This window comes from Comamonas sp. C24C (assembly GCF_053345995.1).
On sequence record NZ_JBKFBC010000002.1, the window covers coordinates 478,590 to 533,326 of the forward strand.

The following is a 54,737-nucleotide window of genomic DNA, read 5'->3' on the forward strand; positions in this document are numbered from 1 at the left end:
AGCGCAGCGAGGCAGAGATGAGCCTGCGCCGCGCCCTGGTTTCATCGCGCACGCGGCTGCTGCAGCGTTTTGCCCAGCCCAAGGGAGGCATGGGCTTTCTGGTCGACATGCGCGCCGAGTTGCTGGCCTTGCCCAAGGCGGAACAGCACTATGTGGCGCTGGATGCCGAGCTGGAGCATCTGTTCTCCAGCTGGTTCGATGTGGCCTTGCTGGAGCTCAAAAGCCTGAACTGGGATTCGCCGGCATCGCTGCTGGAGAAGCTGATCCAGTACGAGGCCGTGCACGATATCCGCAGCTGGGCCGATCTGAAGAATCGCCTCGACAGCGACCGTCGCTGCTATGGCTTCTTCCACCCGCGCATGCCCAATGTGCCGCTGATCTTTGTGGAGGTGGCACTGCTGGACAAGATGGCGGGCAGCATGGCTCCGCTGCTGGACGAGGCCGCAGCGGCAGCCGATCTGGCCAAGGCCAATACCGCCATCTTCTATTCCATCAGCAACACCCAGACCGGACTCAAGGGCGTGAGCTTCGGCGATTCGCTGATCAAGCATGTGGTGGAGACGCTCACGCAGGAGTTCCCCAAGCTCAAGCAGTTCGCCACGCTGTCGCCCATTCCGGGACTGCGTAGCTGGCTGAGCAAGAACGGCGATGCGGCACTGGCGGAGCTGGACGACAAGCAGAAGGCGGCCCTGGAAAAAGTCGCCGGAGGAGTGAGCGCTGCGCAATTGCTGGCTGCGCTGGACGATCCCGGTTCGCTGCCGGAGAAATCGGTGGTGCGTCAGGCAGCCATGTTCTGCGCAGCGCGCTATCTGGGTCGGGAAACTGCCAAGGGCCGTCCGCTGGATGCCGTGGCACGCTTTCACCTTGGCAACGGTGCGCGCGTGGAGCGCCTGAACTGGGCGGCAGACCTGTCGTCCAAGGGACTCAAGCAATCCATGGGGCTGATGGTCAACTATCTGTATGACCTGAAGCGCCTGGACAAGCACCGCAGCCTGTTGGCGCAGAGCAAGATTCCCGTTTCCTCGGAGATCGAATCGCTGTGCAAGGGATGAGTGCATCGCGACCCGCGCTGCGCACAGCCTGAGCCGGCTTTTGCTGCTGCGTCTCCCAACCACAAGTCCGGCTGCCGCAGAGCGGCTGACCGGACGAGCAGAGGAGACATACATGCGGGATTCTTGGGCAAAGAGCGTGGGTTTGCAGCGGCGCACGCTGCTTCGGTCGACAGGGGCGCTGCTGGCTGCCGGGGCATCGGGCTGGACGGGAATGGTCGGGGCATCGGAATGGCCGACCAGGCCGGTCACCCTGGTCGTGCCCTTTCCTGCCGGCGGCGGCACGGACACCTTTGCCAGACCGTTTTCTGCACAGTTCGCCAAGACCTCGGGCAAGACCCTGGTGATAGACAACCGCGGCGGCGCGGGCGGCACGCTGGGCGCCAGTATTGCGGCCAAGTCCGCCGCCGACGGCTACAACTTCTTCATGGGCGGCACCCATCATGTGATTGCGCCCTCGGTCTATCCCAAGCTCGACTACGACCTGGAGCGCGACTTCATCCCGCTGGCGCTGCTGGCCAGCGTGCCGCAGGTCGTGGTGGTCAATCCCAAGAAGGTGACGCATGCCACCTTGCAGGCGCTGGTGCAGGACTTGCGCTCCAACCCCGGCAAATACAACTATGCCTCGGCAGGGCCGGGGTCCTCGCACCATCTGGCGGGCGAGCTGTTCAAGCTGCAGACCAAGACCCAGATCACCCATATTCCCTACAAGGGCGCGGGACCGGCGCTGCAGGACCTGATCGCCGGCAATGTGGACATGCTGTTCGACGGCCTGGGCTCGTCGGCCCAGCACATCAAGGGTGGACGCATCAAGGCGCTGATGGTGGCCGGCACAAAGCGCAACCCTGCCTTTCCTGATGTGCCCTGCGCGGCGGAGTGCGGCCTGCCGGACTTCACCGTCACCACCTGGTATGGGCTGTGGGCGCCCAAGGGCACGCCAGCCGTCGTGCAGCAGCAGATGCTGGACGAGGTGCGCAAGATCGGAGCCGCCGAGGACATCAAGGCCGCCTGGGCCAAGAATGGCGCCGACTACGGGCAACTGAGCCAGCCGCAGTTTGCCGCCATGGTGCAAAGCGAGATCCAGCGCTGGGCGCACGTGGTCAAGGCGGCCAATGTGAAGATCGATTCCTGATTCCGCCGCCAAGCGGGACGGCCTTTGCCGGGCGCCCGTTTTGACGGGCGCATCTTTTCAGTGCCTGCTCCCGCCGGGCAGGCCGGTGCCGGGCCTATGATGGTCCCGGACCTTTTGCATTCACCGACAGCATCACGATCACCGACATGTCTCAAGCCAATCTTTTCAGCGCGCTGCGCGCTGCGTTTCCTGCGGATCTGACGAAAAATGCCGTGGAGGCCATCGAGCCCGATGGCTCCAGCCTCTACTACACCTGGGCTGATCTGGAGCATGGCAGTGCACGCATGGCGAATCTGCTGGCCTCGCTGGATCTTCCCGAAGGCAGCCGCATTGCGGTGCAGGTGGAAAAGTCGGTCGAAGCCATGATGCTCTACCTGGCCACGCTGCGCAGCGGCCATGTGTTCCTGCCGCTGAACACGGCCTACCAGAGCGCAGAGATGGAGTACTTCATCACGAATGCCGAGCCGGCCGTGGTGGTCTGCGCACCCGGCTGTTTCGGCTGGGTGTCCAAGATTGCGTTCAATCACGGTGTGGGCCATGTCTACACCCTGAGCACCGACCGCACGGGTAGCCTGCTGGAGCGCGCGGCCCACCATAGCGACGAGCACCAGGTCGTGCCGCGCCGCACCGACGATCTGGCGGCGATTCTCTACACCAGCGGCACCACGGGGCGCAGCAAGGGTGCCATGCTCAGCCACGGCAATCTGCTGAGCAATGCGGCCATGCTCAAGGTCTACTGGGGCTGGCAGGAAGGCGATGTGCTGATTCATGCGCTGCCCATCTTCCATGTGCATGGCCTGTTTGTGGCCATTCACGGGGCCTTGCTCAACGGCAGTCCCATGATCTGGTTTTCCCGCTTCGAGCCCGAGGCCGTCATGGCGCGCTTCAAGGATGCGACCGTCTTCATGGGCGTGCCGACCCTGTATGTGCGGATGCTGGCCGACGCCCGGCTGGACCGCGACATGGCCGCGCACATGCGTCTCTTCATCTCTGGTTCGGCCCCCATGCTGATCGAGACCTTCCGCGCCTGGAAGACACGCACCGGCCACACCATCCTGGAGCGCTACGGCATGAGCGAGACCATTATGCTGACCTCCAACCCCTATCAGGCCGATGCGCGCTACGGCAACGAGGCCGAGCGCCGCGGCGCAACCGTGGGTTTCCCGCTGCCGGGCGTGGGCGTGCGCATTCATGGCGACGACGGCAAGGCCTTGCCCGCAGGCGAGATCGGCAATATCGAAGTCCAGGGCCCCAATGTCTTCAAGGGCTACTGGCGCATGCCGGAGAAGACCGCCGAGGAGTTCACGGCCGACGGCTGGTTCAAGACCGGCGACGTGGGCATGCAGGATGCGCGCGGCTATTTCAGCATCGTCGGGCGCAGCAAGGACTTGATCATCTCGGGCGGCTACAACGTCTATCCGGCCGAGGTGGAGGGCTTCATCAACGATCTGGCCGGCGTGGACGAAAGCGCCCTGGTGGGCGTGCCGCACCCGGATTTTGGCGAGGTGGGCGTTGCCGTCATCGTGCCGCGCAAGGGCGCGCAGCTGGACGGGCAGCAGATTCTGGAGTCGCTCAAGGCCAGACTGGCCAATTTCAAGGTGCCCAAGCGTTGCTATGTGGTGGACAGCCTGCCGCGCAACACCATGGGCAAGGTCCAGAAAAAGCTGCTGCGCGACCAGTATCAGCAAGAGTTCTCCTGAAGCCGGCTGCTGCCCGGCGGCTCCGACCGGGCGTCAGGCGTTGGTTTTTGGCTGCACCATTGGCCGCATTTCAGGCGCTTGTCTTTTGACTTGACTCCTGAAAAGTGAGCTGTTTTCGCAGTCTGGCAGGCAAATTCAGTATTGAATCGGCCTAAAAATAAAGCAGCTTGTGCGCAAGCTGCTTTTAATTTGGGAGTGAAAAAACGGCCACCTCCGGGCGGCCTGTCTCACTGCATATCAGAGGCGCCGGGCAAGGCGCCGTCCTCTCAAGGCGAAGCCGCGAAGCGGCTCAGGCGAAGTCCATCAGCGCAGCACCAGCACGGGCACGGGCGAGTGCGTCAGCACATGCTGGGTTTCGCTGCCCAGCAGCAGACGCTGCAGTCCCTTGCGGCCATGCGACGCCATGACGATCAGGTCGCAGTCGTGCTTCTTGGCCGTTTCCACAATGGATTCGGCCACCAGATCGGAGTGGGCGATTTCGGTAGTGACATTGACCTTGCGCTCATGGCCGAAGGCTTTGACGCCGTTCAGCAGGGTCTGGGCCTGGCTGGTCCACTGCTCTTCGATGCGCTTGGCTTCCTTGATGTCCAGCAAATCACTGCCTTCCAGATAGCTGCGCGGATAGTGCGACACAACCTTGAGTGCAATCACGCTGGCGCCGCACAAAGCGGCCAGATCCAGGCCTGCATGCACAGCCTTGTCCGAGAGTTCAGTGCCATCAGTAGCAATCAAAATGCGGTTGTACATAGCTTTCTCCTTCAGGTTGTATGCGTTGTGGATACAAGCATATGTCGATTGGGCAGTTAACAGTTGATTAATGTCAAGGTGGGTATCATCTGGCGTAGTTACGCTTGAAACATGTCCCAACACACTACTGTCCAGCCCTCCGCGGCAGAGCGTGCTGTTGCTGACACCGGTTTCCTGAACTCGTCCCAGATGCACAGCCATCTGCTGGACGATCCGCAAGAATGGAGCTCGTTTGGCCGTCCCGCAGGCCAGAGCTCCAAGGCTCCAATCTCCGAGAACGCGACCGAATCCCCGGTGTGGGATTCCTTTGTGGTTTTGGAGGGCATGCACTGTGCTGCATGTGCGCTGACCATCGAGGAGGCGCTGCGAGCCGTCCCGGGAGTGCAGGCCGCCGAAGTCAGTGCCGCAACGCGTCGAGCCCGCGTCGAATGGCGTCCTGCCCAGGTGCTTCCATCGCAATGGATGGACGCCATCTCGCGTGCTGGCTATCGGGCCTTGCCCGCGCGCGATGCGTTTGCGCGCGAGCTGCGCCAGGCCGAGACGCGCCGTGCCCTGTGGCGCTGGCTGGTGGCCGGCCTGTGCATGATGCAGGTGATGATGTATGCATGGCCTGCCTACACGGCGCGTCCCGGCGATCTGTCGCTGGAGATGGAGACCTTGCTGCGCTGGGCCTCCTGGGTGATTTCTCTGCCCGTGGTGCTGTTTTGCTGCGGCCCCTTCTTCAAGAGCGCGCTCAAGGACATCAGCCAGCGCCGCGTGAGCATGGATCTGCCCGTGGCCATAGGCATGCTGATCACCTTCGTCATCAGCACGCTGGGTACTTTTGATCCCTCCGGTCCCTTTGGTCAGGAAGTCTTCTTCGACTCGCTGACCATGTTTGTCTTTTTCCTGCTCACGGGGCGCTGGCTGGAGCTGCGTCTGCGTGACCGCACGGCCGGTGCATTGGAAGCCGTGATGAACCGGCTGCCGGATTCGGTGCTGCGTCAGCAGCCTGACTCGGGCGAGTTCGAGCGTGTGGCCACACGTCGACTGTGCGCGGGCGATGTGGTGCGTGTGCTCACGGGCGAGGCTTTTCCCGCAGACGGCCGGATCCTGCGCGGTACTACCCATGCCGATGAGGCTCTTCTGACCGGCGAGTCCACTCCTGTTCTGCGTGCACAGGGCGATGCAGTCACCGCTGGCAGCTACAACCTGGACAGTGTTGTCGATGTGCGCGTGGATAGCGTGGGGGAGGGCACCCGCTTTGCGCAGATCGTGAATCTGATGGAAAGCGCTTCGCTGCAAAAGCCCACCTTGGCCCAGCTGGCCGACAGGGTGGCTCGTCCTTTCCTTGTCGTGGTGCTGCTGGCGGCGCTGGCTGCGGCCATCTGGTGGTGGCCTGTCGACCCGGGCAAGGCCATGATGGTGGCCGTGGCCGTGCTCATCGTCACCTGCCCCTGCGCGCTCTCACTGGCCACGCCCGTGGCCATGCTGACGGCGGCTGGCACCCTGGCGCGCAGCGGCGTGCTGGTGCGCAATCTGCAGGGGCTGGAGGCGCTGGCCACCGTGGATACGCTGGTGTTCGACAAGACCGGAACGCTGACGCGCGATGGTCTGGTGCTGCGCGCGCTGACACCCGCTGAAGGTCAAAACACTGATGACCTGCTGGCGTTGGCAGCCTTGCTGGCGCGTCAGTCCATGCATCCCGCTTCCAGGGCCCTGGCGCAGGCGGCCGAGGTGGTCGAGCTGCCTGCCAGTGCATGGCTGCTGGACTCCGTCCAGGAAGTTGCCGGCAGCGGCCTCGATGTCTGGGTGCAGGCGCGCAGCAATACCGCTGTGCGCCGCCATCTTCGTCTGGGCTCGGCCGCGCATTGCGGCGTGCCCGAGCTGGCACCGCATGAGCCGGGTCAGAGCGTGATGCTGGCCGAGGAATCGCAAGCTGGCTGGCAGCCCCTGGCGCAGTTCCATCTGAGCGAGGACGTGCGTCCCGAAGCGGCCCAGGTCATTGCCGATCTCGGGCGCCATGGCGTCAGTGTGCAACTGCTCTCGGGAGACCGCTCGGCAGCGGTGCAGACGGTGGCCGCCAGGCTGGGTATCGAGACTGCGCAGGGCGATTGCCAGCCGCAGGACAAGCTGGCTGCCCTGCAGGCCGCACAGGCGGCGGGGCACAAGGTCGCCATGGTTGGCGACGGCCTGAATGACGGGCCAGTTTTAGCCGGAGCGCATGTCTCTTTTGCGTTTGGCAATGCAGTGCCGCTGGCACAATCGCGAGCAGACTTCGTGGTACTGGGAGACAGCCTGGAGTTAGTGCTGCAAAGCCTGTTGCTGGCCCGACGGACCTTGTCCGTGGTGCGCCAGAACCTGAGCTGGGCAGCAGCCTATAACGCGATCTCTATTCCTCTGGCCCTGATGGGCTGGATGCCTGCCTGGCTGGCAGGGCTCGGCATGGCGCTGAGCTCCTTGCTGGTCGTCGCCAACGCAGCCCGTCTTGCACGTGCGTTGCCGCTGCAGGTTGCTGATAGCAACGCGTCCGCCTCTGCGCATCTTGCGCCGCGAGGCACCGTCATGCCACTGATTCAAGGAGGCCGTTGATGGACATTCTGTATGTGCTTATTCCGCTGTCGGTAGTTCTGGTCATGGCCATTGTGGCCGCCCTGTGGTGGGCCGTTTACCGGGGCCAGTTCGAGAGCGTGGAACAGGAAGGCGAGCGCATTCTTCGCGACGATTGATGTGGCTCAACGAGCCCAATGAGAAACCAGTGAACACTTTGCAAGAAATCTAAGAGGTGCCCGATGGAAGCAACAAATAACAATGCTGTCTATTACGACGACACCGTCGTAAGACAGTTCTCTATCATGGCCGTGGTATGGGGGGTGGTAGGTATGGCAGTGGGCGTGTTTATCGCGTCCCAGCTGGCCTGGCCGGAACTCAACTTCGGCATTCCCTGGCTGAGCTACGGACGTCTGCGTCCGCTGCATACCAATGCCGTGATCTTTGCCTTTGGTGGCTCGGCCTTGTTCGCCACCAGCTACTACGTGGTGCAACGCACCTGCCAGACCAAGCTGTTCATGCCCAAGCTGGCCAGCCTGACCTTCTGGGCCTGGCAACTGGTCATCGTGGCTGCGGCCATCAGCCTGCCCCTGGGATACACCCAGGGCAAGGAATATGCCGAGCTGGAATGGCCCATCGACCTGTTGATCACCGTGACCTGGGTGTCCTATGCCATCGTGTTCTTCGGCACCATCGGCATCCGCAAGGTCAAGCACATCTATGTGGCCAACTGGTTCTTCGGTGCTTTTATCCTGGCCGTGGCCTTGCTGCACGTGGTCAACAACGTCTCCATTCCTGCGGGCTGGATGAAGAGCTACTCGGCCTATGCCGGCGTGCAGGATGCCATGGTCCAGTGGTGGTATGGCCACAACGCCGTGGGCTTCTTCCTGACCGCAGGCTTCCTGGGCATGATGTATTACTTCATCCCCAAGCAGGCCGGTCGCCCCGTGTATTCGTACCGCCTGTCGATCGTGCACTTCTGGGCACTGATCTTCACCTATATGTGGGCCGGCCCTCACCACCTGCACTACACCGCGCTGCCCGACTGGGCCCAGTCGCTGGGCATGGTGTTCTCGCTGATCCTGCTGGCTCCCAGCTGGGGCGGCATGATCAACGGCATCATGACGCTGTCGGGTGCCTGGCACAAGCTGCGTGACGACCCCATCCTGCGCTTCCTGATCGTGTCCCTGTCGTTCTACGGCATGTCCACCTTCGAAGGCCCGATGATGGCCATCAAGACCGTCAACGCGCTGAGCCACTACACCGACTGGACCGTGGGCCACGTGCATTCCGGCGCTCTGGGCTGGGTGGGTCTGATCACCATGGGCTCTCTGTACTACCTGATTCCCCGTCTCTTCGGCCGCGAAAAAATGCACTCCGTGCCCGCGATCGAGCTGCACTTCTGGATGTCGACCATCGGCATCGTGCTGTACATCGCCGCGATGTGGATTGCCGGTGTGATGCAGGGCCTGATGTGGCGCGCCATCAACCCCGACGGCACGCTGACCTACACCTTCGTCGAAAGCGTGAAGGCGACCTATCCCTTCTACGTGATTCGCGTGACCGGCGGTCTGCTGTATCTGGGCGGCATGCTGGTGATGGCATGGAATACCTGGAAGACCGCAATGGCCGGCCGTTCCGTCAAGGTGGCAGTGCCTGCCGTGGTGGCTCACGCCTGAGCATTGAGGAGCAAAAGCAATGTCTGATCAAAATAACGCAGTTCCCAAGAGCTCTTTGCACGAGAAGATCGAGACCAGCAACTTTCTGCTGATCGCGCTGACGCTGTTCGTGCTGACCATTGGCGGTCTGGTGGAAATCGTGCCGCTGTTCTTCCAGAAGTCCACGACCGAAGCCGTGGCGGGCCTCAAGCCCTACACACCGCTGCAACTGATGGGCCGTGACGTCTATCTGCGCGAAGGTTGCTACAACTGCCACTCGCAGATGATCCGCCCCTTCCGCGCCGAGACCATGCGCTACGGCCACTACTCGGTGGCTGGCGAGTTCGTCTACGACCACCCCTTCCAGTGGGGCTCCAAGCGCACCGGCCCCGATCTGCACCGTGTGGGCGGCAAGTACAGCGACGAATGGCATCGCATCCACCTGAACAACCCGCGTGATCTGGTGCCCGAGTCCAACATGCCTGCCTATCCCTGGCTGGAAGCGACCAAGGTGGATGACTCTGCCGTGGCAACGCGCATGAGCGCCTTGCGCAAAGTGGGTGTGCCTTATACCGATGCGGAGATCGCCGGGGCTCAGGCCGAAGTCAAGGACAAGACCGAGATGGAGGCCGTGATCTCCTATCTGCAGGTCCTGGGTCGCGCCGTCAAGTAACAGAGGAGGGACTGGAAAATGGATATCACCACCATGCGTGTTCTGGCCACACTGGCTTCGCTGGCGTGCTTCGTGGGCATCTGGTGGTGGGCGTTTGCCCGCCGTAACCAGGCCCGTTTCGACGAGGCAGCTCAGCTTCCCTTCCTGGAAGACTGAGTCTGATCACTACAACGAGAACATCCCATGAGCGACTTCTTTAACAACTTCTGGTCCGTGTATATCGCGGCTGTTTCGCTGATCGGCATCCTCGGCTGCTTCTTGCTGCTGGTGCTGGTGGCGCGCCGCAAGGTCGTTCCTTCCGCGGACAACACCACCGGTCACGTCTGGGACGAAGACCTGCGCGAGCTCAACAACCCCATGCCCAAATGGTGGATGGGTCTGTTCGTGATCACCGTGGTCTTCAGCCTGGCCTACCTGGTGGCCTACCCGGGTCTGGGTTCCTTCAAGGGCGAGCTGGACTGGACCCAGTATGGTGCTTATGACAAGGAGATGGAAAAGGCCCGTGTCGACCTGGAGCCCATGTACGCCAAGTTCGTCAGCATGCCCACCGAAGAAATGGCCAAGGACCCCCAGGCCATGGCCATCGGCGAGCGTCTGTTCATGAACAACTGCGCGCAATGCCACGGCTCCGATGCACGCGGCAGCAAGAGCTTTCCCAATCTGAGCGACGGTGACTGGCTGCATGGCGGCACACCCGACAAGATCAAGGAAACCATCACCAACGGCCGCATCGGCGTGATGCCTCCCATGGCAGCTGCCGTGGGCTCGGCGGAAGATGTGCGCAATGTGGCTCACTATGTGCTGAGCCTGTCGGGCAGCCCCCACGATGCCGTCAAGGCTTCGCAGGGCAAGTCCAAGTTCGTGGCCTGCGCGGCTTGCCACGGCATGGATGGCAAGGGCAACCAGGCGCTTGGCGCACCCAACCTGACCGATGACATCTGGCTGCATGGCTGGGGCGAGTCCGTTATTGTCGACATGGTCAACCATGGCAAGATGAACGAGATGCCTGCTCAGAAGGACAAGCTGACCGAGGCGCAGATCGCGGTGCTGGCCTCCTATGTCTGGGGGCTGTCCAACGCAAGCGCCCAGAAGTAAGACGGGTGATGAAGGCGGTGCCAAGGCACCGCCTTTTTCGCGTTTGAGTTTTCAGTAATTACAAAAATATTAAGGAACTGCGATGCCCTGCGATCCGGAGAAACCTCGCAAAGTCATACCGATCACGGCTGAGCCTGTGGACGGCGGCCAGGAATATATGCCCATGTTCGCCTCCGAACAGAAGGTGTACTCGCGCGCCATCAGTGGCGTCTTCTCGCGCTGGCGCTGGATCATGGTGTTCCTGACCCAGATCGTCTTCTACGGCCTGCCGTGGCTGCAGTGGGGCGAGCGCCAGATGGTGCTGTTCGACCTTGGGGCACGGCGCTTCTATCTGTTCGGGCTGGTGCTCTACCCGCAGGACTTCATCTACCTGACAGGGCTGCTCATCATCAGCGCGCTGGGGCTGTTTCTGTTTACCGCGGTGGCCGGGCGTCTGTGGTGCGGCTTTTCCTGTCCGCAGACGGTCTATACCGAGATCTTCATGTGGATCGAGAGCAAGGTCGAGGGAGACCGCAGCGCCCGCATGCGCATCGACAAGCATGGCTGGACCTTCGAGAAAATCTGGAAGAAGTCGCTCAAGCAGTTCCTCTGGATTGTTCTGTCCCTTTGGACCGGATTCACCTTTGTCGGCTACTTCGTGCCCATCCGTGAACTGGGTGTGGAGCTGATGGCCTTCCAGGGCAGCTGGCAGATTTTCTGGGTGCTGTTCTACGGCTTTGCCACGTACGGCAATGCCGGCTATATGCGCGAGCAGGTCTGCAAGTACATGTGCCCCTATGCACGCTTCCAGAGCGCCATGTTCGACAAGGACACCATGATCGTCAGCTACGACGTCCAGCGTGGTGAAGCGCGCGGGCCGCGCAGAAAAGACGTGGACTACAAGGCGCAGGGTCTGGGTGACTGCATAGACTGCAAGCTTTGCGTTCAGGTCTGCCCCGTGGGCATCGACATCCGCAAGGGGTTGCAGTACGAGTGCATTGGCTGCGGTCTGTGCATCGATGCCTGCAACTCCGTGATGGACAAGATGGAGTACCCGCGCGGCCTGATCCGCCTGACCACGCAGAACGCCGTGGCCAAGCTCTGGAAGCAGGCGCAGGTGATACGGCGCATCTTCCGCCCGCGCGTGCTGATCTACTCGACCGTGCTGCTGGCGCTGAGCGCAGCCATGATCGCCAGCCTGGTACTGCGCGAGCCCCTCAAGGTCGACGTGATTCGCGACCGCGCCGCGCTGTCGCGCATCGTGGCTGGCGGCAAGCTCGAAAACGTCTATCGCCTGCAGATCATGAATGCGACCGAGTCCGAGCAGCGCTATCGCATCAGCGCCACGGGGCTGGATCAGCTGGAGGTAGTATCCGAGCAGGAAGTCTCGGTAGGTCCGGCCGAGACGCGCGGCATTGCGGTGCGCCTGCAGATCCCCTATGGCTCGGCTGCTTCCGGCTCGCACCCCGTGCATTTCAATGTGGATGCGCTGACGGCTGGGGCCGGACGCATCTCCGAAAAGTCCGTGTTCCTGGTGCCGCGCTAGGCCTGCGGCATGCATCGCGACAGCCACGCAAGGGCATCGCGAATCAGCAACAATTGATGCTGCCCGATTGCAGATTTGCAATTGGGCAGCCAGATTTCTGAAAAGAGGTTTAACCATGTCGGCAGCACAAGCCAAGGCCCTGCAAAAGGCCAAGATCATCCACCCCGAGGACGGCAAGCCCTGGTGGAAGTTTGCCCATGTCTGGCTCGTCATCGCCGGTCCCGCCGTGGTGGTGGTCGCGGGCATCGTGACCGCCTATATCGCCATGAGCAAGCCGGATCCCGTGATCGACCCCGACTACTATCGTCACGGCATTGAGATCAACCAGCGCCTCACCGAGAGCGAAAAAAGCCTGGCGCCAGCAGTGACGGGGCGCAACCATGCCGCGACGCCGGCCAAGGACCATCCGCTGGATCGCTGACCGAGATTTCAACGCATCCCAAGGCCACTTCCGCGGCCTTTTTTTGCGGCCCTGGTTGCAGGCTTTTCTGTAGCCGGTGTGCCGTGACGGCGTTCTATGTCTTGGTCGACAGAAGAGTCGGGAGGGCCCCTGCAGTTCTCGGCTGCCGGCAAGGGATGGCCGGGTGGAGTTCAACAACAGGAGCGCATAGCGCTTTGTTAAAGGCTATTTCAGATAGATATAGACCTCAAATCGATACACATAAAGCGCTGGAAGCTCTTCAAATAATAGCGGTCCAGGGTTTCCCATCTGAGTGCATGCCCTTGGTATGTCTGGGAAGGTCATGGCAATTGTGCAAAATAGGTTCAAACCCACAGGCCAAGGAGAATCGCGATGGATGCTCGACGCTGGATGTGGATTGTCTGGCCGGCTTTTCTGGCCGCGGCAATCATGGAAATGGTGGTATTTGCCTTTGTGGACCCGCTGGATATGCACTGGCTGGGCTCGCCACTGGAATGGTCGCGCAATGGCATTTACACCCTGGCCTTTTTTGCCTTCTGGGCGGTCACCGTGTTCAGCGGACTGATGACCGTCATGCTGGGGCGTTCGGCCAGCGATCTGAACCAGGGCATAGTCTCGGAGCCCCTGGTCGAGTAAGGTGCTGCGCACAGGACCGCAGTTTCGAACAGGTGGCGGCTCCGGATGGAGGGGCTGGCCGCTCGCTGTGTCGGCGGCCCTGTTAGCGGAAACTCCTGGCAGGCATTCGCCGCCATCAAAAAAGCCCGCTGTCTGCGGGCTTTGTCTTGAGGGCTGCTGTCGAAGTCAGTCCTGGCATTGCTGGCTGTTGACGATGCGCCTGAGCGCCTCGGTATCCAGAATGCGCAGATGGCGCTGTCGGACTTCGATGATGCCTTCCTCGGCGAACTTGGAGAAGGTGCGACTCACGGTCTCCAGCTTGAGGCCCAGATAGCTGCCGATTTCTTCACGCGTCATGCGCAGTACCAGCTCCGACTTCGAAAAGCCGCGTGCCGACAGACGCTGCACCAAGTTCAGCACAAAGGCCGCCAGACGCTCTTCGGCACGCATGCTGCCCAGCAGCAGCATCACGCCATGCTCGCGCACGATTTCGCGGCTCATGACCTTGTGCACATGATTTTGCAGTGCCGTGACTTCGCGCGAGAGCTGTTCGAGCTTGTCGAAAGGCATGATGCAGACTTCGGCATCTTCCAGCGCCACGGCATCGCAGGTGTGGTGGTCGTTGACGATACCGTCCAGACCGATGATCTCGCCGGCCATCTGAAAGCCCGTGACCTGGTCGCGACCGTCTTCGGTGGCCACGCTGGTCTTGAAGAAGCCGGTGCGAATGGCGTACAGCGAGGTGAACTCCTCGCCGTTGCGAAACAGCAGCCCGCCCCGTTTCACCTTGCGGCGCGTGGCCACAATTTCGTCAATGCGCTCCATTTGTTCATCGTCCAGGCCCATGGGCATGCACAGTTCACGCAGATTGCAGTTGGAGCAGGATGCTTTGATGGTCTGAAGATTCATGGGCTTTTCAGCAACGGCACAGACAGACTTGGAATGGAGAGTCGCGCCGGTCATTGACCTCGTAGTTAGTGATGAGTTGGATCAAATTGTCGCAGTACTTGCCTTGCGCTCTCTTGATATTCATCAAGGACAGTTGGATTGCCTTGGGGCACATTGTTTGCATTCATTCAAAAACATGTGCTTCTGCCCATTATGGGCATGATTTCCAGGATCTGATTTTCTTTGAAATCTGCTCAATGTGGAGTGTGGGCGCACCCTAACTTTCAGTTATGACCGCAGTCACGCCCGAGTTGCTGAGCCGCTTTGATATTCCCGGCCCGCGCTACACATCATTTCCAACAGCCGACCGTTTTGTTGAGGCTTTTGGTGCAGACGACTATATCCTGGCATTGAAACAACGCAAGACGCATTCGAGCTCACGTGCCTTGCCTTTGTCCGTTTATGTGCATGTGCCATTTTGCGAGTCGCTTTGCTATTACTGCGCCTGCAACAAGATCGTGACCAAGCATCATGAGAAGGCTGCCGAATATCTGGATTATCTGGGCCGTGAACTGGCCATGCATACCGAGCATTGCGGCAAAGGCCAGCTGGTAAGCCAGTTGCATCTGGGAGGCGGTACGCCGACCTTCTTCAGCGATGCCGAACTGCAGCAGTTGATGCTTCTGATGCGTGAGCATTTCAAGCTCGATCCAGCCGGCGAGTATTCCATCGAGGTCGATCCGCGTACCGTGAGCAACGAGAGGCTGAAGACACTCAAGGACATGGGCTTTAATCGCCTGAGCTTTGGCGTGCAGGATTTTGACCCCGCGGTGCAGAAAGCGGTGCACCGGGAGCAGCCAGCCGAGCAAGTCTTTGAGCTGGTGGCCGAGGCCCGCCGTCTGGGCTTTGTCTCCATCAATGTGGACCTCATCTACGGTTTGCCCAAGCAGACATCCGAGTCTTTTGCGCGAACGCTGGCCCAGGTCAACGAGTTGCGTCCCGACCGTATTGCTCTGTATGCCTATGCGCATCTGCCCGAGCGCTTCAAGCCGCAAAGGCGTATTGCATCGGCTGACTTGCCCATGGGACAGGAGAAGCTGAACATGCTCTCCGGCGCAATTGATGCCTTCATGAATGGCGGCTATGTCTATGTGGGCATGGATCACTTTGCGCTGCCCGACGACTCTCTGGCCATCGCCAAGCGTCAGGGGCGCCTGCATCGCAACTTCCAGGGCTACAGCACCCAGCCCGATTGCGACCTGATTGCACTGGGCGTATCGGCCATCGGCAAGGTGGGCGCCACCTACAGCCAGAACGTCAAGACCCTGGAAGAGTATTACGACGCCATTGATGGCGGCATGCTGCCCGTGCAGCGCGGATTGGCGCTCTCGCGTGACGATCTGGTGCGCAGAGCCATCATCATGGCCATCATGTGTCAGGGCTCCGTCCTGTATGAGCCGATGGAGCAGGCCTGGCTGATCAATTTCCGCGAGTACTTTGCTCGGGAGTTGGCTGCACTGGGGGAAATGCAGCGCAATGGCCTGGTTCAGCTATCCGACGAGGGCTTCAAGGTCACGGGCCTGGGCTGGTTTTTCGTGCGCGGAGTAGCCATGCTGTTTGATCGATATTTGCAGGCCGACCGAAACCGCACGCGCTTTTCGCGCATCATCTAGCGCATGTTGTTTTCGCTGGTCTGGACTGCTTTGATCATGGGGCTCGTGGGTGGGCCCCATTGTCTTGTGATGTGCGCTGCGCCCTGCAGCGTCGTGACGGGCGCAAGGCCTGCCAGCGACGGCCAGGTCATCGCCTTGCACGGCCTGCAAAAACGCCAATGGCTGCGCACCAGTTTGTTTCATCTGGGACGCATTGCCGGCTATGCCCTGCTGGGCGGAGTGGCGGCTGTGGCCATGGAGAGTCTGGCCTGGCTGACCAGTCAGACAACGGCCTTGCAGAAGCTCTGGACGCTGATGCATGTCGCGGTCATGGCCTGGGGTCTGGCCATGCTGGTGCAGGCGCGACAACCGGTGTGGCTGGAGCAGGCGGGGCGCTCTGTCTGGGCCAGGGTCCAGCCCTGGGTCGTCGCCCCGGGAGGGAGCCTGGCCGCGGGCTTTGCCTGGGCCCTGATGCCTTGCGGCTTGCTTTATTCGGCAGTGCTGGTGGCCGCGCTGAGTGGCGGAGTCTGGCAAGGTGCTCTGTCAATGGCGGCGTTTGCCATTGGCGGCGCAGTGTGGTTGCTGGCGGGCCCCTGGTTGTGGCAGCTGGGGCAGTCGCATCTCAATGCATTGCGGGCGCGCTGGGGCACCAGAATTGCGGGTTTGATGCTGATTGGTGTTGCGAGTTGGGCTTTGTGGATGGATCTGGTCTACAAACCCAGCCTTTGGTGCCGATAAGTCACACAGGAGGGGAATGTTGGTGCAGTTTGCATCCCAACAGACCCTAGTCATGGTTGAGCAGTCATGGAACTGCGGAATAATGTCTCATCTTGTGTGTAGCGCTCAAAGTGAATCGTTTCGTTGCTATTGATATCGGACAACTGCGAATTGGCATGTATGTCCATCTGGAGACTGGCTGGTTGCGCCACCCGTTTCCCGTCAGCAGCTTCAAGATTGTCAATGACGAGCAGTTGCAGACGCTCAGGACCCTGAAGCTCAAGGCCGTACAGGTTGATCTCTCCAGAAGCGATCTGGAGGAGGCTGTCACGCCTTCCGTCGCGCCTCCTCGGCCTGTTGTGAGCCATCCGGACAGCGATGCGCATGCCTGGCGAGACAGCATTCTGGGGGTGCAGTCCCGGTTTCTGGGTGCGGTTTCCGTATTTGACGATGTTCAGGCCCTGTTGCCTGCCAACCCCGAGCGGGCGCGCGCCACGACGGATCAGCTGGTTGCGCAGCAAGTCGTCAAACTGGCGCAGGCTCGTGATCTGAGTCTGCATCTGCTCGCGGATACGGGCGGTGCCACATTCGGTGTTCATGGAGTGAACGTTTCCGTGCTGAGCCTGTTGCTGGGCAAGACACTGGGCTTGCGCAACGATGTGCTGCAGGATCTGGGCACGGCAGCGTTGCTGCATGACATCGGCAAGCCAGGGCTGGAGATTTCCGCGTCGGCCAATGCACTGAATCAAGGCACGGATCGCATGCCGCTGCGAGAGACCGCCTATGCACGGCATGTGGGAGAGTCGGTGGCGTTGGCCCTGTCCATGGGCTATCCTCCTTCGGTCACGACGGCCATCGCCCAGCACCATGAGTGGGCCGATGGATCGGGCTTTCCGCTTGGCCTGCTGGCGACCGATATGGATATTGCCGGACAGATACTGGCGCTGGCCAACAATTTCGAGCGTTTGTGCAATCTGCCACTGCAAGGCAACGAAATGACGCCCCATGAAGCCATGGCCGCACTGTACGGGCAGTATCGCCAGCGTTATGCACCTGAAGTGCTCAAGGCATTCGTGCAGACTCTGGGTGTCTATCCGCCGGGGTCCTTGGTGGAGCTCAGCGACGGGCGCATGGGGGTAGTGGTGTCCGTCAATACCAGCCAGTCTCTCAAGCCGCAGGTGCTGACCTATGACACGCAGACGGCGCAGAAGTTGCGGTTCGTCGATTTGCTTGAATATGTGGGTTTGGGGATTCGGCGTGGTTTGACGCGTAATCAGCTATCGCGCAATGCGCTGGAAGCTTTACAGCCACAAAGACGTCTTTGCTATTTTTTTGACAGTTCTGCAGCACCTGCTGTCGAGAAAGATCTCGCGTGACCATGCCGCAGAGTTTTCTGATCGACCCTCTGCTCGCCGCCATGCTCGATGGCTTGCAGGAGGCCGTCTGGCTGCTGGATGCGCAGAGCCTGCGCGTGCTTCATGCCAATGCGGCCAGCACGCAGCTCACGGGTTACACCCCTGAGCAGGCACGGGAGCAGTATGTCGATGTGCTTTGCGCTTCCCTGGTGCAGAAGGCGTTCTGGCAGGACGCTTCCAATTGGGTGGGCGGCGCGAAATTTCTCACGGAGATCTGTAAGGCGGATGGATCGTTGACGGCCGTGGAGATGGGGGTTGGCTCCATCGCCCAGAACCCGCGCTGGTTGTTGCTCACCATGCTCGACCGCAGCGAGCAGTTGCGGCATGAAAGCGAGCTGGACATGCTGCTTGCGGAGTTGCGGGCGACGCTGGAGTCCACCGCAGACGGCATGCTGGTCTGCGATCTGCGCGGCGGCATTCGCGCCTTCAACCATCGTTTCGCAGAGCTGTGGCAACTGCCCGAATCCCTGCTCGTGCAACGTGACGACGAGGCCATCTTCGCCCATCTTGAAGCGCAGACCATCAGCAGCGAGAGCCAGTTCACGCTGTTGCAGGAGGCGCAGGATCTGTCGGCACCCGAGACCTCGGAGGTGCTGCAACTGCTAAGCGGTCGGGTGCTGGAGCGTCGTTCCGTGCCTCAGCTCAGTCGCGGTGTGGCGATAGGGCGGATCTATTCCTACCGGGATATCACGGCGGAATCCAGTTCAGCGACCGAGCTGCGTCTCGCGGCGCGCGTGTTCGAGTCCAGCCTGGACGGCATCTTCATCGCCGATGCCGCGGGCGTCATTGTGCAGATCAACCCGGCGGGCGTGCAGTTGCTGCATGGAAGGTCGGTGCTGGGTCTTGCCGCCTGGGCGCTGTTCGAGTCCGAAGGCGGCCCTGTTTCCGATCTGCTGGAGCTGGCATCCGCGCGCTGGGATGTGGGCAGTTTCTGGGAGGGCAATCTTTGGCTCAAGCAGAGCGACGGTCAGCGTTGCGCGGTCTGGCTGTCCTGGGTGGCATTGCGCGACGGCTATGGTCGTCTGGTGCAGAGCATTGGCTTCATGCGCGACATGACCATGCAGCGCAGTGCCCAAAAGCAGATCGAGCAGCTTGCCTATAGCGATGCCCTCACCGGATTACCCAACCGCCTGAGCTTGAGCCGCCATGTACAGGCCGCCATCACCGCTGCGCGCTTTACGCAGCAGCCTTTCAGCATTCTGTTTCTGGATCTGGACCGCTTCAAGATCATCAACGACTCTCTGGGTCATGACTTTGGCGATCGGGTGCTCAAGCTGGTTGCTCAGCGGCTGGGCGGATTGTTGCGCCCTGCCGACGTGCTGTGTCGCCAGGGAGGGGACGAGTTCGTGCTCTATCTGCATGACTGCACCGGAGAGGGCGCTTCGGCCGTGGCCGCCCGCATTCTGGAAGAGATGCGTCAGCCCTTCATGCTCGACGGCCTGGGTTTTTCCGTGCAATGCAGCATTGGCGCGGCGCAGTTTCCTGCGGATGGGTTGACGCTTGATGAGCTGATTCGTCAGGCCGATATCGCCATGTATCGCGTCAAGGAGCGCGGACGCGGCAATTTCAGTTTCTACCAGCCGCAGATGAGTGCAGGCCTGCTCTCACGCATGAAGCTGGAGCACGCTATGCGCCAGGCTCTGGACAAGGGGCATATGGCCGTGCACTTCCAGCCCCAGGTTCATATCCGCTCGGGTCGCATTGTGGCAGCGGAGGCCTTGCTGCGCTGGACGGATCCGGAGCTGGGCGTGATCTCTCCGGCGGCCTTCATTCCGCTGGCCGAAGAGTCCGGCTATGTGGTTGCACTTGATGCCTGGGTGCTGGAGCAGTCGGTACAGGAGGCCGCGCGCTGGCTGGCCATGGGCAAGCCCGTCAAGGTGTCGGTCAATGTCTCGGCACTGGAGTTCAGGCAGCCGGACTTTGTGGATCGCCTCAAGCGCGTGCTGGAAGCCAGCGGCTTGCCGGCCCAATGGCTGGAGCTGGAATTGACCGAGAGCATCCTGCTGCAGGAAGCACAGGAAATGGCCTTGCGCGTGCATCAGATTGCAGAGCTGGGCGTGGGCCTTGTGATCGATGACTTCGGCACCGGCTATTCGAGCCTGGCCTATTTGAAAAAACTGCCGATCTCCAAGATCAAGATCGACCAGAGCTTTGTGCGCGGCCTGCCTCACGACGCGGGAGACAAGGCCATCGTAGGCGCCATCATCAGCATGGGGCAGGCCCTGGGCGTGGAGCTGGTGGCCGAAGGTGTGGAAACGCAGGAGCAGTGCCAGGCCATAGAGCAGCTGCAGGGCGACTACTTTCAAGGCTATCTGTGTTCGCCGGCCTTGCCAGCGGAGCAGTTCAGAAAGCGCCTGGATCAAGGCGCATCCGAGCAGGCATCCGGCGCACAGCCGTACTCGCCGGACGAAGATGGCAGCGGTATTCATATTGCAGGTCTGCAATAGACACTGGGCATGCGTTTGCGCTAGGTTTTCCATCGTCTGATTTGACGATGCGTAGTCTATGAGGGCTCGGCAAGATCAGGGCATTTCTTGGGCCGACTGCCGGGCACCTACAACAATGAACAATGCGTGCAGAGTTGAGCAACTGTGCAGTGCTGATGGGCCGGATTTTTTGAGATAGCCAATGCCCAAAAGCGAATACGCAAGTTTTGACTTCTACAACTACCGCTCGGCCGCTCTAGAAGCCGTAAATGGTTTTTCTGTCGGCTTTTCTGCTCCGAGGCATGTCGAGTCCAGTGCAGCTGGCTCGCTGGATGAAACTCCGCTTATCAGCACCGAAGCCATGAGTCTGCTGATTGCAGCGCTGTATGAGTCCGCCATGGATCCGCAGCACTGGAAGGTTTTTCTGGAACTGCTGCGTTCTTGTGCCAATGGCAACTACGCCTCGCTCGTGGTGCGCGACCCCCATGGTGAGAATGTGGGCTGGGTAATCTCGGCAACCGGAGGCCGTTCGGAGGTCATTCCCTACGACCCCTATGCGCAGTGGAGTCCGTTTCTCGGCATTGCCAAGGACCAGGTGCTCACCTTGCGGGATGTGATGACGGAGTCCGAATGGCATTCCTGCCGCTACTACACCGACTGGTGCAAGGGGGTGGACATTGAGCACATTCTGGCCGTGGACGTCATGACCGATAACGGCTGCTCCTATGGCTGGCGTATCACGCGGTCTGCGAGCGCCGGTGCATTCGAGTCACGGCAGCTGGACCTGGTGCGCATGCTGGTGCCTCACCTCAGGCGGGTGCTGAACATGCAGCTGAATCTGCACCGTGACCGGCAGGTCATATCGTTATATGGGCGTGCCACTGCGCAGCTGATGATGGGGGTGGTCATTCTCGATCAGGCCGGGAAAATGATAGAGGCCAACCCAGCGGCGACAACCATTCTGAATCTGGGCGATGGCATACGGGTCAACAACGGAGCGCTTGAAGCCGTCTATGCGAATGACAATCGCAAGCTGCAGCGTCTGATCCGCGATGCGCTGCTTTCGCCCAGGCTGGAGCGGGCTTCGATGACGGAGGGTATGTCCATCACTCGCCAGTCCGGTCAGCTGAATTGGGGCGTGGTGGTGCAGAGCATCTCTGCCGATGAATGGACTGAAGGCAAGCAGCGTCCCAGCGTAGCGGTTTTTCTGCGCGATACGACGGGCAAGGCGGAGCCGCCCGTCAAGCTCACGCAGCAGCTCTTCCATCTGACTCCTGCCGAAACCGCAGTGGCCACGCATTTGAGCAACGGCATGTCTTTGGAAGAGGCTGCGGAGGCTCTGGGCATCAAACCCAATACCGCGCGAGCCCATCTGCGTTCCATTTTTTCCAAGACTGGGGTTCGTCGTCAGACAGAGTTGGTGCGACTTTTTCTCAACAGTGTGGCCTGGCTGGGCAATCAATGATTCCGGCCCGGACCCGCAAGCTCGTCTGCACGAGGGCTCTCGCGTCTTGCGCAGTTTGGACTTGATCGCTTCCGGGTCATGCCGCACGCGCATTGTGCAAGCAGGTACCTGCTCTGGCGCGCTGTAGTGCTGCTCTAGCGCGACCGTTGGGCTGGAGTTGTTCCTACATGTCGACGAAACCGTTTCCTGGCGAATGTCTAGGGAATATGAATCCGGAAGTCCTAAGCTGCAGGTCTGTTTCGCTGCTGAAGGGTTTTGTCGGAACTATCCGGGTAGACAACTCCCGATACATGAACTCGATCGCGCCCCGCATTTTTGGCTTGATAGAGCAGTTGATCAGCTTCTTTCAGCGCTTGCTCAAGCTGGAATGACTGAGTGATCGAAGAAATGCCAAAGCTCATGGTCAGTTTGGGGCCCGATGGAAGAACCGGATTCTTGGCCCCGAGGTCACGCTGGATGCGCTGGGCAATGAGCTCTGCATCGCACGGTGTTATGTCGGTCAACAGCATCACAAACTCTTCGCCGCCGAATCGGGCGACCAGATCCTGCTCCCGCACATTGTTTTGCAAGGTCGCTGAGACAAGCTGCAGCACTTTGTCGCCACGTTCGTGGCCCCAGGCATCGTTGATGCGTTTGAAGTGGTCTATATCGCAGGCTAGCACGGCCATGGGGTAGAGCCTCGGATCATCCAGCCGCTTTTGGGCATGCTCCTGAAAAGAGCGGCGATTCAGTACCTGGGTCAATGCATCAAAGTCACGTTCCCTGCGCAGCTTGTCCATGGTTTCCTTCACTGCAATGGCGGTCATCACCACGGTGAAGAGCAGCGAGAAATTGAGAATGCTCACCAGCGTCAGAATCCAATAGGGCGACCTTGGCAGGGAGCGCAGATCCGAGTATCCAAGCAGCCAGATCAGGGCGGGCCGAGTGAAGGTGTAGGCAGTGAAGATGATGCTCAGCCAGAGCAGCGATCGATCGAGCCAGTCAAACGAGTTCTTCCTCGAGCGCACCTGCAGTATGGGCAGTAGTAAAACAAGACCGGAGCCTATGCTGAAAGAGCTCACCCGAGCCCAGACGTTGGGTTCGACCCGGCTGAACTGATACAGCGCTGCCAAGGTGGCGATGGCTATCACCGATACCGCATAGGGCTGGGTCGATACGCGCCATCTCTCCGACCAGCTCTTGGCAAGACACCAGGCACTCAGCAGGTAGAAGCTGCCGATGTGCAAGGCGTAGTGATTGAGTTCCTCCAGGGGCAGCAGGCTTTGCACACCGAGAGGCAGGGCGGTGAGCGAATAGGCGCAAGCTTGCCAGAGCAGAAAGCGCTGAGATCTTTGAGCGAGCCAGGCGATGATCAATATGGCTGCGAGAGCCAGTATTGCCAGTGATGGCGTCAGAACCAGGAGGAAGTCGTTGTTCGCGAACATCTGACCAGAGCCTTCTCGACCAAAGATCGAAACGCAGCAGCATTGCCTGCTCTCCAAATACAAAGCGACAGGCGACAGTAGCCATTCATACAGCCTGATATGTGACTTCACAAGCTATCGCAATGCCTATTGCCGATCTGCGTCATCTGGACCTGGGTACAGATGGTTGTCAATGTGGCCGCAGAGAGGAACGAGCTTGGGATTCAGAAGGGCCTCTGAACAAAAAAAGCACGCTTGGTCATGGACGGGCGGAGTGGGAGAATACTTCGACTAGTCTCTTTGTCGGGTTCGAGATGCCCTTGTTTCGTACCGCTGCGTTGACCTGTTTGGCGATGGCTGCCTTTGCGGCCAATTCACTTTTGTGTCGGCTGGCGCTGCAATCCCACTCTATTGATGCGGCAAGCTTTACGGCGGTACGCCTGGCTTCAGGCGCAGCAGTATTGGCGTTGGTTGTGGGCTTGAGGCGAGCCTCCTGCGTTGGCGTAGGCAACTGGTGGTCGGCCGGTTTTTTGTTCGCTTATGCCGCAGCTTTCTCATTCGCCTATGGGAGTCTTTCGGCTGCGGCTGGCGCTCTGCTGCTGTTCGGGGCGGTACAGGCAACGATGGTGGGTGTCGGCCTTTGCCGCGGCGAGAAACTTGCACCACGGAAGTGGGGCGGTCTGATGCTGGCCTTTGGCGGCTTGGTGGTGCTGCTGCGACCCGGATTATCGGCACCGCCCCTGGGCGCGGCTCTGCTCATGATTTTCGCTGGGGTCTCCTGGGGTCTGTACTCCTTGCGCGGAAAAGGGGCCACTGACCCGATTGGCGTGACGGCAGGCAATTTTCTTCGGACCGTACCTCTTGCCTTGCTGCTGCCCCTGCTGATGCAGGGCCGAGCCTCATTGAGCTATGCGGGGCTGGCATATGCGCTGTGCTCAGGGATGCTGACCTCGGGGCTGGGATACGTCGCGTGGTATGCCGCACTGCCTCATCTGAAGGCGGGAGCTGCGGCATCCGTGCAGCTCAGCGTTCCGTTGCTGGCAGCCATCGGTGCTGTTTCCTTGCTCGGAGAGCCTTGGACCATGCGGTTGACACTGGCCGGTGCCGCCATTCTGGGCGGGATTGCATTGGTGATGGTTTCTTCCCCGATCGGTGGACCTGTTTCATCAGCGAAGTAGCTGCTTATTGTTGCAGGCCGATGTGGCGCCAGAACGACCTCCGATCGGCTCCTGCACATGCTCTTGGAGATGGAAGCTTCAGAAACAAAAAAGCCACCGGTCAGGTGGCCTGTAGTCGTTGAGGGGGACTGCTTAGAAGGCGTCGACGCTGTATTCACCTTCGGGTGGGTTCTGAGACAGCATGCTCAGAACTTCCTCCGGGGAACGCGGATCAGGCATCGGCGTCATGATCTCTTGATTCGTCGCTTTGAGTTCTGGATAGGCGGCGTACAGGTAGGTCATGGCTACTCCTTGAAGAGGTGAATAGAAGCTGATTTGTTTCTTTTTAACGCTTGATGATGTCAGTTGGTTGACAGAAATGTAAACGTGGAACTGCCGGCATGCTTGTGCAGGAACTGCATGGCTCTTTCGTCCAGCCATTTGTCGTATCCCCTTGTGCTCGGGCATGCGCTATGCAGTCTCCGTGTTGGGAAAGATGGCTTCTTTGCAGGGGAGATGGAGCAGAGCAGCTCCCGGCAGATGGTGAGCGCCCATGTCCCATGGATTCAGGGCTTCCAAAAGCAAAGCGCGCGATTTGCGGGCTGGTGTACGCATTAGGTAGGCAAAGCGGCTGTTCAACAAGAAATTACAAACGGCCTGCCCAGCAGGAATAGCCTGAAAGGCTCCAATTTTTCAAGGAGTTGCCATGAAAGCGCTATTTTTGGTGGCGGCGGTTGCCAGCATGCTGGCAGCTTGTTCCATGATGCCGGGGCGCGATGCAGGATCCAATGCCCAGCAGACCATGGGGAGCAGTGATGTGCGCTATGAATGGGGGCGTGGGGCGTATCAGGGGCCCGGCACCACGGCGCTATGGTCCGGCGGGGATGACACTTCCGGAGGCCTGGGCTGGCGTCGTGATTAGGGGCAAGGTCACAGCTGAAGCAGCCATTGGCGGGCCGTCATTGAATATCAGACACTCGAGTCCGTTTCTTCAGGCTGGGCATGCTCTGTCGTCCAGTTGGCCGGGCGAGTTGTCACTGGAGGGCGGAACTGTGACGTCCAGCCATGGGGGCAGATGCAAGCGGCTTTGTTGGCTATTGCTCCGGCAATGAAGCTGATTCTTGCTCTCCGTATGTTCCATGTTCATCCAGACCGCCAATGCCGAATGCTTGGGTGAGTTGACCAGTCCTAGTCGCTGACTGCAGCGCTGGATAGCAGATCGATCAGCAATCTGGCTGCGGGGGCGACATAGCTTTGCTCGCGGTATGTGACAACCAGTCGCCGGGTCATGGTGGTTTCCTTGATGGGCACTTCGCGCAGGCGTGATGCGGCAGGGGAACTCTCCAGGTGATGGCGTGAGATGAAGCTGAGCAGCTTGGTCTCGGCGATCAATGTGGGCAGCATCAAGAGCATGGTGCTTTCCACCTGCACACGAGGGCGAGGCAGGCGCTTGCGGTCAAACGCGTGATCAAGCCAGTCTCTGGTAGGAGCGCCAGGAGGTTGCAGCACCCAGCGATATGCCGTCAGATCGCGCAAGTTTGCTTGCATGCGGTGTATTTCATGCTCTGCACTGGCTGCCACGACGATGGTGTCCGAGGTCAGCACCTGTGAAATGTAGCCAGGCTCATCCGGGCCTTCGGTGCCCACCAGCAAGTCAATCATCCCCGCCTGCAGTTGCGGGCGCAGCGTGTCGACCAGGCCCACCACGGTTCGCAAGGTGACTTCCGGAGCCTGGGCCATGAGCTGGCGTGCAGCTTTCGGCAACAGAAATTGGGCGGCGGTAGGCACGATGCCCACGCGAATATGGCCGCGCAGGCCGAGTGCCATGTCTGCGATTTCTCGCTTGGCATCCTCGGTGTCAAAGCGCAGGCGCTGAGCCCATTTGAGCAAAACCTGGCCGGCAGCCGTCAAGCGGATGCCGCGACCTGATTTTTCGAACAAGAGTGCGCCGCACTCTGCTTCCAGCCGGCGGATGCAGCTCGTCAAAGCCGGCTGGGTGCGGTGCAGGCGTTCTGTGGCCTGCCCGATATGTTCGAGCTCCGCAATGGTTTCGAAGTAGCGAAGATCACGCAGGTCCATAGCAAAAGAAAGATTGATGGATTTGAAAAAATTATCGGTTGGACTGTATCTTTTGAAGCATCAATACTCAAGCACATCACAAAAAAGCCGGCGCTGTGGCCGGCAATCCATCGGAGACAAACATGTTGCTGAACCGCCGTACTTTGGTCGCTTTCTGTGCTCTCGCTGCTGTAGCGACCTCGTACGCACAAACTTATCCCAATCGTCCCATCCGAGTTGTCGTTCCCTTCCCTGCAGGGGGAGGGACAGACATCATTGCGCGGGAGGTCACGCAAAAGGTGACCGGCGCCACGGGCTGGGTCTTTGTGGTGGAGAACAAGCCCGGTGCCGCAGGCAACATGGGCGTGGACATGGTGGTCAAGGCCCCTGCTGATGGCTACACCCTGGTGCTGGGACAGTCCAGCAACCTGGCAATCAGCCCCGCCTTGTACGCCAAGATGCCTTATGACGCGGTCAAGGACCTCGTACCGATCGTGCAGGTTGCGAATGCGCCCTTTGTGCTGGTCACAGGAACCAGTGCACCGTACAAGACACTCGCCGATGTGGTGAAAGCGGCCAAGGCCAAACCCAGACACCTCAATTTTGCATCTCCCGGCAATGGCACGGTGGCGCATCTCACCGGCGAGCTGCTGCAGTCGGCCGCTGGTATCAAGATGCAGCACGTGCCCTACAAAGGCGCGGCTCAGGCATTGACCGATGTAGTCAGCGGAAATGTGGATCTGTACCTGGGATCCGTCCCCACGCTGATTGGCCAGATCCGGCAAGGCAAGATGCGTTCTTTGGCCGTGACGTCTGCAAAGCGGGTGGATGACCTGCCCGAAGTACCAAGCATCAACGAGTCGGGTTACAAAGGCTTTGATGCCGTGACATGGTTTGGATTGCTTGCGCCTGCCGGCACACCCAGGGAGGTGATCGCCAAGCTCAACAGCGAATTCAACAAGGCCCTGAGTCAGTCAGACCTGCGCAAGAAGCTCAGCGATCAAGGCGCCATCCCTGTCGGAGGCAGCCCCGAGCAGTTTTCCTCTCTGATCAAAGAAGACATCGTGCGCTGGGGCCAGGTGGTCAAGCAGTCCGGCGCGCGCATCGACTGACCGGCCGATTCGGTTTCCTCTTTCCTCTTTCCTCTTTCCTCTTTCCTCTTTCCTCTTTCCTTCTCACCCCTGAACCGGCCGGAATGCACCGGCCCCTGGAGATTCTTATGAGTCAAGCCGCTGCATTGCCTGATGTGGTTCGAAATATAGAGCGTGTGGATGCACAAGTGGTTGCACAGGCAGCCCAGTTTCCTTCGTCAATCTTGGCCGATGTGGCTGGCCGCCGCGGCGGGCTGCATGGACGGATTGCGCCGCTGGCTCCCTGTATGCGTTTTGCGGGGGCGGCCATCACCGTCGAGGTGCGCCCGGGCGACAACCTGATGATTCATGCAGCCATGGCAGTGGCGCAGCCAGGGGATGTCATTGTGGTGGATGGCAAGGGCGATCTCTCCAGCGCCCTGATGGGGGAGATCATGTCGCAGCAATGCATGGCCCTTGGCATTGCCGCCGTGGTGATTGACGGCGCAGTACGTGATAGCGAGGCCATCCGCGAACTGGGCTTTCCCATGTACGCCGCCGGCCTGAACCCGAATGGACCGACCAAGTTTGTGCCTGGTCGTCTGAATCATCCCATCTCCATCGGCGGCGTGACGGTGTACCCGGGTGACCTGGTGGTGGGTGATGCCGATGGCGTGACTGTCATTGAACGCAGCAAGGCAGCGGCGATGCTATCGCTGGCCGTCAGCAAGGTGGCTGCGGAAACCAAGCGCATTGCCGACATTCGCAACCGCATAGCGCTGGCACCAGCATGGCTGGATGCTGCGCTGCGCTCTGCCGGCGTGATCCGGGAAGGAGAAACACTGTGATTAAGCGGCCGGTCTTTTTGGTGACAGGCGCAGACCTTGCGCCTCAGGCCCTGGCGTTGCTGGCCGATTTCGACATGGTGTATGCGGGAAAGACGCCCACCGAAGATGATGTGGTGCGCCTGTGCAAACAGCATGACCCGGTGGGAATCATCGTGCGCTACAGCAGGGTGGGTGCACAGGCCATGGACGCGGCACCCAGCCTGAGGGTGATTTCCAAGCATGGCAGCGGGACGGACACCATAGACAAGCAGGCTGCAGCCCAGCGCGGCATTCAGGTCGTCGCTGCAGTGGGGGCCAATGCTGCGGCCGTGGCGGAGCAGGCGCTGGCGCTGATGCTGGCCTGCGCCAAGTCCGTGATTCAGCTTGATCAACGCATGCGTGCAGGTCATTGGGACAAGGCCACGCACAAGAATGTTGAGCTCGAAGGGCGTACTGTCGGCGTCGTGGGCTTGGGGGCCATAGGGCTGCGCTTTGCCAAAGTGGCAAATGCCATGGGTATGCGGGTGCTGGGCTTCGATCCTTATGCCCAGAACCTGCCGACCTTTGTGCAGCGGGCAGACTGGAGCAGCATTCTGAGTGAATCGGATGTCATTTCTCTGCATTGCCCGCTGACGAATGAGAATGCCCATCTGCTCAATGCCAGCAGCCTGGCTGCATGCAAATCGGGTGTTCTCATTGTGAACACAGCCAGAGGTGGCTTGATTGATGAGTCGGCCTTGCTGGAAGCAGTGAAGAACGGTCGGGTAGGGGCTGCAGGCCTGGACAGCTTCGCGATAGAACCCATGGCGCATCCGCATCTGTTTTGCGAAGAGCCGCGTATCGTGCTCAGTCCCCATATCGGCGGAATCACGGCCGATGCCTATGTCAAGATGGGCGTTGCAGCTGCACACAATGCGCTGCAGATCTTGAGGGCCTAGGTCAAGCAGGCAGCTTGCTATGGCCCTGATTGGAGGACAGTCTGGTCGCTGGCAAGCTGGTTACGGAAGAGGAGAGCACGCTGTGAACTGCCACCACAGCGCTTCCCGATGCGAGAGCAGAATCAGACTGCCCGGAAGTCCGCCAGATCTCATGGCCGCCATCGGGGCTCAAGGCATTGAGCTGGTGGCGCTGGAGGCACATGCGTGGTCAGGCCCTGCAGCGCCAGGCATGGCAACTGGCTCTCTACCAAAGAACGATCTGCGAGCAGCGGAACAGCGACAGCTTGCGCCCCTTGTCATCGAACACGGTAGCCGACCACACCTGTGTTGTCCGTCCCAGATGTTCTGCCACGGCCTCTACCTGCAGGATGCCTTGCTTTGCGGTACCGAGGAAGTTGGACTTCAACTCCAGTGTGGTGAATCCTTTGGCGCCCTCGGGCAGATGCACCAGGGTCGCATAGCCGGCGCAGGTGTCGGCCAGCATCACCTGCGTGGCGGCATGCAGGAATCCGTTGGGAGCCATCATCCATGGCGCAATGGTCATCTCCATGGTCATGCGGCCTTCGTCCATGGCCAGCGGTCGCGCGCCAAAGGTATCGGGCAGCGTTCCACGCTGGCGTTCAAACAGGCTGTCCAGGGTTTCAGTGGTGCGGAGCATCATGGCTTCCTTGAGTGGAGTTGGATTTCTGGTCTTGGCTGATCTGACTTCAAGGTCTCTCCAGCACCGTGGCAATACCTTGTCCGCCGCCTATGCATTGGGTGGCCAGGGCATACCGTCCTTGCTGCCGCGCAAGCAGGGCCGCTGCCTTGCCAGTGATGCGCGCCCCCGTTGCACCGAGCGGATGGCCGATGGCCAGCCCACCGCCATCCATATTCACGACGGACATGTTCAGGCCAAGGTCGCGGATGCAGGCCAGCGCCTGCGATGAAAAGGCTTCGTTGATCTCGACCACGTCCAGATCGGCCACCGTGAGACCTGCACGGACCAGCGCCTTGCGCGTGGCCGGGATCGGCCCTATGCCCATGATCGCGGGGTCCACCCCTACGGTCGCGAAGCTGCGGATGCGCGCCAATGCCTGAAGACCTTGGCGTTGCGCGAAATCATCGCTGGTGACCAGCACGGCCGCAGCGCCATCGGTCAACGGCGATGAGGTGCCCGCAGTGACTATGCCATCAGGTCGGAAGGCTGGCTTGAGCGCTTCCAGGGCTTCTAGCGTGGTGGCCGGGCGTATGCAGCCATCGCTGCCCACCAGCTCTCCGCCTGGCAAGGGGATGGGGATGATTTCGTCGGCCAGCCGCCCCTCATCGCGGGCCGCTGCGGCCTTCAGATGGGATTGCAGCGCCAGCAGCTCCTGGTCGGCTCGGTTCACGTTCCATCGTTGGGCTACGTTCTCCGCTGTTTCGCCCATGGATATGTAGGCATCGCTGCTTGCCTGCAACTCGGGGTTGGGCGAGAAGTTGAAGCCGCCCTGCGGCACCATCGTCATCGACTCCACGCCCACGCAGACAAAGGCATCGCCCATGCCGGCCTCTATCTGAGCGGCGGCTATGTGCACCGCTTGCATCGATGAGCCGCAAAAGCGATTCACAGTCATGCCGCCCACAGTCTCGGGCAGGCCAGCCAGCAGGCCGACGATGCGAGCCAGATTGTTGCCCTGGGCAGCCTCCGGGTAGGCGCAGCCCAGAATCACATCCTCCAATAGAGCGGGATCCAGGTCGATGCGCTGCAGCAGGCCCTGAACCACCTGGGCTGCCAGCGTGTCGGGCCGCACGTCGGCCAGGCGCCCCTTGCGGGCGAAGTGGAACGGCGAGCGCGCATAAGAGGCGATAACGGCTTTCATGGCAGGGGCTCCTTGTGCTAATCAGTGCGCAGCGGCATAGCGCTGGGCGACGGTATTGCTGGACAGCTGGCCTGTCATGGCGCGGCGCGCAGCCTCATAGGCATCCCATTTCTCGCCGGCATGCAGTGAAGGGATAGTGACCTTCTCGCCACGCGCAAAGCCCAGCAGAGCTGCATCGACTAGGTCTTGCGCGCTCATCACGATGCGCGCATCGAGGTTTTCCACCGGCAGCCCCCCAGCAGCCCAGAAGTCCGTTGCCGTGGCTCCGGGCAGCACGGCCTGTACCTGAACCCCTTTGTCAGCCAGCTCATGCTGAAGCGACTGACTGAAGGCAAGTACGAAAGCCTTGCTGGCGCCGTAAACGCCATTCAGGGTTTCGGGGGAGATGGCGACGATGGACGCGATGTTGATGATCGCTCCGTGGCCGCGAGTCACGAAGCCAGGAGCTGCTGCATAGGCCAGCCGCATAGGTGCTGTGACGTTCAGATCGATCATGCGGCTCATCTGTTCAACGTCGCTGTGCAGCAATGGCGTATGTGTGCCCATGCCGGCGTTGTTGACCAGCAGGGTGATGCTGGCGTCCGTGCGCAGTTGCTGCTCCACGCGCTCCAGCTCGGCGCGGTCGTTCAGGTCCGCAGGCATGACTGCGACCGAGCGGCCGGTGCGCGTGCTGATGCTGCTAGCCAGCGCATTCAGTCGTTCGCGGTTGCGCGCGACCAGGATCAGGTCATAGCCGCGTTGCGCAAGCTTTTCTGCATATAACGCACCGATGCCGGACGATGCCCCGGTGACGAGTGCGGTACCCAGGTGGGTTTGTGCCATGTTGAAGCTCCTTAGGGTTGATGGCTGTTGTCCATGGCTTGAATGGTGCGATATGCGGCGTTTGTCGTAAATGACGTATATAGTCATAAAAAAGGACATGGAAGGAACTCCTGATGCACCGTATTGCCTACCTGCTGCCCGAGGGGTTTCAAGTCATGGCGCTGGCCACCCAGGCCGTGTTCGAACTTGCCAACCTGATGATGGAGCAGCCCTTCTATGCGGTGGAGACCTATGCTGCGGGCGGGGTGGCCCATGCTTCGACAGGGCTTGTGTTGCAGGCAAAGCCACTTTCGGCACACTGTAGGGCGGATACTTGGCTGGTTGCAGGCAAGCTCGCATCGCAGGACGTCGCCGCGGATCCCGAGCTGATCCGATTGCTGAGCAAGGTGACGGCATCCGCGCGGCGTGTGGCGGGCCTGTGCACGGGCGCCTTCCTGCTGGCCGAAGCCGGTCTGCTCGACGGGCGCCGCGCCACCACGCACTGGTATTGGGCCGAGGTCTTGCAGCGGCGCTGCCCACGGGCTCAGATTGAAGCCGATCGCATCTACATCGCCGACGGACCGATCTGGACCTCTGCAGGCATGACGGCAGAGATTGACCTGGCGCTGGCGTTGGTGGAGCAGGACCTGGGTGCCAAGGTCGGACGATCGGTGGCGCATCGCCTGGTCATGCACCAGCGCCGCTCGGGCGGGCAGTCACAGCACTCGGAGATGCTCAGGCTGACACCCAGGTCGGACCGTATTCAGCAGGCGTTGGAGCATGCCCGGCGCAATCTTTCCCGGTCACTGAGCGTGGAGGCGCTGGCCGAGGCCGCCAATTTGAGTCCGCGCCAGTTCAGCCGGGTGTTTACGGCCGAGACCGGCCAATCCCCCGCCAAGGCGGTTGAGGGCCTGAGGCTCGAGGCCGCAAGACTGATGCTTGAAGGCAGCCGACACCCGCTGGAGGTGGTTGCGCAGGAGACGGGCTTTCGTGACCGCCGTCATATGCGAGAGGCTTTTCTGCGTGGCTTCGGCATGCCGCCGCAGGCCATACGGCGTGGGGCCAGGGCGCAGCCGTAAGACGCCTGCACACCTGGAACGAAACGACTCGGCCATGGTGGCGGGTGTTAGGGCTAGACCTGCCGCTGCCATCTCACTGGCTGCCGACGCGTCTGTGGCAAATAGGTCTGCCACTGTCTTAGGCGGCAAGGCGCATGGGCAGAGACGACCACCATGGTCAGTGACAGCTCTTGCGTCGAGCGTTCGGAGCACTGCGACCCACGAAGCCACAATCTGCAACTGCCGAAAATGGCGCCCGCTGCACTTGCCCGTGTGACGGGCCAGCCTGATTTGAAGGTGGACAGCCGACTATGCGGGATTGTGTTGAAGAAATTGCGCCAGCATGGCCTGGGTTTCCGTGGGAGCTTCCATGGGCAGCATATGGCCGGCATTGATGGTCTTGAGCTCCGATCCTCGGATGCCCTGGTGCAACTCCATGGACTCATCCAGGCCGCGCAAGCGATCTTGCTCGCCCGCAAGGATCAGGGTTGGACACCGGATCTCGCTCAGCCTGTCCGTGTCGCCTTCGCGGCGCAGCAGCGCCTGGCGGCGAAAAGTGTCTCCACCAAGGCGCACGCTCATTGCATGGATGCGATCCACCAGTTGTTCATCCTGCTCCCGTTGTGGCGCCAACGATTGACGAATGGCTCTCCGGTTCACGCCGGCAAAGGTCTTGGGTGCAGCCATGGCTGCATCGACCTTGCGTCGCGCTTGCAGCTCCGTGTCGCCGCGCGACGAGGTGGCGATAAGCACGAGTTGCCTGACCCGGTCCGGGGCAAGCCTTGCGATTTCACGCGCCACATAGCCTCCCATTGAGAACCCGATCACGTCGAATGGACCGGCGGGGATCATGCCTATGGTGTGCTGTGCCATCTCCTCAATCGAGTCAGCTGAAGCGAGATCCGCATGGACAAGAGGGGCTCGTGTTTGCAGGAATGGCCCGATGTCAGACCATAAGTCTTGATCGAGCATGAAGCCTGGAATGAGGACGGTGGTCAATGAAGTTCCTTGAGGATGTCAGGCATGGTCCGGCTCGTGGAGCCGTCCGATGCCGTAGTGCCTGCGCGGGCGAGCCTGAGAACCATGCTCAGGTCCCATGCAAGACATGCAGCAGCATCAGCAGCAGCGGCATGGTCACCAGGGCCAGCAAGGTGGACAGCGCAATGCCGGCGACTACTTCATCCTGGGCGACACGGTAGCGCTGAGTGAAGAGCAAGGCATTGGCGCCCACAGGCAAGGCCGAGCAGATCAGCATCACACCCATGGCCGGACCGCGCAGCTGCAGCAGCCAGGCACAGGCGAGAAACACCAGGGGATGCACCAGCGATTTGACCAGCGTGATGCGCATTGCGGGGCGCCAGTGGGCACCGATCTTGGTGAAGGCCAGGGTGATGCCGACGAGCAGCAGTGCCATGGGGCCCATGGCAGAGCCCAGCATCTTGAGCGAGGTATCGAGCACCTCGGGTAGGGGCCAGCCTGTCAGCGACCACAGCAGACCGGCCAGAATCGGCAGCGGCACAGGGTGGATGATGCTGTTGCGTACCGCCTGCCAGACCGTGCTCCCCAGGGATCGCCTGCCGTGGGTGTCGTCTGTATGTTGCTCACGAGAGGAGGCCAGTTCGAACACCATGGTCGCGGCCGTCAGTAGTACCAGAGCGTGCACCGAGATCAGGGTGAACAATGTCACCAGTCCTTGCTCGCCAAAAGCCAGGCCCACCAGTGGCACGCCGATCATGGCAGCATTGCTGAACATGCTGGCTAAGCCACGCGCCGCAGCCAATGTGTTGAAGCCATAGACCAGCATTGTTGCCACGAACACGATGATGGCCGAAAGAAAGTACACACCGATCGGACGATAGTCCAGTTCGCCGACATGCACCTGCGCCATGGTGCGAAACAGCAGTGCCGGCAGCAGCAGCAGAAACACCAGATTGGACATATCCTTGACTGCTGTCTGCCGCACCAGTCCTGCACGTGCTACGCCAAACCCCGTACCGATCAATGCAATCACCGGTAGCAGTGCCGCTATCGCGGAACCATTCATTCAACTCTCCAACTAAACTGAGCCGCTGCCTGCACCTGCTCTCAGTGTGAGCACGTGCATTCCTCGGGCGCAGAGCTTAACTCTTCTTCTTACCAGTTCCGGGATCCTGCTTGCTTTGTTTGCCAAGCCCTGCTGTCAGGCCATGTCCTCGGCGTCAAGCTTGGTACAGATGGTGCATGCGCAAACGCTTTGGGTGTCGGGCTCGGGAGGCTTCTGGGTTTCGATGTTACGACTCGTTGAACCCATGCTCGAGTGGGCCCCTGAAACGCAGGAGTTATGTTCTACCTTCGGTAACAAAACCCTTGAGACTTGGCTTCGCAAGCTATGGTCATCGTCGAAAATAGACAGCGTTGGGCCGATCCCGGTATTCGGAAGCTGATGGCGGCTGGGATGCCTGGTCGGCATTGCCGTCATCAAGCCATCATTGAGAGAGAAGCACGGACACAAGCCATGCTGCGCAGTAAATTGGGAACACTGTTATTGGTCAGTGCTGCACTGTCGTGCGCGGCGGGATTTGCTTTGGATGCACGGGGCAGTATTGCCTATCTCGAACTTTGGCTGGCTTTGGCAGTCTTGTTGCTCCTCGGTGGCGCGGTTCTCATCGTCCTGGGGCAAAACGACTAGCCGGAGGCAGCTTATTGTCCGCTCCAGCCATGTCCGGCGCATGACGCACACCGGGATATCGGTTATGGTGAGCTGCGTAAAACTCCAAGGAAGCTCCGATGCCGAAACCAAACTATCCCTTCGAAAAACGGCAACGCGAGTTGGAGAAGAAGAAAAAAAAGGAGGAGAAGGCTCAGCGCAAGGCGGCCGCCTCCGAATCAACTCCAGCCAATGTGGTGCCCGAGGTGTTGCAGGACAACAAGTAAGTCAGGGACGGATTGTACGCCGCCGTGATTGCGGGGGCGCTGCACCCGACCGACAGTTGTCGATACTCGTATGCCTTGCATGCGACGAACTTCGCACAAGGAGTTCACCCGCCGCCCGCCTCTCATGTGCAATGCATGGGGAAACAGAGCTCAGGCGCCTGCACGAGCACCCAGCTTGCATGCGCGTTTGATCCAGCCCGCTCGCGCTGCATCGCTGGAGTTGATCACCGGGCCAAAACTGTGCACACGCACAGGCCTGATCCCGCTGAACTCCAGGATGGTCTGCTTCATTTGCCGGTGACCGGGTTGGCGCTGTACCCATCTGTAGTACCACGGCGGGGAGTCCATGGTCACCATCAGTTCGGCGGTGCGGCCTGTCAGTAGGCGATCCCACAACACGGAATTGGCTCGGTACTTGAAGGCGAAGCCTGGAAGGAAGATACGATCCAGAAAGCCCTTGAGTAGCGCCGGTAGTCCGCCCCACCAGATGGGATAGACCCATACCAGATGCTGAGCCCAGGCAATGTCGATCTGTGCATCCCGCAGGTCGGGTTCCAGCGGCTGGACATGCGCATATCCATGACGAAGGATGGGATCGAAATACATTTCCCCAAGTGACAGCAGTCGTACTTCGGCTCCGGACTGGCGCGCGGCGTCGGCATAGGTGTGAGCCAGGCTTGCACACAGGCTGTGGGAAGAGGGCTGGCCGAGGATGATGAGGATGCGACGGGACATGGCGATGGAGGCTCGCGGAGTTTGGAGGCCGCCAGCATCACCTTGCCCCGTGGGACAAAGTCAAGCGCTGGATCGGATCGGGAGCCTGTCTGGCGTCACGCACCCAATTGAGTCCTCACAACTGGCCAACTCCACGCTCAGCGCCGCAAGAGCGGTGTCTGCAGCCTGCAACTGCGCCAGCTCGTCGGCAATGGCACGTCGCCGGGACTGGATCAGTTCCAGGACGGCTGCGGCGCCCGCGGCGGTGTCGATGGCGCGTAGCGGCTGAAGCGCAGCCAGGCGAAATCCCAGTGCCAGCGCCTGGCGAATCCATTGCACGCGCTGCACATCCTCAGGGCCATAGCTGCGGTAGCTGCCTCTGCGCGCCACGGTGCCGAGCAAACCGTGGGCCTCGTAGAGGCGGAGCGCCTTGGGTGTGCAGCCTGTGAGTGCCGCGAGCTCACCGATGCGCATAACTGACCTTCGGGTGCTTCCAGGAATGGCGGGCGCTTGCGCAGACGGCTGAGGGCTGAAGTTGCATGCGTGTCTGAAGTCGCTTGGGCATGTTGCGGGTGCAGGTGTGTCAGCCGGGATTTGCCGGAGCATCGATTTCCGGGGGGGGGCCTAAAGCCTTGGGTGCAGCCAGCGCAGATCAAGGTCTGCTGTCGGAATGGCCTCAGGCTATGGGCAAGAAAAAGGCCCGCAATGCGGGCCAATCATCAATCCAGATTTGCAAGTTGTTGATGCCTAGCGTGGCGTTGTTTGATTTTTGGGCCACGTTCATGGCTGTAAACCAACTACATCAACAGCTTGTCGGTAAAGGTGTCTGCAAATGCCACCGGCTCGTCATCCTGAACCGGGGGTTCAGGTGGGCAAGAGCAACCTATCGTTGGGTTCATCTGACGCGAGACGATCACGCTCAATAGGTGATTTATCAAGCCCATGCTCGTTGAGCATTGGTTCAAGGAAATATAAAAACCGGCAGATTTGCAGACGGTTTGATTCTAGCGGGTATTGGCTGTCGTGCGCAGCTCATGACTGCTTTGTTGCCGAGGTTAACTGATCAAAGCAGCCTGGCGTCAGCATCCAGAGCCTGATCGAGCCTGAGCACCAGTTGCTCTGCCAGCTCCTGCTGACGCTGCAATTCGGCCTGGGCGGCGGCACTGACTTCGGAGGCCGCGCTCTGCTCCTGAGCGAGTGCCTGCATTTCAGCCTGGGCGTTGGCCATGTGGGCTTGCTGGGCATCGCGGTCGAGCACATCGAACGCCATATTGAGGGCTGCCAGCACTGCCACGCGCTCGCGCGAGCGGACCTTGCCGCTGTCGCGGATGCGGGTCATCGCTTCGTCCACGCGGCGAACGGCTTCCTGTACACGTTCTTCTTGACCATCGGGGCAGGTCAGCACATAGCTTTGCTGCATGATTTGCACATCGATCTGCTTCATGGGCGTCAGTGGCGGGTCTGGTGATGGAGGGTGACGGCTGTCACTCTCCCTGGTTGGCGGGCAGGCGTTCGATCAATGCATCGACGCGCGCACGAGCGGCCTGCAGGCGCAGACGCAGCAAATCGCGCTCTTGCGTCAGAGCGATGACCTGATCGGTGAGCAGGGTGTTGGTGCGCTGCAGTTCCTCGTGGCGCACCAGCAGACGCTCTACGCGCTCGGCAATGAGATCAAGAGAGGGCTGGGTGGTCATAGACTCTGCCATTGTAGGTCTTGCAGTCCGTGGGTGAGTATAAATGTGCAGGCAAATTCGCAGTTTGCGCCAGAGCACGGCCTGCTTGACTGCCGCAGTCGGGAAACTGCAATATTTCTCTCAAAATCGTAGCGTGCTGCGCAAGTTCTGTGTGCCTCAAACGCGTGTTTAAGGTAAAAAATCGTCACCTGAACCGCGCAAGGCTACTTCGAATGAAGGATTTGCGCCGCGTAGCGCTCATTACAATGGACGCCTGTTGGTGCTCGAGGCTGCTTTTCTGTGGTCTCAGTTCAACGGGAAGCAGGGAGGGGCTGGCCAGATGCACTGGCTCTCCGAACCTGCGCTGCCCCCGCAACGGTCGGCGAATGGAATGCTGCGGCATTCCGCCTTTTCCCCCATGGCCACTGGCGCTGCGCGCTGGGAAGGCCGGCAAGAGGATGATTCGCCTAGCCCGGATACCGGCCAACATGGGTTGCCTGCATTGTGTGCAGGTATGTTTGCTCAATGTCGGCGGGTAGGCTGGCATGGGCGTATTCAAGTGTGCTTTCCATGAGTCCGCAATCTTCGTCCCTGCGCCTGGCGCAGGTGGCTTCGCGCGCACGCGCCTCCTCCTCTTTTGTTCTCCGTCCCACCTTGCTGGCATCTGCGTTGGCCATGGCGTTTGCCGCACAGGCTCAGTCAGCTGCGCAGGCCGATGCGGTGCAGATGAAAGAAACCGTGGTTACCGCCAATCGCATCGAACAGCCTTTGTCGGATCTGGTGGCCGATATGTCGGTGGTGGGTCGTGAAACGATTGAAACTGCGGGTGCCGTGGGTGTGGCCGATGTGCTCTCGCGTCTACCGGGTGTGCAGATGGTGCGCAACGGTGGTGCTGGCTCGACCACCAGCGTTTATCTGCGCGGTGCTGACACGCGTTTCACCGCTGTCTATGTCGATGGAGTGCGCGTGGACTCCCAGTCCACGGGCGGTGCATCCTGGCAGGATATTCCGCTGGAAGCGATCGACCGCATTGAAGTGTTGCGCGGCCCGGCGGCGGCTGTCTACGGCTCAGACGCCGTGGGCGGCGTGGTGCAGATCTTCACCAAGAAGGGCGAGGGCCAAGCCAAGCCCTATGTGGGTCTGGGTTGGGGTAGTCGTGGCACGGTGAAGGCTCAGGCAGGCATCAGCGGCGGCGTTGCGGGCTGGGATTACAGCCTGGGTGTTTCGCATGCCAGCAGCAACGGCTTCAATGCCAAGACCTCTGCGGGCTTCAATCCCGATGCGGATGGCTATCGCAGCAACGCCTTCAACGGCCGTGTGGGCTACCAGATCAGCAGCAATCAACGTGTTGAGGCCACAGCTCTGACCAGCTATATGAACGCAGGCTATGACGCCACTGTCTCCAAGACCAGCCCTATGGCCGACGACCGCAGCATCTACAAGATGAATGCGGTAGGCCTGAACTGGCTGGCCAAGTGGAGCGATATCTACAGCACGCGCCTTCAGTACACGCAGTCACGCGATTTCTACCAGACCAAGCCCAGTGTCTATGAAACCGACACGCGTCTGCACAGCTATCTGTTCCAGAATGAGTGGCGGCTGGGAGCGCAGACCGTGACGGCCGCGCTGGAGCGCCGCGAGGACAAGCTGGTCAACAACGGCCTGGATATCGGCAGCCGCAATCGCTCCCAGAACGCGCTGGCACTGGGCTACGGATTGCACGCGGGAAAGCACACGCTGCAGCTCAACGCCCGTCATGACCGCGACAGCGAGTTCGGCGGCCACACCACGGGCAGCGCTGCGTATGCATATGAGTTCATGCCCAACTGGCGCGCAACCGCATCGGCCGGCACTGCCTTTCGCGCACCTACGCTCTATCAGCGCTTCAGCCAATACGGCGATGCCAGCCTGTCGCCTGAAAAAGGCCGCAATGTGGAACTGGGCCTGAAATGGGGCCAGGGCAGCGACAGCTTCTCGGCCACGCTTTATCGCAACAATGTATCCAATCTCATCAACTATGTGGGTGGGACGGGCACCTGTGCGGGCAATACCGGCCTTTACGGCGGCTGCTATGCCAACGTGGCCAAGGCCCGTTACGAAGGCATCACCCTGGCCGCCACCACCCGCTTGGGTATGGTGAATCTGCAAGGTTCGGTGGACTTCCAGGATCCGCGAGATACCGATAAGGATCTGCAACTGGCTCGCCGCTCCAAGCGTTACGCCAATCTGTCTGCTGACACCACACTGGCTGGCTGGAGGCTGGGCGTCGAAATGCAGGCCGCCGGAAAGCGCTTTGACGATGCTGCCAACAAGACAGTGCTGGGCGGCTACACGCTCTGGAATCTGAGTGCACAAAAGCAGCTGACACGTGAATGGAGCCTGGTGGCACGCATCAACAATCTGGCTGACAAGCGCTATGAACTGGCCCGTACCTATGCCACCGAAGGCCGCAGCGGCTATATCGGTGTGAAGTGGGAAGCTAACTGAACAGGGTCGCCATGACATCCATCGCAATGCCGGAAAAAACCAACCGCTGCCCCGCGCTGTTGATCAGTGCTCCGGCCTCTGGCCAGGGCAAGACCACCGTGACGGCGGCCTTGGCACGGCTGCATGCGCGTCAGGGACGCAAGGTGCGCGTATTCAAGTGCGGGCCGGATTTTCTGGACCCCTACTGGCATGAGCTGGCCAGTGGTTCGCCCGTGCATTCGGTGGATTTGTGGATGACGGGCGAGGCGGATGTGCGCCAACGCCTGCATGAGGCGGCCCAGGAGGCTGACCTGATTCTTGTCGAAGGCGTGATGGGCCTGTTCGACGGCAACTTCAGCGCGGGCGATCTGGCGCAGTTGCTGGGGCTGCCCGTGCTGGCCGTGGTCGATGCCTCGGCCATGGCGGGCACTTTCGGGGCGCTGGCCTACGGCTTGCAGCATTACCAGGCCGGCCTGCGCTGGGCCGGCATGCTGGCCAACCGGGTGGCCACGGCGCATCATGCGGATCTGCTCTGGCAAGGCCTGCGCGACCAGTCACTGTGGCTCGGGGCCATGCCCGGAGTGCAACTGGGCGATGTGGCGGTCAAGGCCAGGTCTGCGGCGCTGCTGCCGGAGCGACACCTGGGCCTGATCGCGGCCCACGAGCTCGGCGATGCCCTGCAGCGTCTGGATGCCGCAGCCGATGCCCTTGCCCAGACGCCGCTGGGGCAGAGGGCCTGGAGCTCGGACGACGACCAACCCAGCTGGCAGGACTGGTGCGTCGACTTTGCTGCGCCGGACATGTCAGCCGATCAAGCTCGGGTGGAACCCTGGCTGAGCGGCCGTCGCATTGCCATTGCGCGCGATGCGGCGTTTTCCTTCATCTATCCCGCCAATCTGGACTGTTTGCGCGCCATGGGGGCCGAGCTGTGCTTTTTCTCGCCGCTGGCTGGGGATGCGTTGCCGCACTGCGATGCGATCTGGCTGCCCGGCGGCTACCCAGAGCTGCATGCCCGGGCCTTGCATGAGAACCGGCAGTTACGCGACGGTATTGCCCAGCATATGGCACAGGGCAAGCCGGTCTGGGCCGAGTGCGGCGGCATGCTGGCGCTGTGCGATGGCGTGACCGCCCTGGACGGTAGCACCCAGCCCATGTGGGGGCTGCTGCCCGGTCAGGTTGTAATGCAGAGTCGGCTTGGCGGTCTGGGCATGCAACAGCTGGCACTCGATGCGGGCCTGCTGCGCGGCCATACCTTTCACTACACAAGGCTGGAGACGGCCATGCCGGTGCTCACGCGCAGCAGTCGCCCCGGCGCGGCCGTACAGGCCGATCGTGGCGAGGCGCTTTATCAGTATGGCAGTGTGCAGGCCAGTTACTTTCATGCCTGGTTTCCGTCCTGCCCGTCGGCGGTGGCGGCGCTTTTTGGCGCAACAATCGAAGGCTGAGCCTTTTGTCCATCACCACCATGAGCCCTGCAAGCACAGTCTCCTTCGTCATGCCGCGTACCCAGCTCATACTGGGCGGGCAGAAAAGCGGCAAATCCCGTCGCGCAGAGTTGCTGGCGCGCCAGTGGCTGCAGGCAGACGCCGGGCATCAGGCTGTGCTGGTGGCCACCGGTCAGGCCTGGGACGCGGAAATGAGCGAGCGCATTGCGCGCCACCAGCGTGATCGCGCCGAGCGCGTGCCCGGCATGCAGACCATTGAGGAGCCGCGCGAGCTGGCCCAGGTGCTGGCCCGGCACAGCAGCCCGCAGCGCCTGCTGGTGATTGATTGCCTGACCTTGTGGCTTACGAACTGGCTGATGCCCGTACAGGCTGAAAATTTGGAATCAAATCAGCCTAAATCCCATGACTGGCAAGCGCAGCTAGCTCTCTTTTTGAAAGCGCTTGATGCCGCGGCCGGCCCCGTCATTCTGGTTGGCAACGAAATCGGTCTGGGTGTGATTCCCATGGGGCGCGAAGTGCGCGCCTTTGTCGATGCACTGGGCTTGCTCAATCAGCAGGCGGCTGCGCATTGCGAAAGCGTCACGCTGATGTGCGCCGGCTTGCCGCTGGCGCTGAAAGGGCCGCAGGCATGAAAGCGATCATCCAACGCCTGGCGGCCTGTGTCGCGGCAGGCTTGCTGCTTGTCAGCGTCCTGCCTGCAGTGGCTCAACCCGTGCAGATTTCTGATGCACGCGGCATTCAAGTTCAGTTGGCCAAGCCACCGCAGCGCATCGTCAGCCTGCTGCCTTCGCTGACCGAGAGCCTGTGCGCGCTGGGCGGCTGCGAGCGTCTGGTGGGGGTGGATCGCTATTCCAACTGGCCTGTCCATGTGAAGACCTTGCCCGTGGTGGGCGGGGGGCTGGATCCGAATATCGAGAGCATTGTGGCGCTCAAGCCCGATCTGGTGCTGGTTTCCATGGCGTCACGGGCCATTGCGCGCATGGAGGCGCTGGGCCTCAAGGTGGTGGCGCTGGAGCCGCGCACCCACGAGGAAGCGCGCACCGTGATGCAGAAGATGGGCCAGTTGCTGGCCTTGCCGCCAGCCCAGGGCGCAGACCGCGTCTGGGCCGGAATCGAAGCCGACCTGAGCAAGGCTGCAGCCGGCGTGCCCGAGGCCATGCGTGGTCAGCGTGTGTACTTTGAAGCCAGCCGTGGCCCTTATGCCGCTGGTGAACACTCCTTTATCGGCCAGACACTGGCGCGGCTGCACTTGCGCAATGTGATCGATGCCAGGCAAGGTCCGTTTCCGCGCCTGAACCCCGAATATGTGGTCAAGCTGGACCCGGACATTCTGATGGGCGGCGAGCGAGCCTGGAAAACCGGTGTGCCCGAATATCCGGGCTGGGCCCAGATGCGGGCGGTGAAGCAGGGCGCGATCTGCGCCTTCACGCCCGAGCAATCCGACATTCTGGTACGCCCCGGCCCACGCATGGCGGAGGGGGCGCAAATCATCGTCCAGTGTCTGCAACGTCTGGCGGCGAAGCAGGGCAAGAGCCCATGAAAGCCTGCGTCTCCAGTCATCACCGCAGGGGGCAGCGCGGGCTTGCCGCGGCTTGGCTGCTGCTGTGGCTGACGCTGGCCGCGGCTTTGCTGGCGCTGTTGGGCGCGGGTATCGGCAGCACCGGATTCGAGAGCGTGCTTCATGCCCGGCATGACCCGCTGGCCTGGCAGATCGTGATGGACATTCGCCTGCCGCGTACTGCGGCGGCCTTGCTGGCCGGAGGGCTGCTGGGGTTGGCCGGGGCGGTGGCGCAGGGCGTGTTTCGCAACCCGCTGGCCGATCCCTACTTGCTGGGCAGTGCCTCGGGGGCGTCGCTGGGAGTGGCGCTGGCCATGGCTGCCCTGGGTGTCTCGCCTTTTGCGCTGGCCGGCCTGGCCCGCTGGGGCGTGACGGGCGCGGCCTTTGCCGGTGCCGTGCTTGCAGTGGTGCTGACCCTGGTGCTGGCCAAGGGCGTGCAGAACACCATGCGCCTGCTGCTGGCCGGTGTGGTGGTGGGCGTGGTGCTGGGCGCAGCCGCATCGCTGGTGCTGCTCATGAACCCCGACATCATGCAGGCCATGCAGTCCTTCATGCTGGGCAGCACGGCGTTTGCGGGCTGGAATGCCTGCGCACTCATGCTGTGGGTGCTGCTGCCTGCGCTGGTGCTGGCCTGCTGCCTGAGCCGCGTGCTCGACGGACTCGCGCTGGGCGAAGCCACGGCCCATAGCCTGGGCCTGCCGCTGGCGCCGCTGCGTCTGTTGCTGATCGTGCTGCTGGCCTTGGCTACGGGCACCGCAGTGGCGCAGACCGGTCTGATCGCTTTTGTAGGCCTGGCTGCGCCCCATCTGGTGCGCTCCATGGTGCGTGCGCTGCACCGCTGGCTGCTGGTGCTCAGCAGCCTGATGGGGGCGGTGCTGCTGCTGGCCGCCGACCTGCTGGCGCGCTGGCTGATTGCTCCCCAGGAACTGCCCGTGGGCGTGCTCACCGCTGTGCTAGGTGGCAGCTATCTGCTGTGGCTGATGCACCAACGCGGCGCCATGCCGTCTGGAGAGGGCGCATGAGCAGCAATATCGAGACTGGAATCGCTTTGGCAACCGAGGCCCTGAGCGTGCATCTGGGCGAGCGCGAGGTGCTGCGTCAGCTCAGTCTGCAGATCCCCAAAGGCCGCTGGACGGCCATCGTCGGCCCCAATGGCGCGGGCAAGTCCACGCTGCTGCGCGCCATGGCTGGCATGCGTGCCGCCAACCAGCGGCAAAGCGGTGCCGTGTTTTTGCAGGGCCGCAAGCTCGGCGACTGGAATGGTCGAGAGCGTGCCAAGGCCCTGGCCTGGCTTGGCCAGAATCAGCCGGTGGCGGCCGATATGGCCGTCTATGACCTGGTCATGTTGGGGCGCTTGCCCCACCAGGGCTGGCTGGCTCCGGCCTCAAGCGCCGATCGCCAGGCCGTGGAGCAGGCGTTGCGCCAGACCCATGCCTGGGACTGGCGCCAGCGCAGCATAGGCCAGTTGTCGGGCGGTGAACGCCAGCGGGTGCTGCTGGCGCGGGCCCTGGCGGTGCAGGCCCGGACCCTGCTGATGGACGAGCCACTGGCCAATCTTGACCCGCCTCACCAGACCGACTGGATGCTCACGGCCCGCAGTCTGGTGCAGCAAGGCGCGACCCTGGTCAGCGTGCTGCACGAGTTGTCCTTTGCCCTGCTGGCTGACGAAATGGTCGTCATGCAGGCCGGCCGTATCACGCATCAGGGAGCTTGCGGTGACTCCGCCACCCATGCCGCGCTGGAGGCCGTGTTTGACCGACGCATACAGGTGCGCGAACTCGACGGCCTGTGGCTGGCCCTGCCGCGCCTGAACTGAGTTGGGTCGAAATTTTTTGACTTTTTGTCCTTTAGCCCTTGATAGACAAGCGAGAGTAGCTATGAATATTGAAACTCCTCCCACCGAGAAGCCTTACGAAAAGCCTGAGGGCGAACGCCGTGGCCTGATCATCGTCAACACCGGCAATGGCAAGGGCAAGAGTACAGCCGCCTTTGGTCTGGCCTTTCGCGCCACGGGCCGGGGCAAGGCCGTCAAGGTCTATCAGTTCATGAAGGTGCCCACGGCCCGCTTTGGCGAGCATCGCCTGGCCGAGCAGGTCGGACTGCCCATCGAAGGGCTGGGCGATGGCTTCAGCTGGAAGAGCAAGGACCTCGATCACTCCGCCCAGCTGGCGCGTGACGGCTGGGAAAAGGCCAAGGCCGATATTCTTTCGGGAGAGCTGTTTCTGGTCGTGCTCGACGAGATCACCTATCCGCTGATCTATGGCTGGCTGCCGCTGCAGGATGTGCTGGACACGCTCAAGGCACGTCCCAAGGATGTGCATGTCTGCCTGACAGGCCGCCGCTGCCCGCAGGAGATCATCGACATTGCCGACACCGTGACCGAGATGACGCTGATCAAACATGCCTTCCAGGCGGGTATTCCCGCTCAAAGAGGTATCGAAGACTGATGGCTTTTGCCATGTCTGTGGCGCGACAATAGTTCCATGACCGAATCCAAGACCCGCCCCTTCGCGACGATAGCCGCCACGCCTTTCACCGAGGCCGAGCGGGCTGCCGTCTACCGCGCCATCTATGAGCGCCGCGACATGCGCCATTTCGCGGGCGGTAAGGTCTCCGACGAGGTCTTGCTGCGCCTGTTGCGCGCCGCGCATCACGCCCCCAGCGTGGGCTTCATGCAACCCTGGCGTTTTATTCGGGTCAAGAGTGCCGAATTGCGCCTGCAGATCCACGGTCTGATCGAGGAGGAGCGCGTGCGCACTGCCCAGGCCCTGGGCGAACGTGAAGAAGACTTCATGAAGCTCAAGGTTCAGGGCGTGCTCGATGCGGCCGAGGTGCTGGTCGTGGCCATGCCGCCGGGACGCGAAGCGCATATCTTCGGTCGCCGAACCCTGCCCGAGATGGACATCGCCAGCAGCGCCTGTGCCATCCAGAACCTCTGGCTGGCCGTGCGTGCCGAAGGTCTGGGCATGGGCTGGGTCTCGATTTTCGATCCGCTGGCGCTGGCCCGATTGCTGCAGATGCCTGAAGGCGCCCATCCGCTGGGCGTGCTCTGCCTGGGCCCAGTCGATGCCTACTATGCCGAGCCCATGCTGCAGCAGGAAAAGTGGGCCTGCCGCGCTCCGCTGGAAGATATGCTGATGGACGATGTCTGGGACGACGCGCGCGTCGTGGCTGCGGCGAGCCAGAGCAAGCCGGCCAGCGATCCATGCGCCGGCAAGGGCAAGACTGGCGCATGACGAGTTTTGGCTGGACTGAGCTGATCGGTCTTTCTCTCAGTCCGCTGGCATGGCTCTATCAAGTATTCACCGCCAGCGACTTGGCGGCGCTCAACTGGGCTGCCAATGTGCAGGCGGGTCTGCTGGCCGTGCTGGTGGCCCTGCTGCTGGACCGGCTTTGGGGCGAGCCGCCGGTGTGGCTGCACCCGGTGGTGCTGATGGGCAAATTGCTGGGCTGGTCGGGGCAGGCGCTTGCGCCGCGTGCCGAAGTGCAGAGTGACTATCTGCGTTTCTGCTTGGCAGCGCTTGTCTGGTGTGCACTGGCTGCTCTGTTTTTCATGGTCTATGGCCTGGCCCAGTTCATGCTGGGTTTTGCCCCCTGGTGGCTCTGGGGACTGGTGATGGGGGTGCTGCTCAAGCCGCTGCTGTCCTGGCGCATGCTCAAGGACGAGGTGCTGGCCGTGGAGGCCGCACTGCAGCAATCGCTGCCCGCCGGGCGGGAGCGCCTGAGCTGGCTGGTGAGCCGCGACACGACTCAACTGGATGCGGCCACCGTGCGCGAAAGCGCCATCGAAACCCTGGCCGAGAACCTCAGCGACTCCGTGATTGCTCCGCTGTTCTGGTTCGCCGTGGCAGGCTTGCCTGGGGCGGCCGTCTATCGTCTTGCCAATACGGCCGATGCCATGTGGGGCTACCCTGGCTGGCGCGGCCAGGGCGACCGCCGCCGCCACTGGCAATGGACGGGCAAATGGGCAGCCCGCGCCGACGATGTGCTGAACTGGATTCCGGCGCGCATCACCGCCATGTGGCTGGCGCTGCTGGCCGGTGGCCTGTCCTGGAGCGATTTGAGGCGCGATGCTGGCGTGACGCCGTCGCCCAATGGTGGCTGGCCCATGGGGGCCATGGCGCAGGCATTGGGGGTTCAGCTTTCCAAGCCCGGAGTCTATCGACTCAACCCGCAGGGACGGGCACCGCGGGCGGCCGATCTGGAGATGTCTGTAAAATTTGCATCAAAAGTAATCGTATCGCATGTCCTGCTTGCGTTGGCAGCTATGATTTTGATTGTTCTGTGGAGAGGAAGGCTGCTTGCCAATGTTTGATGCGAATGCGGCAGCCATGCATGGCGGCACTGATGCGCTGGGCGTTCCGGCGCATGATTTTTCGACCAATCGCAATGCCTGCGGGCCTTGTCCCATGGCCGTGAAGGCGCTGCAGGCCGCCCATGTCGCGCAGTACCCCGATCCGCAGTACAGGGCATTGCGCGCGCAGCTGGCGGCTTTTCATGGCGTGGCGGTCGAGCGCATCCTGATTGGTGGCAGCAGCAGCGAGCTGATCCACCGCATCACGTTGCATGCCGTGCGCAGCGGCGCCAAAAGCGTGCAGTTTCCCCGGCACCACTACGGCGACTATCTGCAGGCCGCACGAGTCTGGCGGCTGTCGCTTGGCCCGCGCGCGCAGACGGCCGTGCCGCCGGTGCTGAGCTGGGCCTGCGAGCCTTCAAGCCCGCTGGGGGCGATGGAAGACATCTGGGACGCCTGGCAGCAGCCGCCGGCGCAGAAGGAGTGGCGCGTGCTGGATTGCGCCTATCGCCCGTTATGGCTGGAGGGCGAGCCACCCGAGCGCGATCTCGACGGTGTCTGGCAGCTGTGGACGCCCAACAAGGCCCTGGGCATGACGGGCGTGCGCGCTGCCTATGCGATTGCCCCCCTGCATGCCACTGCCGCAGAGCTGCAGGCGCTGAACGCGCTGGCGGCGTCCTGGGTGGTGGGCTCGCATGGTGTGGCCATGCTGCAGGCCTGGGTGACGGACGAGGTGCAGCAATGGCTGGCCCACAGCCTGATGACCTTGCGCCGCTGGAAGGCGCAGCAGCTGGCGCTGTGCGAGAGGCTGGGCTGGCAGGTCGTACCCGGTCATCAGGCCAATTACTTTGTCGCAGGGCTGCCGTTGGCAGAACTTGCCGCGCCTCTGGCCAGCCTGCGTGCAAAGGGCATCAAGCTGCGGGACTGTGCAAGCTTTGGTTTGGCTGGCCATGTACGGCTGGGTGTTCTGCCGCCCGTGTCTCAGGCCGCTCTGGAGCAGGCCTGGAAAAGCATTGAATGACCTTGCCGATCAGACCTGATGGGCGCAAGGCGCTACCATTTCTCATGGACACAGAAACCCTGAAGCTGCGCTCGGTGCTGGTGGAGCGCTATGTCACGCCGCTGCGTGAAGGCGGCTCCATGCCGGCAATTGTCGAGGCCGACGACCTGGGCACCTATGTGCTCAAGTTCCGGGGGGCCGGGCAGGGCGTGCGTGCGCTGATGGCCGAGATCATCTCGGGCGGCATGGCACGTGCGCTGGGCCTGCCGGTGCCCGAGATCGTGCTGCTGCACCTGAACGGCGACCTGTCCCGCACCGAGTCCGATCCCGAGATCCAGGACCTGATTCGCGCCAGCGACGGACTGAACGTGGGGCTGGACTATCTGCCGGGCTCCATCAACTTTGACCCGGCAGTGGACGCGGTGGGCGACGACTTCGCCTCGCGCCTAGTGTGGTTCGACACGCTGGTCAGCAATGTGGACCGCACGGCGCGCAACACCAATATGCTGATGTACCAGAAGCAGCCCTGGCTGATCGATCATGGTGCGAGCCTGACCTTTCACCATGCCTGGAATGGAGTCGTCGCCGATCCCGCCAAGCCTTTTGCGCCCAGTGCCGAACATGTGCTGCTGCCGCAGGCCAGCCAGCTGGCGCAGCTGGATGCGCAACTGGCAGCCAAGCTGGGGCCCGAAGTGCTCAGGAGCATTCTGGACGAGGTGCCCGACTGTTTTCTGGAGCAGGCTGCCGCCGACAAAGAGGGCGATGTGCTCAAGAATGTGCAGGCCCATCGCGCGGCCTATGTGGATTATTTTGCGGCCCGGCTTGCCGAGCGTGGCCGCTGGTTGCAAGGAGTGATCGATGCTCGCGCATGAGGTCTATGACTACGCCATCGTGCGCGTGGTGCCGCGCGTGGAGCGTGAGGAATTTGTGAATGCGGGTGTGATCCTCTCCTGCCAGCGCACCGGCCATCTGCAGGCCGCCGTGGCCCTTGACGAGAAGCGTCTGCTGGCGCTGGACCCGAATGTGGATCTGGAGGCCGTGCACCGTCACCTGGGCTCTATCGTGGCCATCTGCGAAGGCCGCGCCGATGGCGGGCCGATCGCGCAGCTGCCCATGCGGGCGCGCTACCACTGGCTCACGGCCAAGCGCAGCAGCATCATCCAGACCTCGCCTTCGCATATGGGCATGTGTACCCATCCCGGCGAGGCGCTGAGCCGCATTCTGCAGCGCGTGGTGCTGCCCATAAAGGCCGGGAACTAAGACATGACAGCACGTTGCATCATGGTGCTGGGCACCAGCAGTGGCGCGGGCAAGAGCTGGGTAGCCACGGCGCTGTGCGCCTACTATCGCAGCCAGGGTCTGAAGGTCGCGCCGTTCAAGGCGCAGAACATGAGCAATAACGCGCGTGTCGTCGCCACGCCGCAGGGGCAATGGGGCGAGATCGGTACGGCACAGTATCTGCAGGCCCTGGCGGCGGGGGCTGTGCCCGATGTGCGCATGAATCCACTGCTGCTCAAGCCCGAGGCCGACACGCGCAGCCAGGTCGTGCTGTTCGGCCAAGTCAATGACGAGCTGAGCGCCATGCCCTGGCGCGGGCGTAGCCTCAAGGTCTGGCCGCAGATCGCACAGGCACTGGACGAGTTGCGTGCCGAAAACGATGTGGTGGTGATCGAAGGCGCGGGCTCGCCGGCCGAGATCAATCTGCACGCCAGCGATGTGGTCAATATGCGAGTTGCCAGGCATTGCAACGCGCATTGCCTGCTGGTCTCGGACATAGACCGTGGCGGTGCCTTTGCCCATCTCTACGGCACCTGGGCATTGCTGCCCGAGGACGATCAAAAGCTCATCAAGGGCTTTGTGCTCAACAAGTTTCGCGGCGATGCGGCTCTGCTGGCGCCGGCGCCCCAGATGCTGGAAGAGAAGACGGGTGTGCCCACGGTGGCCTGCATTCCCATGCAGTTCCAGCACGGTCTACCGGAGGAGGACGGCGTGTTCGACGATCGCGGCAGCACGGGCGCCGGGCAGGCCGTTCACACCACGATTGCCATCATCGCCTATCCGCGCATCAGCAATCTCGACGAGTTTCAGCCCCTGCTGCAAGTTCCGGGTCTGCGCGTGGTCTGGGCGCGTTCGCCCGCGCAACTCGCCGAGGCGGACTGGGTCATTCTGCCGGGCAGCAAGGCCACGGCTGCCGACCTGACCTGGATGCGTAGCCAAGGGCTGGATGCAGCCGTCGTCACCCATGCCGAGCGCGGCAGGCGTGTGCTGGGAATTTGCGGCGGTCTGCAGATGCTGGGCGAGGCGCTGATTGATTTGCATGGCGTGGACGGCAATGCCGCAGGCCTCGGCCTGCTGCCACTGGCGACCCTGTTTGCCCAGGACAAGACCGTGCAACCGACGAGCTTGAAACTGCCAGAGCTGCAAGCTCCGTGGAGTGCCCTTGGCGGCGTGACGGCACGAGGCTACGAGATACACCACGGGCAGACCCGCTTGCGCGCCGACATGCAGACGGCCGGCGCGCAGCCGGCGCGGGAGCTGCTGCCAGGCATGCTGTGGCAAGGGGGCAATAGCGCTGTAGTCGGCACCTATCTGCATGGACTGTTCGAAAACGCCGAGGTGATCCACGCGCTGTTCGGCCACGATGCACCCAGTCTGGAGCAGGTGTTTGAGCGGCTGGCGCAGGGCGTGGAGCAATGGTTCGAGCCGGCTGCGCTCCCGCTTTCTAGCTGATTTGTAGGATTGATCCTGCGGACTCATAGCCGCTGAACCGATAAGCCCTGCCTGAGAGTGCGTGCAAGCTGACCAAGCTATTCACTTTTTGGAATGGAGTTGCGTATGGCTTTTTTCAAGGTTCAGACTCTTCAACTAGCTTTGGGTGCAGCGGTTCTGTCACTGGCAGGCATGGCCAGTGCTCAGGTGGATGCAGCCAAGCCAGCGGCTGAGGCAGCTGCGATGGATGCGGCCAAGCCTGCGATGAAAAAGCACCACCACCGTCACCATCACAAGGGTCAGCGCCCGATGCGCGAGAGCAACTCGTCTTCGCGCGAGGCCATGGCTGCCAGTGCCGAAGCCAAGAAGGGCAAGCTCGATGACGGCCAGGGCATGAGCCAGTACGAGCGCAATGCCTATGCCCGCTGCGGCGTTTTCAAGACCGAAGTGGATCAGCAGGCATGCATGGCGCGTGTCAAGGATGGCGCGGTCAGCGGATCGGTCAAGGATGGCGGCATCCTGCGCGAAATCACGGTTGAGGAAATCATTCGTTGATGCTTTTTCCGCGCTTTCCGCCAAGGCCCTTCGGGGCCTTTTTTCATGCAGCTCCTGGGCAATCGGTGAACTTGGCGTTGTGGTGCCGATGAAAGCGCGATACTTGCAAGATCGCAAAAACGTGCCTTCCGTATCCCGGTGGTGGATGGCACCCAGGCCTGATGCACCGGGAATGACTGCACGCATGAGTTCCGCTTCCTTTTCCGAATTCCCACCGTCCACCCTCTGGTCCTGCCCGCAGGTGCAGGACATCCATGATGCGGCGCTGCAAGCCCGGGTCCAGCATCGCCTGGATTTCAAGACCAAGCCCCAGGGATCGCTGGGCGTGCTGGAGCAACTGGCCTTGCGAATTGCCGGCATCGTGGGTTGCGAGACTCCCGAGTTGCATGCACCGCAGATGGTGGTGTTCGCCGCGGATCACGGACTGGCCGCCCAGGGGGTTTCGGCCTATCCGGTCGAAGTGACCTGGCAGATGGTGGAGAACTTCCTCGCTGGCGGTGCTGCGGTGAGCGTGCTGTCTCTGCAGAACGGAATTGATCTGAATGTGGTCGACTGCGGCGTGGCCCGCGACTTTGAGGCGCGTGAGCAGGATCCTGCGCACAAGCTTCCCAAGGCCCATGCGCCGCGCCTGTGGCGGCGCAAGGTGGCCTATGGCACGGCGGACTGCAGCCAGGGACCGGCCATGAGCGAAGCCCAATGCGCAATGGCGCTGCGCAATGGCGGAGAACTGGTCAGGAAACTGCCGGGCAATGCGCTGTTGCTGGGCGAGATGGGGATCGGCAATACGTCCAGTGCTTCCTTGCTGATGGCTCGTCTGTGCGGCGAGCCGGTCGAGGAAGTGACCGGGGTGGGCACGGGCCTGAGCAGCGAAGGTCTGGCGCGCAAGATCGCAGTGCTCAGGCGGGTGCTGAACTTTCATGCCGGCGTGCAAGAACCACTGGCTGTGCTGGCTGCCATGGGCGGGCTGGAGATCGCCACCATGACGGGAGCCGTGCTGCAGGCCGCTGCAGAACGCCGCCTGATCGTGGTGGATGGCTTCATCACCACGGCCGCCGTGCTGGTGGCCAGCCGTCTTCAGCCCCATGTGCTTCAACGCTGCGTCTATGCGCATCGCTCAGGCGAGCCTGGCCATGCCCGCCTGCTGGCTCACCTCCAGGCCCAGCCCATGCTGGACTGGCAGTTGCGCCTGGGCGAAGGCTCTGGCGCGGCCCTGGTCTGGCCGCTGCTGCGCTCGGCATGCACCATGCTCAACGAGATGGCTAGCTTTGAGTCAGCTGGCATCAGCGGCAAGAGCTGAGGTTTTTGAAAAAATATAGCGGCAAGCGATTTGTGGGTATGCGTTTGAGGTGGTTTTAGCTCTTTTTTCCTGCTGCCGGCGCCGGGGTCTTGGGCGTGAAATCGCAGTACTGCGAGACCACGCATTCCCAGCAGCGCGGCTTGCGCGCCTGGCAGACATAGCGGCCCAGCAGGATCAGCCAGTGGTGGGAGTCCACCGCATATTCATCGGGTACGCGCTTGAGCAACTGCTTCTCGACTTCGAGCGGGTTCTTGCCAGGGGCCAGCCCCGTGCGGTTGCCGACACGGAAGATATGCGTGTCCACGGCCATGGTGGGCTGGCCGAAAGCCACGTTGAGCACCACGTTGGCAGTCTTGCGGCCCACGCCGGGAAGGGCTTCCAGCTCTTCGCGGGTGCTGGGAACTCTGCCGCCATGCAGCTGAACCAGCATGCGGCAGGTCTCCATCAGATGCTTGGCCTTGCTGCGGTACAGGCCTATGGTCTTGATATAGCTCTCCAATCCCTCGATCCCCAGATCCAGAATGGCCTGTGGAGTGTTGGCAACAGGGAAAAGCCTGCGCGTGGCCTTGTTCACCCCTACGTCGGTGGCCTGGGCAGACAGCAGCACGGCGGTCAGCAGCTCGAACACCGTGGTGTATTCCAGCTCGGTTTGTGGCGTGGGGTTGGCGGCCTTGAGCGCGGCAAAAAACGGCGCTATATCGTTTTTCTTCATGGGCGATATTGTGGCTTGTGGCTCGCGGGACCGAACAAAGAAAAAGCCGCTGCGTTGCACAGCGGCTCGGATGCCATGGGCTGGGCGGCTCAAGGGTCCAGGTTGTAGCTCAGCACCAGGCTGTAGCGCAGCTCCCGCTCGGGGTTGTTGACGGAGCGGTCGCCCAGCGGCTTGCTCATGGCAAGGTCGAGTGCGTAATGGCGGCTGTCGGACAGGCGCAGACCCAGGCTGGCAGAGCGCAGCGTATTGCCTTTGACACCGCTGGTCTGCTGATGCGTGCGTGCCCATTCGTAGAGCAGATAGGGCTCGGCCGACTTGATCCAGGCCTGGTTGATAGGGAACTGGTAGTTGAGCTCGGCACTGGCACCCATACCGGAATCGCCTGAAAACTCGCCGGCCTGATAGCCCCGGCCGAAGCGGGTGGATCCAAAGGAGATCTTCTCCGGGACCGGAAGAATGTCGGCACTGTATTGCCCTCCCACGGCAAAAGCGGCTCCCATCTTGTTGGCAAAGCGATGGCGCTGTGCATAGTCTGCGGTGA

56 protein-coding genes and 1 riboswitch (1 of these 57 only partly in view) are annotated in these 54,737 nt (G+C 61.5%); of the genes, 40 read left to right on the forward strand and 16 right to left on the reverse strand.

What is annotated here, in order from left to right; all coding sequences use genetic code 11:
* From ACLBXN_RS05860 to ACLBXN_RS05870, 3 genes are all read left to right on the forward strand, one after another.
* On the forward strand, positions 1-1,052 hold a 1,052-nt coding region (locus ACLBXN_RS05860; protein WP_447611461.1), incomplete at its 5' end, for a malonyl-CoA decarboxylase.
* A 112-nt stretch (positions 1,053-1,164) separates the two neighbouring features.
* Positions 1,165-2,181, forward strand: a complete 1,017-nt coding sequence (locus tag ACLBXN_RS05865; RefSeq protein ID WP_447611462.1) for a Bug family tripartite tricarboxylate transporter substrate binding protein — start codon at positions 1,165-1,167, stop codon at positions 2,179-2,181.
* A 146-nt stretch (positions 2,182-2,327) separates the two neighbouring features.
* A complete protein-coding gene (locus tag ACLBXN_RS05870; protein ID WP_447611463.1) occupies positions 2,328-3,881 on the forward strand; it encodes a malonate--CoA ligase in 1,554 nt (517 codons plus the stop codon).
* Between the two features lie 303 nt (positions 3,882-4,184).
* Here ACLBXN_RS05870 and ACLBXN_RS05875 read toward each other — a convergent pair whose 3' ends face one another.
* Positions 4,185-4,628 (reverse strand): universal stress protein, encoded by a 444-nt coding sequence (locus ACLBXN_RS05875; protein WP_043004499.1) that lies wholly within the window; start codon positions 4,626-4,628, stop codon positions 4,185-4,187.
* Between the two features lie 189 nt (positions 4,629-4,817).
* On the opposite strand from ACLBXN_RS05875, the gene ACLBXN_RS05880 reads away from it, so the two are divergent.
* The 9 genes from ACLBXN_RS05880 (at position 4,818) to ACLBXN_RS05920 (ending at position 13,165) form a co-directional block, all read left to right on the forward strand.
* The gene (locus ACLBXN_RS05880; protein ID WP_447611616.1) at positions 4,818-7,199 is read left to right on the forward strand and encodes a heavy metal translocating P-type ATPase; all 2,382 of its coding nucleotides are present in this window, start codon (positions 4,818-4,820) and stop codon (positions 7,197-7,199) included.
* Entirely contained in the window at positions 7,199-7,336 is a 138-nt protein-coding gene (ccoS, locus tag ACLBXN_RS05885) for a cbb3-type cytochrome oxidase assembly protein CcoS (protein WP_003056328.1), read from the forward strand. Before ACLBXN_RS05880 ends, ccoS begins: the two co-directional genes overlap by 1 nt.
* A gap of 63 nt (positions 7,337-7,399) precedes the next feature.
* Complete coding sequence (gene ccoN / locus ACLBXN_RS05890; RefSeq protein ID WP_167010284.1) at positions 7,400-8,836, forward strand: cytochrome-c oxidase, cbb3-type subunit I; 1,437 nt, start codon at positions 7,400-7,402, stop codon at positions 8,834-8,836.
* A 19-nt stretch (positions 8,837-8,855) separates the two neighbouring features.
* Positions 8,856-9,488 (forward strand): cytochrome-c oxidase, cbb3-type subunit II, encoded by a 633-nt coding sequence (gene ccoO / locus ACLBXN_RS05895; RefSeq protein ID WP_043004504.1) that lies wholly within the window; start codon positions 8,856-8,858, stop codon positions 9,486-9,488.
* A gap of 18 nt (positions 9,489-9,506) precedes the next feature.
* The gene (locus ACLBXN_RS05900) at positions 9,507-9,644 is read left to right on the forward strand and encodes a CcoQ/FixQ family Cbb3-type cytochrome c oxidase assembly chaperone (RefSeq protein ID WP_043004505.1); all 138 of its coding nucleotides are present in this window, start codon (positions 9,507-9,509) and stop codon (positions 9,642-9,644) included.
* A gap of 27 nt (positions 9,645-9,671) precedes the next feature.
* A complete protein-coding gene (ccoP, locus tag ACLBXN_RS05905) occupies positions 9,672-10,583 on the forward strand; it encodes a cytochrome-c oxidase, cbb3-type subunit III (RefSeq protein ID WP_003056318.1) in 912 nt (303 codons plus the stop codon).
* 82 nt (positions 10,584-10,665) lie between these two features.
* Positions 10,666-12,108, forward strand: a complete 1,443-nt coding sequence (gene ccoG, locus ACLBXN_RS05910; RefSeq protein ID WP_291608083.1) for a cytochrome c oxidase accessory protein CcoG — start codon at positions 10,666-10,668, stop codon at positions 12,106-12,108.
* A 115-nt stretch (positions 12,109-12,223) separates the two neighbouring features.
* Complete coding sequence (locus ACLBXN_RS05915; protein ID WP_043004508.1) at positions 12,224-12,529, forward strand: FixH family protein; 306 nt, start codon at positions 12,224-12,226, stop codon at positions 12,527-12,529.
* Between the two features lie 372 nt (positions 12,530-12,901).
* The gene (locus ACLBXN_RS05920) at positions 12,902-13,165 is read left to right on the forward strand and encodes a hypothetical protein (RefSeq protein ID WP_343677909.1); all 264 of its coding nucleotides are present in this window, start codon (positions 12,902-12,904) and stop codon (positions 13,163-13,165) included.
* A gap of 165 nt (positions 13,166-13,330) precedes the next feature.
* Here the strand turns inward: ACLBXN_RS05920 and fnr are convergent, their stop codons facing one another.
* Positions 13,331-14,053 (reverse strand): fumarate/nitrate reduction transcriptional regulator Fnr, encoded by a 723-nt coding sequence (gene fnr, locus ACLBXN_RS05925; RefSeq protein ID WP_029158640.1) that lies wholly within the window; start codon positions 14,051-14,053, stop codon positions 13,331-13,333.
* A gap of 269 nt (positions 14,054-14,322) precedes the next feature.
* Between fnr and hemN the strand changes: the two genes are divergently transcribed.
* From hemN to ACLBXN_RS05950, 5 genes are all read left to right on the forward strand, one after another.
* Positions 14,323-15,705, forward strand: coding sequence for an oxygen-independent coproporphyrinogen III oxidase (gene hemN / locus ACLBXN_RS05930; RefSeq protein ID WP_447611464.1), 1,383 nt, complete (start codon positions 14,323-14,325; stop codon positions 15,703-15,705).
* Positions 15,706-15,708: 3 nt separating this feature from the next.
* Positions 15,709-16,422: a sulfite exporter TauE/SafE family protein gene (locus ACLBXN_RS05935; RefSeq protein WP_447611465.1), complete on the forward strand. Its 714-nt coding sequence runs from the start codon at positions 15,709-15,711 to the stop codon at positions 16,420-16,422.
* Between the two features lie 110 nt (positions 16,423-16,532).
* Positions 16,533-17,777 carry an HD-GYP domain-containing protein gene (locus ACLBXN_RS05940; RefSeq protein ID WP_447611466.1) on the forward strand — a complete coding sequence of 415 codons (1,245 nt, stop codon included), beginning with the start codon at positions 16,533-16,535 and terminating at the stop codon, positions 17,775-17,777.
* Between the two features lie 2 nt (positions 17,778-17,779).
* Complete coding sequence (locus ACLBXN_RS05945; RefSeq protein ID WP_447611467.1) at positions 17,780-20,263, forward strand: sensor domain-containing protein; 2,484 nt, start codon at positions 17,780-17,782, stop codon at positions 20,261-20,263.
* A 181-nt stretch (positions 20,264-20,444) separates the two neighbouring features.
* A complete protein-coding gene (locus tag ACLBXN_RS05950) occupies positions 20,445-21,707 on the forward strand; it encodes a helix-turn-helix transcriptional regulator (RefSeq protein ID WP_447611468.1) in 1,263 nt (420 codons plus the stop codon).
* Positions 21,708-21,928: 221 nt separating this feature from the next.
* Here the strand turns inward: ACLBXN_RS05950 and ACLBXN_RS05955 are convergent, their stop codons facing one another.
* Positions 21,929-23,131, reverse strand: a complete 1,203-nt coding sequence (locus tag ACLBXN_RS05955) for a GGDEF domain-containing protein (protein WP_447611469.1) — start codon at positions 23,129-23,131, stop codon at positions 21,929-21,931.
* Between the two features lie 293 nt (positions 23,132-23,424).
* On the opposite strand from ACLBXN_RS05955, the gene ACLBXN_RS05960 reads away from it, so the two are divergent.
* Positions 23,425-24,288, forward strand: a complete 864-nt coding sequence (locus tag ACLBXN_RS05960) for a DMT family transporter (RefSeq protein WP_447611617.1) — start codon at positions 23,425-23,427, stop codon at positions 24,286-24,288.
* A 132-nt stretch (positions 24,289-24,420) separates the two neighbouring features.
* On the opposite strand, the gene ACLBXN_RS05965 is transcribed toward ACLBXN_RS05960, so the two are convergent.
* Positions 24,421-24,570 carry a hypothetical protein gene (locus tag ACLBXN_RS05965; protein ID WP_003056286.1) on the reverse strand — a complete coding sequence of 50 codons (150 nt, stop codon included), beginning with the start codon at positions 24,568-24,570 and terminating at the stop codon, positions 24,421-24,423.
* A 403-nt stretch (positions 24,571-24,973) separates the two neighbouring features.
* Here ACLBXN_RS05965 and ACLBXN_RS05970 point away from each other — a divergent pair, with 403 nt between their 5' ends.
* Positions 24,974-25,189 (forward strand): hypothetical protein, encoded by a 216-nt coding sequence (locus tag ACLBXN_RS05970; RefSeq protein ID WP_211455921.1) that lies wholly within the window; start codon positions 24,974-24,976, stop codon positions 25,187-25,189.
* 266 nt (positions 25,190-25,455) lie between these two features.
* On the opposite strand, the gene ACLBXN_RS05975 is transcribed toward ACLBXN_RS05970, so the two are convergent.
* Positions 25,456-26,346 (reverse strand): LysR family transcriptional regulator, encoded by an 891-nt coding sequence (locus ACLBXN_RS05975; RefSeq protein WP_447611470.1) that lies wholly within the window; start codon positions 26,344-26,346, stop codon positions 25,456-25,458.
* A gap of 122 nt (positions 26,347-26,468) precedes the next feature.
* On the opposite strand from ACLBXN_RS05975, the gene ACLBXN_RS05980 reads away from it, so the two are divergent.
* The 3 genes from ACLBXN_RS05980 to ACLBXN_RS05990 all read left to right on the forward strand — a co-directional run bounded on the left by ACLBXN_RS05980 (position 26,469) and on the right by ACLBXN_RS05990 (position 29,160).
* Positions 26,469-27,437, forward strand: coding sequence for a Bug family tripartite tricarboxylate transporter substrate binding protein (locus ACLBXN_RS05980; protein WP_407715891.1), 969 nt, complete (start codon positions 26,469-26,471; stop codon positions 27,435-27,437).
* 107 nt (positions 27,438-27,544) lie between these two features.
* Positions 27,545-28,243: an RraA family protein gene (locus ACLBXN_RS05985; protein WP_447611471.1), complete on the forward strand. Its 699-nt coding sequence runs from the start codon at positions 27,545-27,547 to the stop codon at positions 28,241-28,243.
* Positions 28,186-29,160, forward strand: a complete 975-nt coding sequence (locus tag ACLBXN_RS05990) for an NAD(P)-dependent oxidoreductase (protein ID WP_447611472.1) — start codon at positions 28,186-28,188, stop codon at positions 29,158-29,160. The genes ACLBXN_RS05985 and ACLBXN_RS05990 overlap by 58 nt, the downstream gene beginning before the upstream one ends.
* 244 nt (positions 29,161-29,404) lie before the next feature.
* Here the strand turns inward: ACLBXN_RS05990 and ACLBXN_RS05995 are convergent, their stop codons facing one another.
* From ACLBXN_RS05995 to ACLBXN_RS06005, 3 genes are read right to left on the reverse strand one after another with little or no spacing between them, the layout of a single operon-like run.
* Positions 29,405-29,821, reverse strand: coding sequence for a PaaI family thioesterase (locus ACLBXN_RS05995; RefSeq protein WP_447611473.1), 417 nt, complete (start codon positions 29,819-29,821; stop codon positions 29,405-29,407).
* A 46-nt stretch (positions 29,822-29,867) separates the two neighbouring features.
* Positions 29,868-31,001: a thiolase family protein gene (locus ACLBXN_RS06000; RefSeq protein ID WP_447611474.1), complete on the reverse strand. Its 1,134-nt coding sequence runs from the start codon at positions 30,999-31,001 to the stop codon at positions 29,868-29,870.
* 21 nt (positions 31,002-31,022) lie between these two features.
* Positions 31,023-31,823 (reverse strand): SDR family NAD(P)-dependent oxidoreductase, encoded by an 801-nt coding sequence (locus ACLBXN_RS06005; RefSeq protein ID WP_447611475.1) that lies wholly within the window; start codon positions 31,821-31,823, stop codon positions 31,023-31,025.
* Between the two features lie 113 nt (positions 31,824-31,936).
* On the opposite strand from ACLBXN_RS06005, the gene ACLBXN_RS06010 reads away from it, so the two are divergent.
* The gene (locus tag ACLBXN_RS06010) at positions 31,937-32,881 is read left to right on the forward strand and encodes a GlxA family transcriptional regulator (protein ID WP_447611476.1); all 945 of its coding nucleotides are present in this window, start codon (positions 31,937-31,939) and stop codon (positions 32,879-32,881) included.
* Positions 32,882-33,169: 288 nt separating this feature from the next.
* Here ACLBXN_RS06010 and ACLBXN_RS06015 read toward each other — a convergent pair whose 3' ends face one another.
* On the reverse strand, positions 33,170-33,859 hold the full coding sequence (locus ACLBXN_RS06015) for an alpha/beta fold hydrolase (protein WP_447611477.1): 690 nt from the start codon (positions 33,857-33,859) through the stop codon (positions 33,170-33,172).
* An 88-nt stretch (positions 33,860-33,947) separates the two neighbouring features.
* Positions 33,948-34,904 carry an AEC family transporter gene (locus ACLBXN_RS06020; protein ID WP_447611478.1) on the reverse strand — a complete coding sequence of 319 codons (957 nt, stop codon included), beginning with the start codon at positions 34,902-34,904 and terminating at the stop codon, positions 33,948-33,950.
* A gap of 324 nt (positions 34,905-35,228) precedes the next feature.
* On the opposite strand from ACLBXN_RS06020, the gene ACLBXN_RS06025 reads away from it, so the two are divergent.
* Together ACLBXN_RS06025 and ACLBXN_RS06030 are read left to right on the forward strand one after the other, a co-directional pair.
* A complete protein-coding gene (locus tag ACLBXN_RS06025; RefSeq protein ID WP_447611479.1) occupies positions 35,229-35,528 on the forward strand; it encodes a hypothetical protein in 300 nt (99 codons plus the stop codon).
* Positions 35,529-35,626: 98 nt separating this feature from the next.
* A complete protein-coding gene (locus tag ACLBXN_RS06030; RefSeq protein ID WP_447611480.1) occupies positions 35,627-35,773 on the forward strand; it encodes a hypothetical protein in 147 nt (48 codons plus the stop codon).
* A 150-nt stretch (positions 35,774-35,923) separates the two neighbouring features.
* Here ACLBXN_RS06030 and ACLBXN_RS06035 read toward each other — a convergent pair whose 3' ends face one another.
* From ACLBXN_RS06035 to ACLBXN_RS06050, 4 genes are all read right to left on the reverse strand, one after another.
* Positions 35,924-36,508, reverse strand: coding sequence for an NAD(P)H-dependent oxidoreductase (locus ACLBXN_RS06035; protein WP_447611481.1), 585 nt, complete (start codon positions 36,506-36,508; stop codon positions 35,924-35,926).
* 60 nt (positions 36,509-36,568) lie between these two features.
* Positions 36,569-36,961, reverse strand: a complete 393-nt coding sequence (locus ACLBXN_RS06040; RefSeq protein WP_447611482.1) for a MerR family transcriptional regulator — start codon at positions 36,959-36,961, stop codon at positions 36,569-36,571.
* 589 nt (positions 36,962-37,550) lie between these two features.
* The gene (locus ACLBXN_RS06045) at positions 37,551-37,931 is read right to left on the reverse strand and encodes a cell division protein ZapA (RefSeq protein WP_043004125.1); all 381 of its coding nucleotides are present in this window, start codon (positions 37,929-37,931) and stop codon (positions 37,551-37,553) included.
* Between the two features lie 40 nt (positions 37,932-37,971).
* Positions 37,972-38,181, reverse strand: coding sequence for a hypothetical protein (locus ACLBXN_RS06050; protein WP_003063053.1), 210 nt, complete (start codon positions 38,179-38,181; stop codon positions 37,972-37,974).
* Positions 38,182-38,421: 240 nt separating this feature from the next.
* Positions 38,422-38,662: riboswitch (cobalamin riboswitch) on the forward strand.
* Between the two features lie 68 nt (positions 38,663-38,730).
* On the opposite strand from ACLBXN_RS06050, the gene ACLBXN_RS06055 reads away from it, so the two are divergent.
* The 15 genes from ACLBXN_RS06055 to cobT all read left to right on the forward strand — a co-directional run bounded on the left by ACLBXN_RS06055 (position 38,731) and on the right by cobT (position 53,484).
* Positions 38,731-40,647, forward strand: coding sequence for a TonB-dependent receptor domain-containing protein (locus tag ACLBXN_RS06055; protein WP_447611483.1), 1,917 nt, complete (start codon positions 38,731-38,733; stop codon positions 40,645-40,647).
* Positions 40,648-40,658: 11 nt separating this feature from the next.
* Entirely contained in the window at positions 40,659-42,071 is a 1,413-nt protein-coding gene (locus ACLBXN_RS06060; protein WP_447611484.1) for a cobyrinate a,c-diamide synthase, read from the forward strand.
* Between the two features lie 50 nt (positions 42,072-42,121).
* Entirely contained in the window at positions 42,122-42,703 is a 582-nt protein-coding gene (locus ACLBXN_RS06065; RefSeq protein ID WP_447611618.1) for a bifunctional adenosylcobinamide kinase/adenosylcobinamide-phosphate guanylyltransferase, read from the forward strand.
* Entirely contained in the window at positions 42,700-43,611 is a 912-nt protein-coding gene (locus ACLBXN_RS06070; protein ID WP_447611485.1) for an ABC transporter substrate-binding protein, read from the forward strand. Before ACLBXN_RS06065 ends, ACLBXN_RS06070 begins: the two co-directional genes overlap by 4 nt.
* On the forward strand, positions 43,608-44,651 hold the full coding sequence (locus ACLBXN_RS06075; RefSeq protein WP_447611486.1) for a FecCD family ABC transporter permease: 1,044 nt from the start codon (positions 43,608-43,610) through the stop codon (positions 44,649-44,651). Before ACLBXN_RS06070 ends, ACLBXN_RS06075 begins: the two co-directional genes overlap by 4 nt.
* Entirely contained in the window at positions 44,648-45,445 is a 798-nt protein-coding gene (locus ACLBXN_RS06080) for an ABC transporter ATP-binding protein (RefSeq protein ID WP_447611487.1), read from the forward strand. Before ACLBXN_RS06075 ends, ACLBXN_RS06080 begins: the two co-directional genes overlap by 4 nt.
* Before the next feature lie 61 nt (positions 45,446-45,506).
* Positions 45,507-46,076: a cob(I)yrinic acid a,c-diamide adenosyltransferase gene (cobO, locus tag ACLBXN_RS06085; RefSeq protein WP_211455940.1), complete on the forward strand. Its 570-nt coding sequence runs from the start codon at positions 45,507-45,509 to the stop codon at positions 46,074-46,076.
* Positions 46,077-46,112: 36 nt separating this feature from the next.
* Positions 46,113-46,865: a 5,6-dimethylbenzimidazole synthase gene (gene bluB / locus ACLBXN_RS06090; protein ID WP_043004131.1), complete on the forward strand. Its 753-nt coding sequence runs from the start codon at positions 46,113-46,115 to the stop codon at positions 46,863-46,865.
* The gene (gene cbiB / locus ACLBXN_RS06095; RefSeq protein WP_447611488.1) at positions 46,862-47,944 is read left to right on the forward strand and encodes an adenosylcobinamide-phosphate synthase CbiB; all 1,083 of its coding nucleotides are present in this window, start codon (positions 46,862-46,864) and stop codon (positions 47,942-47,944) included. Before bluB ends, cbiB begins: the two co-directional genes overlap by 4 nt.
* A complete protein-coding gene (locus ACLBXN_RS06100) occupies positions 47,937-48,944 on the forward strand; it encodes an aminotransferase class I/II-fold pyridoxal phosphate-dependent enzyme (protein ID WP_447611489.1) in 1,008 nt (335 codons plus the stop codon). The genes cbiB and ACLBXN_RS06100 overlap by 8 nt, the downstream gene beginning before the upstream one ends.
* Positions 48,945-49,009: 65 nt before the next feature.
* Positions 49,010-49,795 carry a HipA family kinase gene (locus ACLBXN_RS06105; RefSeq protein ID WP_447611619.1) on the forward strand — a complete coding sequence of 262 codons (786 nt, stop codon included), beginning with the start codon at positions 49,010-49,012 and terminating at the stop codon, positions 49,793-49,795.
* Entirely contained in the window at positions 49,782-50,183 is a 402-nt protein-coding gene (locus ACLBXN_RS06110) for a DUF3037 domain-containing protein (RefSeq protein ID WP_211455944.1), read from the forward strand. The genes ACLBXN_RS06105 and ACLBXN_RS06110 overlap by 14 nt, the downstream gene beginning before the upstream one ends.
* Before the next feature lie 3 nt (positions 50,184-50,186).
* Positions 50,187-51,653, forward strand: coding sequence for a cobyric acid synthase (locus tag ACLBXN_RS06115; protein WP_447611490.1), 1,467 nt, complete (start codon positions 50,187-50,189; stop codon positions 51,651-51,653).
* Between the two features lie 105 nt (positions 51,654-51,758).
* The gene (locus ACLBXN_RS06120) at positions 51,759-52,187 is read left to right on the forward strand and encodes a hypothetical protein (protein WP_043004136.1); all 429 of its coding nucleotides are present in this window, start codon (positions 51,759-51,761) and stop codon (positions 52,185-52,187) included.
* Between the two features lie 184 nt (positions 52,188-52,371).
* Complete coding sequence (gene cobT, locus ACLBXN_RS06125) at positions 52,372-53,484, forward strand: nicotinate-nucleotide--dimethylbenzimidazole phosphoribosyltransferase (RefSeq protein ID WP_447611491.1); 1,113 nt, start codon at positions 52,372-52,374, stop codon at positions 53,482-53,484.
* Positions 53,485-53,539: 55 nt separating this feature from the next.
* On the opposite strand, the gene nth is transcribed toward cobT, so the two are convergent.
* Both nth and ACLBXN_RS06135 read right to left on the reverse strand, forming a co-directional pair.
* Positions 53,540-54,196 (reverse strand): endonuclease III, encoded by a 657-nt coding sequence (gene nth / locus ACLBXN_RS06130; RefSeq protein WP_407715915.1) that lies wholly within the window; start codon positions 54,194-54,196, stop codon positions 53,540-53,542.
* An 89-nt stretch (positions 54,197-54,285) separates the two neighbouring features.
* Positions 54,286-54,737, reverse strand: the 3' portion of a protein-coding gene (locus tag ACLBXN_RS06135; RefSeq protein ID WP_447611492.1) for a ShlB/FhaC/HecB family hemolysin secretion/activation protein. The gene runs 1,258 nt beyond the window's last position; only the last 452 of its 1,710 coding nucleotides appear in the window; its start codon lies off the right edge, out of view; it ends in the stop codon at positions 54,286-54,288.

Coding starts and splice junctions, on each gene's coding strand:
- ACLBXN_RS06010 (WP_447611476.1), top strand. CDS start 31,937: ATGCACCGTATTGCCTACCTGCTGCCCGAGGGGTTTCAAGTCATGGCG.
- ACLBXN_RS05995 (WP_447611473.1), bottom strand. CDS start 29,821: ATGATGCTCCGCACCACTGAAACCCTGGACAGCCTGTTTGAACGCCAG.
- ACLBXN_RS06005 (WP_447611475.1), bottom strand. CDS start 31,823: ATGGCACAAACCCACCTGGGTACCGCACTCGTCACCGGGGCATCGTCC.
- ACLBXN_RS05950 (WP_447611468.1), top strand. CDS start 20,445: ATGCCCAAAAGCGAATACGCAAGTTTTGACTTCTACAACTACCGCTCG.
- ccoG (WP_291608083.1), top strand. CDS start 10,666: ATGCCCTGCGATCCGGAGAAACCTCGCAAAGTCATACCGATCACGGCT.
- ACLBXN_RS06025 (WP_447611479.1), top strand. CDS start 35,229: ATGGTCATCGTCGAAAATAGACAGCGTTGGGCCGATCCCGGTATTCGG.
- ACLBXN_RS05960 (WP_447611617.1), top strand. CDS start 23,425: ATGCCCTTGTTTCGTACCGCTGCGTTGACCTGTTTGGCGATGGCTGCC.
- ACLBXN_RS06075 (WP_447611486.1), top strand. CDS start 43,608: ATGAAAGCCTGCGTCTCCAGTCATCACCGCAGGGGGCAGCGCGGGCTT.
- hemN (WP_447611464.1), top strand. CDS start 14,323: ATGACCGCAGTCACGCCCGAGTTGCTGAGCCGCTTTGATATTCCCGGC.
- ACLBXN_RS05970 (WP_211455921.1), top strand. CDS start 24,974: ATGAAAGCGCTATTTTTGGTGGCGGCGGTTGCCAGCATGCTGGCAGCT.
- ccoP (WP_003056318.1), top strand. CDS start 9,672: ATGAGCGACTTCTTTAACAACTTCTGGTCCGTGTATATCGCGGCTGTT.
- ACLBXN_RS06020 (WP_447611478.1), bottom strand. CDS start 34,904: ATGAATGGTTCCGCGATAGCGGCACTGCTACCGGTGATTGCATTGATC.
- ccoS (WP_003056328.1), top strand. CDS start 7,199: ATGGACATTCTGTATGTGCTTATTCCGCTGTCGGTAGTTCTGGTCATG.
- ACLBXN_RS05965 (WP_003056286.1), bottom strand. CDS start 24,570: ATGACCTACCTGTACGCCGCCTATCCAGAACTCAAAGCGACGAATCAA.
- ACLBXN_RS06000 (WP_447611474.1), bottom strand. CDS start 31,001: ATGAAAGCCGTTATCGCCTCTTATGCGCGCTCGCCGTTCCACTTCGCC.
- ACLBXN_RS05975 (WP_447611470.1), bottom strand. CDS start 26,346: ATGGACCTGCGTGATCTTCGCTACTTCGAAACCATTGCGGAGCTCGAA.
- ccoO (WP_043004504.1), top strand. CDS start 8,856: ATGTCTGATCAAAATAACGCAGTTCCCAAGAGCTCTTTGCACGAGAAG.
- ACLBXN_RS06110 (WP_211455944.1), top strand. CDS start 49,782: ATGCTCGCGCATGAGGTCTATGACTACGCCATCGTGCGCGTGGTGCCG.
- ACLBXN_RS05985 (WP_447611471.1), top strand. CDS start 27,545: ATGAGTCAAGCCGCTGCATTGCCTGATGTGGTTCGAAATATAGAGCGT.
- ACLBXN_RS06070 (WP_447611485.1), top strand. CDS start 42,700: ATGAAAGCGATCATCCAACGCCTGGCGGCCTGTGTCGCGGCAGGCTTG.
- ACLBXN_RS06060 (WP_447611484.1), top strand. CDS start 40,659: ATGACATCCATCGCAATGCCGGAAAAAACCAACCGCTGCCCCGCGCTG.
- cbiB (WP_447611488.1), top strand. CDS start 46,862: ATGACGAGTTTTGGCTGGACTGAGCTGATCGGTCTTTCTCTCAGTCCG.
- ACLBXN_RS06035 (WP_447611481.1), bottom strand. CDS start 36,508: ATGTCCCGTCGCATCCTCATCATCCTCGGCCAGCCCTCTTCCCACAGC.
- ACLBXN_RS05920 (WP_343677909.1), top strand. CDS start 12,902: ATGGATGCTCGACGCTGGATGTGGATTGTCTGGCCGGCTTTTCTGGCC.
- fnr (WP_029158640.1), bottom strand. CDS start 14,053: ATGAATCTTCAGACCATCAAAGCATCCTGCTCCAACTGCAATCTGCGT.
- ACLBXN_RS06080 (WP_447611487.1), top strand. CDS start 44,648: ATGAGCAGCAATATCGAGACTGGAATCGCTTTGGCAACCGAGGCCCTG.
- ACLBXN_RS06040 (WP_447611482.1), bottom strand. CDS start 36,961: ATGCGCATCGGTGAGCTCGCGGCACTCACAGGCTGCACACCCAAGGCG.
- ACLBXN_RS05870 (WP_447611463.1), top strand. CDS start 2,328: ATGTCTCAAGCCAATCTTTTCAGCGCGCTGCGCGCTGCGTTTCCTGCG.
- ACLBXN_RS05955 (WP_447611469.1), bottom strand. CDS start 23,131: ATGTTCGCGAACAACGACTTCCTCCTGGTTCTGACGCCATCACTGGCA.
- ACLBXN_RS05990 (WP_447611472.1), top strand. CDS start 28,186: ATGGCTGGATGCTGCGCTGCGCTCTGCCGGCGTGATCCGGGAAGGAGA.
- ACLBXN_RS06055 (WP_447611483.1), top strand. CDS start 38,731: ATGAGTCCGCAATCTTCGTCCCTGCGCCTGGCGCAGGTGGCTTCGCGC.
- ACLBXN_RS05915 (WP_043004508.1), top strand. CDS start 12,224: ATGTCGGCAGCACAAGCCAAGGCCCTGCAAAAGGCCAAGATCATCCAC.
- ACLBXN_RS06100 (WP_447611489.1), top strand. CDS start 47,937: ATGTTTGATGCGAATGCGGCAGCCATGCATGGCGGCACTGATGCGCTG.
- bluB (WP_043004131.1), top strand. CDS start 46,113: ATGACCGAATCCAAGACCCGCCCCTTCGCGACGATAGCCGCCACGCCT.
- ccoN (WP_167010284.1), top strand. CDS start 7,400: ATGGAAGCAACAAATAACAATGCTGTCTATTACGACGACACCGTCGTA.
- ACLBXN_RS05865 (WP_447611462.1), top strand. CDS start 1,165: ATGCGGGATTCTTGGGCAAAGAGCGTGGGTTTGCAGCGGCGCACGCTG.
- ACLBXN_RS06120 (WP_043004136.1), top strand. CDS start 51,759: ATGGCTTTTTTCAAGGTTCAGACTCTTCAACTAGCTTTGGGTGCAGCG.
- ACLBXN_RS06030 (WP_447611480.1), top strand. CDS start 35,627: ATGCCGAAACCAAACTATCCCTTCGAAAAACGGCAACGCGAGTTGGAG.
- ACLBXN_RS06050 (WP_003063053.1), bottom strand. CDS start 38,181: ATGACCACCCAGCCCTCTCTTGATCTCATTGCCGAGCGCGTAGAGCGT.
- cobT (WP_447611491.1), top strand. CDS start 52,372: ATGAGTTCCGCTTCCTTTTCCGAATTCCCACCGTCCACCCTCTGGTCC.
- ACLBXN_RS05900 (WP_043004505.1), top strand. CDS start 9,507: ATGGATATCACCACCATGCGTGTTCTGGCCACACTGGCTTCGCTGGCG.
- ACLBXN_RS05945 (WP_447611467.1), top strand. CDS start 17,780: ATGCCGCAGAGTTTTCTGATCGACCCTCTGCTCGCCGCCATGCTCGAT.
- ACLBXN_RS05980 (WP_407715891.1), top strand. CDS start 26,469: ATGTTGCTGAACCGCCGTACTTTGGTCGCTTTCTGTGCTCTCGCTGCT.
- ACLBXN_RS05935 (WP_447611465.1), top strand. CDS start 15,709: ATGTTGTTTTCGCTGGTCTGGACTGCTTTGATCATGGGGCTCGTGGGT.
- ACLBXN_RS06115 (WP_447611490.1), top strand. CDS start 50,187: ATGACAGCACGTTGCATCATGGTGCTGGGCACCAGCAGTGGCGCGGGC.
- nth (WP_407715915.1), bottom strand. CDS start 54,196: ATGAAGAAAAACGATATAGCGCCGTTTTTTGCCGCGCTCAAGGCCGCC.
- ACLBXN_RS05880 (WP_447611616.1), top strand. CDS start 4,818: ATGCACAGCCATCTGCTGGACGATCCGCAAGAATGGAGCTCGTTTGGC.
- ACLBXN_RS05875 (WP_043004499.1), bottom strand. CDS start 4,628: ATGTACAACCGCATTTTGATTGCTACTGATGGCACTGAACTCTCGGAC.
- ACLBXN_RS06065 (WP_447611618.1), top strand. CDS start 42,122: ATGCCGCGTACCCAGCTCATACTGGGCGGGCAGAAAAGCGGCAAATCC.
- cobO (WP_211455940.1), top strand. CDS start 45,507: ATGAATATTGAAACTCCTCCCACCGAGAAGCCTTACGAAAAGCCTGAG.
- ACLBXN_RS06045 (WP_043004125.1), bottom strand. CDS start 37,931: ATGAAGCAGATCGATGTGCAAATCATGCAGCAAAGCTATGTGCTGACC.